The following is a 55296-nucleotide window of genomic DNA, read 5'->3' as shown; positions in this document are numbered from 1 at the left end:
ACGACGTCGACGACGGTGGTGAACTCGCCGCCGTCGCGCTGCACGGTGAACCGCGTCGGCCCGTCGAGCTTGCGGATGGCGGTGACCATCTCGTCGAAGTTGGCCACCGCGGTGTCGCCGACCTTGACGACGGTGTCGCCGGCCTCGATGCCCGCTGCGGCGGCCGGTGACGGCGCCAGACAACCGCCCAACTGGCCTTGGGCCACTTCGGCTTTCACACACGAGGTCTCGCCGACGATCGCGGTGGTGGGCGGATGCAGGTTGGGCAGGCCCCACATCACCGCGATGCCGTAGATCAGCAGCAGGCCGATCGCGAAGTTCATGCCGGGGCCGGCGGCCAGCACCGCGGCGCGCTTCCACGTCTTCTGCTTGTACATCGCGCGGTCGTGCTCGTCAGGTGCGAGATCCTCCACCGACGTCATGCCCGCGATGTCGCAGAAGCCGCCCAGCGGGACCGCCTTGACGCCGTACTCGGTCCGATCGCCCGTGGTCTTGTTGGTGCGCCACGTCGACCACAGCGTCGGGCCGAAGCCGACGAAGTAACGGCGCACCTTCATCCCGGTGGCGCGCGCCACCCACATGTGCCCGCACTCGTGCAACGCCACCGACACCAGGATGGCCAGCGCGAACAGCACGACGCCGATGACCCACATCATTTGGTGGTGACTACCTCCCGCTCGACCGCGCGCTTCGCGCGGTCACGCGCCCACTGCTGGGCGTCAAGTACTTCCTCCACGGTAGCTGGTTCGGCCGCCCACTGGTCCGCAGCGCGCAGCACGTCGGCGATCGTCCGCACGATCGCGGGGAATCGGATTCGGCCGGCGAGGAACGCCGCCGCGGCCTCCTCGTTGGCGGCGTTGTACACCGCGGTCAGACAACCACCCGCCTCGCCGGCACTACGCGCGAGCTCGACAGCGGGGAACACCTCGTCGTCGAGCGGCTCGAAATCCCACGTCGACGCGGTGGAGAAGTCGCACGCCTGCGCGGCGCCGGCGATCCGCTCCGGCCAGCCCAGCGCCAGCGCGATGGGCAGCTTCATGTCCGGGGGGCTGGCCTGGGCCAGCGTCGAGCCGTCGGTGAAGGTCACCATCGAGTGCACGATCGACTGGGGGTGCACGACGACCTCGATGCGGTCGTAGGGCACGCCGAACAGCAGGTGGGTCTCGATCAGTTCCAGCCCCTTGTTCACCAGCGAGGCCGAGTTCAGCGTGTTCATCGGCCCCATCGACCAGGTCGGGTGCGCACCGGCCTGCTGCGGGGTCGCCGATTCCAGCTCCTCGGCGGTCCAGCCGCGGAACGGGCCGCCGGAGGCGGTCAGCACGATCTTGGCGACCTCGTCTGCCGTGCCGCCGCGCAGGCACTGCGCCATCGCCGAATGTTCGGAGTCCACGGGCACGATCTGACCGGGCGCGGCGGCCTTGAGCACCAGCGGACCCCCGGCGACCAGCGATTCCTTGTTGGCCAGCGCCAGGCGGGCGCCGGTCGCGAGCGCTGCGAGCGTCGGCTCGAGGCCCAACGCCCCCACCAGCGCGTTGAGCACGACGTCGGCCTCGGTGTTCTCGACGAGCTCCGTCACCGCGTCGGGGCCGCAATAGGTGACGTCGCCGATCCGGGAGGCGGCCTCCTCGGACGCGACGGCGACCTCGGTGACGCCGGTGGCGGCACGCTGGCGGGCCAGCAGTTCGGCGTTGGCCCCACCCGCGGCCAGGCCGACGACCTCGAACCGATCCGGATTGGCGGCGATGACCTCGAGCGCCTGCGTGCCGATCGATCCGGTGCTGCCGAGGATCAGCACGCGACGTCTTGCACTCACCGATCCATTGTGCCGCCTCGCGGGCGGTAAGCCGCCGACCGGACCGGCCCATCTCAGTTGTGACGCGAATGTGACGCATTTCATCCGGGCGGCGTACCGGTCCGAATCCCTGATGTCAGTGCACCGGGCGGGCGCAGGTCCCGTCCCCCACAAAGGAGCGACAAGAGTGACGAAGACCGAATACCGCAAGGTGATCACCGCGGCCAGCCTCGCCGCGGCCGCGATCCTGACCGTCTCGGCGTGCTCGAACGACAGCTCGACCTCGGCGGCGGAGACCACCAGCTCCAGCGCGGCGACGACCACGCCGTCGACGACGTCGACCACCGCGATGGCCGACCCCGCTGCCAACCTGGTGGGCCCCGGCTGCGCGGCCTATGCCGAGCAGGTTCCGTCCGGCCCCGGCTCGGTGACCGGCATGGCGCAGGACCCGGTGACCGTCGCCGCGTCGAACAACCCGATGCTCAAGACGCTGACCCAGGCGCTGTCCGGGCAGCTCAATCCGAACGTCAACCTCGTCGAGACACTCAACGGCGGCGAGTTCACCGTGTTCGCGCCGACCGATGAGGCCTTCGGCAAGATCGACCCGGCCACCATCGAGACGCTCAAGACCGACTCCGAGCTGCTGACCAGCATCCTCACCTACCACGTGGTGCCGGGGCAGGCCAGCCCGGCTCAGGTGCCCGGCGACCACGAGACCGTGCAGGGCGCGAACGTCACCGTCTCCGGTGAGGGCGACACCCTGAAGGTCAACGACGCCGGCGTGGTGTGCGGCGGTGTGTCGACCGCCAACGCGACGGTGTACATGATCGACACCGTCCTGATGCCCCCGGCCGCCTCCTAGGCCATTTCGCCAGCGAGCTGGCGCGGGATCGTTTCGAACTCCACATGCGCGATCCCGCGCCGGCTCGCGCATGCTGAGGACCGGCCGTGTTCACCCTCGTTCTCATCGGCTTCGTCGGCGGACTGATCACCGGCATCTCGCCGTGCATCCTGCCGGTGCTGCCGGTGATCTTCTTCTCCGGCACCCAGACCGCACGCGTCGACGCCTCCGCTCACGGGCAGCCGGGCACCGCCCTCGCGACGAAGCCACGGTTGGCCGAGACGCTGCGGCCCTACTTGGTGATCGCCGGTTTGGTGGTCAGCTTCTCGGCGGTGACCCTGCTCGGTTCCGCGGCGTTGTCACTGCTGCGGCTACCGCAGGACGCCATCCGGTGGGTGGCCCTGGTCGCGCTGACGGCGATCGGCATCGGGCTGATCTTCCCGAAAGTCGAAGAGCTGCTGGAGAAGCCGTTCTCCCGGCTGCCACAGAAGCAGTTCGGCTCGGGTAGAAGCGGGTTCGGCCTCGGTCTGGCGCTCGGCGTGTTGTACGTGCCGTGCGCGGGACCCGTGCTGGCCGCCATCGTCCTCGCGGGCGCCACCGGCACCATCGGAGTGGGCACCGTGGCGTTGACGCTGTCGTTCGCCGTCGGTGCCGCGCTGCCACTGCTGTTCTTCGCGCTCGCGGGCCGCCGCGTCGCCGAACGGGTGGCGGCGTTCCGCGACCGCCAGCGCCAGATCCGCGTCGCCGCCGGCGTCGTGACCATCCTGCTGGCGCTGGCGTTGGTGTTCAACCTGCCCGCGGCGCTGCAGCGCGCCATCCCGGACTACACGGGCACACTGCAGGAGAAGGTCGGGGGCGACGAGCGGATCCGCGAGCAACTCAACCTCGGCGGGCTCGTCAACGACCAGAACCGGTTGCTGTCCAACTGCACCAACGGCGCACCCGAACTCGAGAGCTGCGGTACGGCCCCCGACCTGATGGGCATCACCGGTTGGCTCAACACGCCGAACGGCTCACCGGTCGACCTGAAGGCGTTGCGCGGCAAGGTGGTCCTCGTCGACTTCTGGGCCTATTCGTGCATCAACTGCCAGCGCGCGATTCCGCACATCGTCGACTGGTACGCCGCCTACCGGGACGCCGGCTTCGAGGTGATCGGGGTGCACACCCCGGAGTACGCGTTCGAGCGCGTGCCCGACAACGTCGCGAGCGGAGCCGCCGATCTGGACATCACCTATCCCGTCGCGCTGGACACCAAGTATTCGACCTGGACGAACTATCGCAACCGCTATTGGCCGGCCAAGTACCTCATCGACGCCGACGGCACGGTGCGTCACATCAAGTTCGGCGAAGGTGACTACGCGACGACGGAAAGGTTGATCCGGCAACTGCTTTCGGACGCCGACGCGGGGGTCTCACTTCCGCCGCCGACCGAGAACGCCGACGCCACTCCCCCGCGCGATCTCACGCCGGAGACGTACTTCGGCGTCGGCAAGGTGGTCAACTACGGCGGGGCCGGTCCCTACGACGAAGGCATTACGACGTTCCGGTACCCGGATCGCCTGCCCGAGGACAGTTTTGGGCTTCGCGGCCGGTGGGCGCTGGACTATCAGGGTGCCACCGCCCAGGGTCCCGACTCGACCGTCCGGTTGAGCTACCGCGCCCGCAGCGTCTACCTGGTGGTCGGGGGCAGCGGGACGGTGACGGTGACGCGCGACGGCGAATCCCGCCGGATCGCGGTCGACGGCCCACCGACGCTGCGACAACTCGTCGGTGACGACGATGTCCGCCGCGGTGTGCTGGAGGTCCAGCTGAGCCAAGGCCTGCAGGCATTCTCATTCACCTACGGCTGAGCAGAATATCGAGACCCATCCGAGACCCCATCTGCTCCGAATAGAGATCGCAAGGAAGTTTCGGCGGCACAAGCCGTCCCCTCTCGAATTGGAGTGCCAGTGATGAACGCCAGGAAGAAGATCGTCAGCGCAGGCTTGGCCGCAGTGGGAGCCACCGCAGTTATGCTGGGCACCGCGACCACGGCCCAGGCCGAAATGGTAGGTCCCGGTTGCGCGGGCTATGCGCAGCAGGTGCCGGTGGGCCCGGGGTCGGTGATGGGCATGGCCCAGGACCCGGTGGCGGTCGCCGCCTCGAACAACCCGCTGTTGACGACGCTGACGAAAGCGGTTTCGGGGCAACTCAATCCGCAGGTGAACCTCGTCGACACGCTCAACGGCGGTCAGTTCACCGTGTTCGCGCCGACCGATGAGGCGTTCGCCAAGATCGACCAGGCCACGATCGCCAAGCTCGCGACCGACGCCCCGCTTCTGACGAGCATCCTCACCTATCACGTGGTGCCCGGGCAGGCCAGCCCCGCGCAGGTGGTCGGTACGCACAAGACCGTGCAGGGCGCCGACGTCACCGTGACCGGTCACGGCAGCGGCCTCAAGGTGAACGACGCCTCGGTTGTGTGCGGTGGCGTGCAGACGGCGAACGCGACCGTCTACCTGATCGACACGGTCCTGATGCCCCCGATGAACTGATCGAGTGCCACAACGGATCCGGAGGGCAGTCCGAGCTACCCCCAGCAGGACTGCCCTCCTCCGGTCCGCTCACTCGGTTCCGAGTGCTCCGAGCAGTCCGTGGATGTCGAGTTGACCGCGGTGCGCGACCAGCATGTCGCCCTGGAAGCGGTCGATGTGAATGCCGCCGACCGACACCTGCCTGCCGGTCGGCGCGACACCGCGGAACTCGCCGGTGTGTGTCCCGACGAACCGGCACCGTGACACCCCGTGAGAACCGTCGATGAGCACCTCTTCGATCTGATGACGGCCATCGGGGAAGGCGCGCGAGAAGTCCTGCAACTGGCCGAGCCACGTGTCCCAGCCGATCGGCGGCGCGCTGCCGACCTCGACGACCACCCGCGGCGACACCAGCGCCTCGAGCGTCGTCCAGTCCCGGCGGTCGATCGTGGTGTAGAGCGACACCACCAGTTCGCGAACCTCGTCACCCGAGAGGCTCATGCGCGCACCTTCTCGATGATCGCCTCGGCGAACCGCTCGATCGGTTCGCGGTAAGCCTCCACATCGGAGGCGCCTTCCATCCCGACCCACGGGCGGCACATCACCGCGGTGATGCCGATGTCCTCGGCCCGCCTGAAAAGATCCACGGTCGGCGGTTCCAGCAGGGCCAGCATGATGTCGAACGGCTCGCTCTCGCGGCCGCATTCGCGCCGCAGGGTGCGCAGTCTCTCGACGTACCGCACGGCGTCGTCCCACGCGTAGGCGTAGCCCACCCAGCCGTCGCACAGCAGGCTGGCGCGGCGCAGGGCGGCCTCGGACTCACCCCCGCACAGGATCGGCACCGGTTCCCGCGGATGCGGTTCGATCATCATCTCCGGCACCTCGTAGTGCTTTCCGCTCCACGACACCCAACCGCCCCGCCACAGCGCGCGCAGCGCCGGGATCATCTCGTCGAGCCGCTTGCCCCGCGTCGCGAAGTCCTGGCCCATCAGCTCGTACTCCTCGCGCATCCAGCCGACACCGACGCCGAGGGACACCCGGCCGTCCGACAGCACCGAGGCGGTCGCAACCACCTTCGCGACCTCCACCAGGGGGCGGCTGGGCGCGATGTAGACGGCGTTGGAGAACCGCAGCCGCCGGGTCACCGCCGCCATCGCGCCGGTCAGCACCCAGGAGTCCGGCCACGGGGTTTCCGGTGGCCACCCGGGCTTACCGGTCGGCGAGTCCGGGTACGGCGAGCTCAGCTCGCGCGGGTACACCATGTGGTCTGCGCTGATCACGCCGTCGTAGCCGGCCTCGTCGAGCATCCGCGCCACCGGCAGGATTTCTGACGTTTTCATGAACGGGGTGCCCGACCAGAACTGCATCCTGTTTCTTTACCGTGAATTTCGGGCAGCATCAATCCCATGCCAACGCTGTTGTGGTTCCGGCGTGACCTGCGGCTGCACGATCTGCCCGCGCTGCTCGACGCCGCGGCCCGCGACGGCGAGGTGCTGGCCTGCTATGTGCTCGACCCGCGGCTGAAGAAGTCGTCGGGTCCGCGCAGGCTGCAGTACCTCTACGATGCGCTGCGCGATCTGCGCGCTCACCTCGACGGCAGGCTGCTGGTCACCCAGGGGCGTCCCGAACAACGAATCCCGAAGCTGGTCAAGGAGATTGACGCGTCGGCCGTGCACGTGTCGGGTGACTTCACGCCGTTCGGCCGCCGTCGTGACGACGCGGTGCGCGCCGCCCTCGGTGGCATCCCGCTCGAGGCATCGGGCTCGCCGTACCTGGTGTCGCCGGGCCGGGTCGCCAAGGGCGACGGCACGCCGTACAGGGTGTTCACCCCGTTCTTCGCCGCCTGGCGCGAACACGGGTGGCGGGCACCCGCGAAGTCCGGCCCGAAGTCGGCCGAGTGGATCGACCCCTCCGGCGTCGCCGGCGGTGTCGAGATCCCCGACGCCGGCGTGAAACTCGACCTGCCCGCTGGCGAGACGGCGGCCGAGAAGCAGTGGAAGACGTTCGTGCAGAAGGGTCTTCAGGGCTACGCCGATGACCGCAACCGCCCGGACCTCGACGTCACCAGCCGGATGTCGGCGCACCTGAAATTCGGCTCCATCCATCCCCGCACCATGGCCGTCGACCTCGGACGCGGCAACGGCGCGCAGGCCTATCTGCGGGAGCTGGCCTTTCGCGACTTCTACGCCTCGGTCCTGCACGAGTGGCCCCGCAGCATCTGGTGGAACTGGAACTCCTCGTTCGACGACATGGAGTTCGACGAGGGCCCCGAGGCTCAGCAGCGGTTCGAGGCGTGGAAACAGGGCAGGACCGGCTTCCCGATCGTCGACGCCGGCATGCGGCAACTGGCCCAGACCGGCTGGATGCACAACCGGGTCCGGATGGTCGTCGCCTCGTTCCTGGTCAAAGACCTGCACCTGCCGTGGCAGTGGGGTGCCCGCTGGTTCCTCGAGCAGTTGGCCGACGGCGACATGGCCAACAACCAGCACGGGTGGCAGTGGGCCGCCGGGACGGGCACCGACGCGGCGCCGTTCTTCCGGGTGTTCAACCCCACGACGCAGGGTGCGAAGTTCGATCCCGACGGCAGCTACGTGCGCCGCTGGGTACCCGAGGTCGACGACGACGGCTACCCGGAGCCGATCGTCGACCACGCGGCCGAACGCAAGGAGGCGCTGCGTCGCTACGCCGCGCTGGGCTGAGGGCTACTTGACCACAAGGCCGGCGTCGATCGGCAACGCGACCCCCGTCAGGTAGCGCCCCGCCGCACCGCACAGGTAGACCATGGCGTCGCTGACGGCCTCGGGCGTCACCAGCCCGTCGGGAAGCGGGGTCGCCTGCGACTCGCCGAACCTCGGGTGGTCGGCGACGAAGCCGGCCACCACTTCGTTGAGGATCATCGGGGTCGCCACCCCACCGGGATGGACCGAGTTGACCCGAATGTTGCGCTCCGCCAACGATGTCGCGTAATACCGCATGAGCCCGACGACACCGTGCTTGGCCGCGTTGTAGCCGGCCGCGCCGTGACTCATGGTGTCGGTTCCCGGGCTGATCGATTTCAGACCGGCGGCCGAACTGGTGATGACGATCGCTCCCCCGTCGCCGTGCGCCAGCATGGCGGGAAGGGCGGCCTCGATCGTGAAGTGCACGCCCTTGAGCATCACGTCGACGGCGTCGACGAAGGCCGCGACCTCACCGCGCCGATCCCCCATGGCGGGCAGGATCCCCGCGTTGGCGAGCACGAAGTCGACGCGGCCGAACGCGGCGACACCGCGGCCGACGACATCGCGCAGCAGGTCGAAGTCGCGGACGTCGCCGTGTTCGGCGAGGATGCGCCGACCCGTCTTCTCGACCAGGTTGACGGTCTCGTCGAGGTCCTCCGGGGTGGCCATCGGATAGCTGATGCTCTCGATCTGCCCGCACAGGTCGACGGCGATGATGTCGGCGCCCTCCTCGGCGAACCGCACCGCGTGCGCGCGCCCCTGGCCGCGGGCGGCGCCGGTGATGAAGGCGACTTTGCCCTCGAACTGCTGTTGCCCGTGCGCTCCTCGCGTCCGCAGTGTCATGACGCATCACCCTACGGCGGCGCGTAGTAGAGCTATGCGAGAATGTCGGCAGAATCAAGCCCGACCGTGAGGAGCAGCCGTGGCCAGCACTGAGGTGGAGCGACACACCGGGGTCGACGTCGAAGACGTGCCGTCCGCGGAGTGGGGCTGGTCGGCGGAGAACCACAAGCTCATCCACCTCGGCGGAATCCTGGCGGCGGCGTTCCTGCTGTTCATGCTGCACGGCAACCACACCGGCCGCGTCGAGGACCTCTTCCTCATCGGCTTCGCCGCGGCCATCCTGATCGCGGTCGGGCGTGACTGGTGGCTGCGCCGCCGCGGCTGGATCCGCTAGACCGGATACAGCGGCCGCAGCGCCTCCGCGCGGACCTCGTACAGCGTCTCGGTGGCGATGACGTCGCCGGCTACCGATGCCGCCGAGAGCGCCAGGGCCTTGAATGCCCGCGCCGCGACGCTCAAGCGGTGCTCTGCCGGATCGACCGGACCGCCCAGTTCGGCGGGCCATGCTCCCAGCACCGTCACCTCGGACGTAGCGCGCCGGGCCGATTCCAGCACCAGGGCGCGGACGTCCGGGTCGACCCGCGGCAGGTCGGCGGTGACCGCCAGCGCGCCGGTGTGAGGAACGTCCCGCAGGACCGAGCCGCTGTCTCCGTCCAGGCAGCCCGCACCCAGAATCGTCAGCGGCCGCCGATCGAAGCGTCCCGGGACCCACACGTCGACGTCCCAACCGGCCCGGGCCTGGTCGAACAGCCAGCCGCCCGCCAACTGCACCACATCGGCGAGGCTTGCTGCCAGCACGGTCAGCTGATGGTCGTTGATGCGTCCCGCACCCTCCCCCACCTCGTCGGCGCAGTGGTCGGCTGGAAGAGATCGCGTTGCCATAAGAGTCCTATCCGATCGAATCAGCGACGCTCATCGAGGGCCGTCGGCGGCACCCCTAGAGCGTGACACTATCGCGGGGATCTGTAAAGGTCCGATTCGTTCGAGTTCGGCGTGCCGCCGTCAGGTGAGCGCCGCGGCGCGCGGAAGCGCGGCGCCCACCGGCGCGAGCTCCTCCGACAACCCGGCGGCGCGGCGGATCTCGGTGAAGGCGTCGAACATGGCGTCGGTCGCCTCGTGCGGGTCGTCGAGCGTGCGGTCGTCGGTCAGCACGGAGATCGCGAGCTGGTCGACGTAGCTCCACACCGTGATGTTCATTCCGCTGCCGGTGACGAGGGGCCCGACCGAATAGATCTCGCTGACGGTGCCGCCCTCGATCCGGCCGCGCTGCTTTGGCCCCGGCACGTTGGAGATCGTCAGGTTCATCACCGTGCCGGACTCCATCCGGGCGGCCTGCATCCGGAAGAACTGCGGCGCCACCGCGGGCGGCAGGTAGGACATCCAGGCGGGCAGCACCGCCGGCCCCAGCAGCAGGTGGTTCTCCTTGGCGATCTTCGTCGCGACCGAGGTGAGCCTGACCCGCTCTAGCGGGTCGTCGATGTGCACCGGTAGCGACGGCGTCATGTAGGTGAACTCGTTGCCCGTCAACCGCTCCGGCGACGGGTTGGTGCTCACCGGAACACCCGCGATCAACGGTGCGTCGGCGCGCCCGTCGTAGCGCAGCAACAGCTTGCGCAGCGCCCCCGCCGCCGTCGCCAGCACGATGTCGTTGAGCGTGACACCCAGGTGCTTGCCGGTCTCCTTGACCTCCGCGAGGTTCAGCGGCGTGGTCGCGAACCGTCGCCCCGGCGAGACGACGTGGTTGAGGAACGTCGGCGGCGGCGCGAAGCTGCGGGCCAGCTCGGGGTGACGGCCGCGCTCCTTGGCGCGCCTGCGCACCCGCGATATCCCGGTCGTCGTCTCGCCGACCAGTCGGGGCAGCCTGCGGATCAGCACCGCGTGGTCGCGCCCGGCCGCCTTCAGCAGCTCAGCCGTCGTGACGTCCGCGGCATGGGCGATCGCGGTGTCCGGCGACGGCTCGTCCGGCTGGATGGCCTTGGCCATCTGATTGGCCGACGCGACGCCGTCGGCCAGCACGTGATGGACCTTGTGGATGATCGCGATGCGGTCGTCGGCCAGGCCGTCGGCGACGTACATCTCCCAGAGCGGGCGGCTGCGGTCCAGCGGTGTGCTGGCGATCTCGCCGATGAGCTGGTCGAGCTCGCGCCTGCCGCCGGGCGCGGGCACGCGCGCCGGCCGGACGTGGTAGTCGAGGTCGATGTCGTCGTTCTCCACCCACATGGGATGGTGCAGCCGCAGCGGGATGTCGACTAGTTGGTAGCGCAGCGCCGACAGCGCCATGAGCCGCGGGTAGGCGATCTGCCGGAAGAGCTCGAAGTCGTAGCCGTCCACCGCCGACACGTCGAGGATGCCGACCTTCAGCGTGTGCATGTGAATCGAGGGGGTCTCGCTGTACAGCATCAGCGCGTCCACCCCGTTGAGTCGCTTCATTTCTCCACCCCTCGCGCCGACTGACCCTTCGTATCCCCAATTCCACTCGTCGCTATGCCGGTTCGCCGAAGAAGTGACGCGCCGTCATCGATTTGTAAAGCTGTGTCCATGAGTCTCGTCGCCGGCCGAGGTCCGCTGAGCACAGATCCCGCGGGTTGGTTCACCCCGCCGCTGCCGCCCGACGTGGTGTTCGTCGAACCGCACCCGCGGCGGGTGCGGGCGCTGCGTGGCGGGCGCGTCGCGCTCGACACCGAGCACGTGCTGATGGTGCACCGCCGGGGGCAAGCGCTCAGCTATGCGTTTGCCGCCGAGGACGTCGGCGACCTGCCGAGCGAGCCCGTGCCGGAGGCGCCCGGTTTCGTGCGGGTGCCGTGGGATGCGGTCGACACATGGCTGGAAGAGGGCCGCGAGCTCGTCCACTATCCCCCCAACCCCTACCACCGGGTCGACTGCCGGCCGACCCGGCGCGGCCTGCGGGTGTCTGCGGCGGGAACGGTCCTGGTCGACACCGCCGAGACGGTGATCGTTTTCGAGACCTCCGTCGAGCCGCGCCTCTACGTCGACCCGTCGCACGTCCGCACCGACCTGCTGCGCGCGTCGCACACCACCAGTTACTGCAACTACAAAGGCCACGCGCGCTACTGGTCGGCGGTGATCGGCGATGCCGTCGTCGAGGACGTCGCGTGGAGCTATCCGGACACCCCGCCCGAGACCTCACCCATCGAGGGGTTCTTCAGCTTCGACGCCGCCCGTGCGCAGGTGTCGGCGGAGCTTCCCCAGTTCGAACGTGAGCATGTGCCTCAACACGGCGCGGCGATTTCAAGCGCCGAAAGTCGCGCATAACTTCACCTTCGGCGTCACCTCGCCGCGGCGATCACCGACTTCCCGAAGCGCTCGATGGTCTCGAGCACATGGGCGAGGCTGTCGCCCGGCAGGCCGACCTGAACCCACGTGACGCCGACGGCGGCGAGTTTCTCCAGGCCCGCCAGATACTCGTCGGTGTTGAAGTCGTCACTACCGGGGCTCCCGCCGTCGGCGTTGGTGAACGCCACGTCGACCGCCGCCGGATCCCGCCCCGCCTCGTCGCACCGCCGGCGCAGGTCCTCGATGCCCGCGGCGAGCCCGTCGGCGTCCATCTCCGCGGTGCGCGCCGTCTGCGCCAGCACCGCGGGTGCCGCGAACGGGCACCAGCCGTTGCCGTACTTGACGACGCGTTTGCGCGCCGCGGCGGTGTTGCCACCGACCCAGATCGGCGGGTGCGGCGTGCTCACCGGCCGCGGGTGGGCAGTGATGCCCTTGGCGGTGAACGTCTTTCCCTCGTAACTGAAGTCGTCGGTGGTCCAGATGCCGCGGATGACTTCCAGCGCCTCCTCGAAAATGGCCGCCCGGTCGTCGAAATCCACACCCAGAGCGGCGAATTCGCGCTTGAGGTAGCCGACGCCGACAGCCAGCGTGAACCGCCCGTTCGACAACAGGTCGAGCGTGGCTCCGGACTTGGCCACCACGAACGGGTTGCGGTACGGCAGCACCACGATGTTCGGGATCAGCCGCAGTGTCGCCGTCCTGGCGGCCGCGAAGCCCATCGCCACGAACGGATCGACCGCGTCGTGCCCGCCCGCCTCGAGCCACCGCTGGGTGGGCGCGGGGTGATCGGTGAACCCGAAACCGTCGAACCCCGCCGCCTCGGCCGCCGCCGCGACCGTGGCGATGCCATCGCCGGTGACCAGCTCCGGGTTGTAGGGATGGCTGTGCATCGGGTGGGTGAACGTGAACCGCATGTCATCGCTCCGCTCAGAACATTCTTCTCGTTTTACGAGAATGTCGTTACCATGCGAACCACCGAAAGTACAGCGTTGGGTCCGCGAAGGGAGCACCGAACTTGGGCGAGATCGCGCTGTCGCCCGCGGTGCATGGCCCCTCTCCGGGAGGTGACTCCCGGGCCCATCGCTCGACCATCATCACGCACGGACGATTGGAGCTGCGGGCGTGACCAGACCCGAGATCGGTGTGTACCTGCCCCAGATGGGCTTCACCTTCGAGCAGGTGCTGCACCGCGCCCAGCGCTGCGACGCGCTCGGCATCGACTCGTTGTGGCTCTACGACCACCTCTACGGTCCCGGCATGCCGGAGTACCCGTCGCTGGAGGCGTGGACGCTGGCGACCGCGCTGCTCAGCCGAACGGAGCGCATTCAGATCGGGCACATGGTGTTGTGCAACCAGTTTCGCCACCCCGTGGTGCTCGCGAAGATGGCCACCACCCTCGACCACATCTCGGCGGGCCGGCTGCAGCTGGGGATCGGCAGCGGTTCCATCGAAGACGAGCACGACCGCGTCGGCCTGCCCTGGGGCAGCTTCCGGGAGCGCTCCGAACGGCTCGGCGAGACGCTCGAAATACTCACCCAGGCGTTCGCCGACGAGCGAATCGACCTGCAGGGCAAACACTTCACGGTGCGGGACTTTCCCGTCAAACCGGGTCCGGCACGGCGGCCACGCCCACCGCTCGTGGTGGGCGGTGTCGGCGAGAAGTACACGCTGCCGTTGGTCGCCCGCTACGCGGACGTGTGGAACGTGCCGACTTACGCGCTCGGTGAACTCGAGCACAAGGCGGAGGTGCTGCGGTCGATCTGCTCGGACATCGGCCGCGACCCGTCGTCGATCGTGCTGTCGGTCGAGGCGGTGATGGCGCTCGCCCCCGACGATGCCGCATTGCCCGCGGTGCGGCAGCTCGCCGAGAAGCGGTTCGGCGTACCGGCTTTCGGACTGCACGAGGGCGGCCTGATCGGCACGCCACCGGCGATCGTCGACCGCATCCACGAGCTTTCAGCGCTCGGCTTCGGTCAGATCGTGCTGTTCACTCACGACCGCGGATCCGACGAGACGCTCGAGCTGCTCGCCTCCGAGGTCGTCGCGCGGCTCTAGCGTTTCACCGGCGGCGCGTACGCCGGCCGTCCGAGCCCCAGCGCCTGCTGGGCGATCATGTTGCGGAACACCTCGAGCGTGCCGCCGTAGATGCCGGTGGGCCCGGCCAATCGGAAGACGTATTCGGCCGCGCCGTCGTCGGCGGCGCCTTCGGTGCCGACTGGCAGGGTGGCCGCCGCGCCCAGCAGGTCCATCAGATCCGGTGTCACGTCGCGCATCGTCTGCGCGATCGCGACCCGGCCGAACATCCCGGGTGTGCTCGTCGCCGCCTCCATCCGCGCGATGGCACGGCCGAGGCGGTACCGTGCGGAATCCTCGTCGCCGGCCACCGCCGCCACGCGGTCGATCGCCTCGGCGAGCAGAAGCAGGTGCTCCGACATCGCCGCGATCTTCTGCAGCCCGTCGTCCAGCCGCTCCACCGTGCCGTGTTCGGCGTTGAGCGCCTCGCGCAACACTTTCCAGCCGGCGTTGACCTCGCCGACGCGATACCGGTCCTCGATGCGGACATCGCTGTAGTAGGTGATGTTGGTGCGGTCCCCGTCGACGGTGCGGATCGGCTGGATCTCCACCCCCGGCCGGTCCAGCGGCACCAGGAACATCGTCAGGCTCTGGTGCTTCGGCGCGTCCGGATCGGTGTTGGTGACCAGGAAGACGTACTGCGCGTTCTGGGCGTTCGACGTGAACATCTTGGAACCGTTGATGATCCAACCGTCACCGTCGCGCACTGCGCGCGTCTTGCAGGTCGCCACGTCCGATCCGCCCTCGGGCTCGGTGTATCCCAGACACAGCCGATAGTGACCCGACAGCACCTTGGGAAGCACTTCGCCCTTGAGGGCCTCCGATCCGAACTGCTCGACGCTGCGGGCGACCATCGCCGTCGTGCCCCAGTGGAACCACGGCGTGTGCGCCCGGCCGATCTCCAGTTCCCAGATGCGGCGACGAACCCGGCTGAAGCCGCCGTCGGAGTCGAGCCGGTAGTCGGCGACGAGGTAACCCTGCGCCCCGAGCGCCAGATGCACACCCTCGTCGAAATTCTCCCCCGTCGCACGGTCGCGGGCGATGACCTCGTCGGTCACGATCGTCTGCAAGAAGTCACGCAAGCCGTCCCGGAAGGCCACGTCGTCTTCGCTGAGTTCGACATGCGAGAAATCCACCACCCCACCGTGACACTTCGGTCCGTATTTGTAAAGATGAGCCGACACCGGACGAAGGGCATCACCGTGGGCATCGTCACCTCCAGTTCCGAAACCGCGTTCCACCAGGCGCCGGAGACGATCTACGACTTCGTGACCAACCCGGCGAACTGGACCAAGACCTATCCCGGCAGCACTCACGTCGGCGCGTTACCGGACAGGTTGCCGCTCGAGGTCGGCGACACGTGGACGGAGTCGGGTCCGGACGGCAACCGCATCTTCACCTGGCACCTGGCGATCGCCATGCGCCCGAAGCTCTGGGTGTTCAACTCCGTGGGCCGGCTCGGTCATGACGCCGACGGCAGCGGCGGCATGGAGGGCCGGATCACCGTGCAGTACCACTTCACCGAACCCGGCGCGGATGTCACGTTGTTCACCAGGACGATGACGATCGAGGCGTACAAGCACGCGCCGCTGCCGGATGCGCTGTTCAAGCAGACCAATCCGGCGAACATCGACGCCTACCACGCGGCGATCGCGCGCGAACTGGGCTGACGTCAGCCGTGCAGCGCACGCCGCAGCGCGTTGCCCTGTAGGTCGAAGAGCCGCATGCTGATCTCCCACTCGGGCAGCAACGAGTCGAATCCGTGCACCGTCCCGGGGAAGACGTGCAGTTCGGTAGCGACACCGGCTGCCATGAGCCGCTGTGCGTAGTCGATTGTCTCGTCGCGCAACGGATCGAGCTCGGAGCAGGTGATCAGGGCCGGCGCCACCTCGGACAGGTCCCCGGCGCGGGCAGGTACCGCGCCGTCCGGGACGGCATCGCCGGCCAGATAGTGCCGCCACATCTGCTCGGTGGCCGGCCCGTCGAATCCCGGTGTCGCGGCGAACTCCTTCTTCGATGGCGTCGGTCGATCGTCGAGCACCGGCTGATGCAGCAGCTGGAACGCGACGGACGGCGCCGAGCCGGCGGCGGAGCGCTGCGCGAGCCCCGCGGCGAGCGCGGCGCCCGCACTGCTGCCCGCGACGGCGATCCTGCTGGTGTCGACGCCCAGTTCGGCCGCGCTCGTGACCGCCCACCGCAGCACGCTCAACGCGTCGTCGGCCGCGGCGGGATAGGGATGCTCCGGTGCCAGCCGGTAGTCCACCGAGATCACCGTGCAGGCGGCGCGGCGGGCGAGCTCGATGCACTGCAGGTGGTCGGTGTCGAGGTTGCCCAGCACGAACGCTCCTGCGTGGCAATAGATTACCGTCGGAGACGGCGGTGCGCCACTGCGGTAGATGCGCACCGGGATTGAGCCCGCATCGCGGTTCTCGAACTCGATGCCGACGGTGCTGACGTGCCTGGCCGTCTCGGCGCGCCGCTGGTTCAGCGAGTCGCGGACGACGCCGAGCAGGTTCGACGACAGGTCGGTGCGCGCGTCGGCCAGGTGGCGCAGGGCCGGGTCGAGCCGGTCGACGATGTCCACGACGCTACGCATGTTCCGCCGTCCGGGTTTCGGGCGACGCCGCCGGTGACCGCAGCGGGAGCTCGAACACGTAATCGGAGGCCTTGAAACGCCTGGTCATACCCCAGAACGCGCGGGCGCTGCGCGGCCACTGGGTGACCACCCTCCCGTTCGCGGCGCGAAAGTAGTTGCTGCAGCGGGTGAGCCAGACCGTCCCCTGCATCCAGTCGTCGACCTTCGCGAGGAAAGCGTTCATCGCCTGCGGCCGAACGGCGACGTAAGCCTTACCCCTGCGCCGCATGTGCCTCAACGCGCGCACGATGTAGTGAGCCTGGGCCTCCAGCATGAAGATGACGCTGTTGGAACCGACGTTCGTGTTGGGTCCGTAGAGCATGAAGAAGTTCGGGAATCCGGGCACCGCCATGCCGAGGTAGGCATAGGCACCGTCGGCCCACGTCTCGCGCAACGTCACGCCGTTCTCGCCGACGACGTCGATCTGGCCGAGGTAGTCGGCGGCCGCATAGCCGGTCGCGCAGAGCACCGCGTCGACGTCGAGTACGGTACCGTCCGCGGTCACCAGGGACCGGGCCCGCAGGGACTTCGCGGGGCTCGAGATCACCTCGACGTGCGGCTGGGTGAGGGTCTGCAAGTAGTCCGTGGCGAACACCAGGCGCTTGCAGCCGAATGGATGGTCCGGCGTCAGTTTGCGGCGCAACTCCTCGTCGGGCACCGTCGCTTCGAGCACCCTCAACGCGATGCCCTTGAACTCCTGCGTCTTGTCGCTACCGTGCTCGATGACCGAGATGTTCGACTCGCTGCGCAGCCACAGCCGGGTTCGGTAGATCTTCTTCGCGAGCGGGACGTTGCGGAACACCCACTTCTCCCGCTCGGTGTACGGCCGGTCGGGCTTGGGCAGGATCCAGGTCGGTGAGCGCTGCACCGAGTACACCTTCGCTGCGACCTTGGCAACCTCCGGAACAAGCTGTGCTGCAGTGGATCCCGTCCCCAGCACCGCTACCCGGGCACCGGCGAGGTCGACGGAGTGGTCCCACCGCGCGGTGTGCATCAGCGTTCCGGTGAACGGTTCCTCCTCGACGAGGTCCGGCATCACCGGCTGGGTGAACAACCCGACCGCCGAGATCACGATGTCGAATCTGTGGTGCCGCCCGTCGGCCGTCGCCAGATGCCACGCGCCGGATTCGCCGTCCCACTCGGCCGATACGACCTCGGTGCCCAGCTTGAGGTGGGGTCCGAGTTCGTAACGCCGCGTGCAGCGTTCGAAGTATTCGAGGATCTCCGACTGCCCCGACCACAGCCGCGACCAGTCGGCGTTCAGGTCGAACGAATAGCTGTACAGGTGCGATTTCACGTCGCAGGCGAGCCCCGGGTAGGTGTTGATCCGCCAGGTTCCCCCGACGCCGTCCTCGCGGTCGAAGATCGTGAAGTCGCGAAAGCCGGCCTTGCGCAGGAAGATCCCGAGCGCGAGACCGCCCGGCCCGGCGCCGATGATGCCGACCGACAGGTTCATCCGATCCGCAGGCATTGCCCTCCGTCCACGATGAGTTCGGCGCCGGTCATGAACGACGCGGCCTCGGAGACCAGGAAGGCGACCACGTGCGCCACCTCCATCGGCTTGCCGAGCCTGCCGAACGAAGCCGTGATCCGGGCTCTGGCCGCCTCGTCGAGCATCGGCGTCTCGATCGGGCCGGGGAACACCGCGTTGACCCGTATCCCGTCGGCCCCCAGTTCGGCGGCCGCGATCTGGGTGAGGCCACGCAGCGCCCACTTCGACGACCCGTAGGCGGCGTGATTGGGGAAGGCCCGGATCGCGCCGGTGCTGCACGTGTTGACGATCGACGCTCCGTCGGCCTGCCGAAGATGCCCGAGCGCGGCCTTGATGCCCAGAAACGGCCCGAAGCAGTTGAAGCGCCAACTGCTTTCGAAGCCCTCGGCCGTCTCGTCGCCCAGCGCGGCGCGGTGCAGCACACCGGCGTTGTTGACCAGGGTGCTCAGCGCACCGAAGCGCTCAACGGTGCGGCTCACAGCGTCGCTCCACTGCTCGGGTGAGGTGACGTCGAGCGGCACCGCGATGACCGTGTCGCCGCCGAGTTCATCGACGCCGGCCAGGAGTTCGTCCATCCGGACGTCGCAGGCGGCGATGCGGAAGCCGTCCTCGTGGAGCCGTCGCACGATCGCTGTCCCCTGGCCGCGTGCTGCGCCCGTCACCAACGCGACGCGGTCCCCTGTCATTGCGCATCCTTTAAGATATCGGCCGCGCCGCGCCGCAGCGACTGCGACTCCGAGGCGAGCGTGAGCATTCGAAACCCCAACTCGGCCATTGCCTTCGCGGGTTTACCCGCACCTGCGTGAATACCGGTCACCAGACCGGCTGCGGCCGCCGTGGCCCGGGTCCTGGCGATGGCGTCGGCCACCACGGGCGCGGTCCACGCGTCGGACGGGGCGACGCCGAGCGTGATCGCCAGATCCGCCGGCCCGACATAGACACCGGAAACGCCGGGGACGGCGCAGATCTCGTCCAGGGCCGCCAGCCCTCGCGCGCTCTCGATCATCACGAACACACCGACCCGGGCCTCGTGCTCGGCGGGATCACGGCCGAGACCGGCCCGCAGCGGCCCGTAACTGCGCACTCCCGCAGGGGCATACCGCGTCGCGGCGACCGCCGCCCGGGCCTGCTCGGCCGACTCCACCATCGCCACGATGACCGCGTCGGCCCCTGCGTCGAGGACGCGGCCGATGGGCGCGGGATCGGCCGACGCGAAGCGCACCGCGGTCGCGATCGGGACATGCTCCGAGCGGCGCAACAGCAGCGCGACGGCGGCGTCGTCGAGATAGCCATGCTGGACGTCGAATCCGACGTAGTCGTATCCGGCCCGGGCGAACTCCTCCGGCCCGATGATGGTCGGCCCGACGATCCACCCGCCGTAGATGCGTTCCTTGGCGGCGAGGGCCTGCTGCAATCGGCTGGACGTCATTCGGCGATCGCTATCTTGATGCGCTCCGGCACCGGGCGGCTCGCCAACTCGAACGCCGCCTGCGCCTCCTCGACGCCGAACGTGTGCGTGACGTAGGCCGGCAGCAGATCGGGATGTCGACGGGCGAATTCACCGGCGGCGGCCAGGACCCGTCGCCTCTCCAGCGTCACACCGGACTTGAGCGTCAGGTTGTTGCGCAGCATGGTTCGCATGCTGATGGGATAGCTGTCGTCGTCGGGCACCCCGAAGTAGAAGACGGTGCCACCCGGCGCAGCGGCGTCGATCGCGTGACCGAGGGTGGCGACCTGATGGCCGACGGCCTCGATCACGACGTCCGGCCGGTCGCCGACGTCGAGATGACTGACCCACCGGTCGCTGGTCGCGCGGACGATGGTGTCCACACCGAACTCCTTGGCGACCGTGTCCCGGTCGACGGGATCGACGCCGGTCACCTGCCGGGCACCCGAAGCCTTTGCGGCGTAGGAGAACAGCAGGCCGATCGACCCCTGTCCGATCACCGCGACATGCAATCCCGTGAGGTCGGGCAGTTGTTCGACCGCATAGAGCACACATGCCAGCGGCTGCAGCGCCACGGCGTGTTGTGGGCGCAGCGCCGAATCATAGGACGCCAGGCCGTCCCCGTCGGCGACGACGAACTCCGCCAGACCGTCGAAGCCCGAGGCCCATCCCACCACGAGGTCTGCGGGCGCGTGGTCCGGATGACGGCTGGCGATCACCTCGCCGACGACCTCGTGGATCGGAAAGCCCGGCAACTCTGCTGCACTCAACCCCGTGTCGCCCGGGATCTTGCCCCGCACCCCGCGAAACGGCGGAATGTCACTGCCGCATACGCCGGCGGCGTGGAAGCGCAGCAGCACCTGCCGGTCGTCGAGCGAGTCCGGGGTCTTCTCCGGGATGTCGACGCGCTCGAAGGTGTACGGCGCGACCAGTCGGTACGACCACACGTCACACCTCCACCGGGAGGCTGCTGAAACCCCACTGGAAGCTCGACGGTGGGCGGAACGCGGTGCTGCGGTCGATGCGCCAGTCGCTGACCCGCTTCAGCCACTCGGTCACCATGATGGTGATTTCGAGTCGCGCCAGGTGCACGCCGAGGCAGAAGTGCTGGCCCCTGCCGAAGGCCAGTAACCGCTCGATGGGCCGGTTCCAGAGGAACTCGTCTGGATCGGCATACTCGCGCTCGTCACGGGCGGCCGACGCCAGCAGCGTGATCAGCCGTTGCCCCGGCCGGAATGTGGTGTCGTGCAGCGTGAACGGCCGACGCACGGTGCGGGCGAACCACTGTGCCGGGGCGCAGAAGCGGATCATCTCCTCGCGGGCGACGGGCACATTGGCGTCCAGGTCGGTTGCGACGGCGACCATTTGGTCCGGTCGCAGGCCGAGTTCCCACAGCCCGTGCGCGACGATCTTCGGTACGGTCTCCGTGCCGCCGATGAAGATGCCGAGCAACTGGGTCGCGGCCTCGACGTCGTTGAACCCCGATCCGTCGGGCAGGCGGTAGTCGATCAGGTTGTCCACGATCGGATTGCCGCCCGGTTCTGTGCGGCCACGCTGCACGAGTGGGATGAGGTACTCCAGGTAACCCGGTCGCGCGTTGGCGACCTCCACGCCGCTGCCGGGCTGCGCGAGGCTTCCGGCGTTGACCGTCGCCAGCACCTCGGGCGCCAGATCAACCGGCAAACCCAGCAATTCGCAGACGACCGAGGCGGCGACGATCCCGCCGTAGTCCTGGGTCAGGTCGAAGGCGCCGCGCGGCAGCAGGGCGTCGAGGCGCTCGTTGGCCAGCGTCCTGATGCGCTCGGCCAGTCCGGTGACCGACCTCGGCCGGAACGGACCCGAAGTGCAGCGGCGCACGGTGTCGTAGACCGGGGCGTCGAAGTTGGCGTGGAACGGCATCGGGTGCAGCGGCGGATCCGGCACCGGCCCGTCGTTGCGGTTGCCCAGCACCGTCGCGGCGGGCAGCGTTCCCTCCGACGCGACGAACGTGCCGTCGTTGACCTCCAGCACCCGCCAGATGTCCTCGAAGCGCGACAGCGCGTAGGTGTCCCACTTCTCGACGTAGTACACCGGATGGTGGTCGCGCAGCGTCCGGTAGTACGGCAGCGGATCGGCCATCACCGCCGGGTCGAACGGATCGTAGGAGAAGTCTTGCAGCACTGCGCTGTTCATTTCAGCGGCGACGGGGGTAGCGCCTGCAGGATCGAATCCTCCCAGCCGTCACGCAGCGCGGGCGCGACGCTCATCCAGGTGACTATCTCGGCGGGCGGGCTGTCCTTCCACGACGGGTAGTGGTTGGCAAAGCAGTCCCAGTCGCCGTCCAGCGCCCAGTAGTGGATCACCTCGTTGAACCGGAACGTGGTGATGAACGAACCGAGCCAACGCTTCCCGGTGCGCTCCGACCACGGGACGTAGAGGCGCTCGAGCTCGCGGATGTAGTCGTCCTGGCGACCGGGTTTGGTCTGCATGATCTCCTGGATCACCAGACCGGCACCGAAGTTCTCGTCCTGCAACTGCGCAAGGGTCCTGTTGAACTTGCCCGCGTACATGATGCGGCCCTCACCCCTGGCCCCGAGTTCGGCGAGGAGGTCCGACCATCTCGCGGCAGCCGCCTCGTGGGAGCCGCCACGGGCCTGCGCCTTGCCGATCCGCGCGTAGTCGGCGAACGTGTCGATCTCCCAGATGACCGTGACCTGAGGCCAGTGTCCGTTGTACGGGGCGGTCTCCCACAGCGCGAACAGCCGCGCGCCCAGCTCGGTCATCAGCGGGTGGTAGACGTCGCCGAACACCTCGCAGAAGCGGTCGGCGCGGCCGGAGCCCAGATCGATCGTCTCGTGCAGATACAGCAGCGTATGGCCGTAGAACTTCTTCATCGCCTGGACCCGGTTGACAGTGACACCCTGCGAGCGTGACACTTATCGCGTGTTTTGTAAAGGTTGCAGAGGGCCGGAAGCGGCCGTATGAAGACCCTGACGCCTCTGGCGGACGGTTTCTGCTTCGGCGAGGGCCCGCGGTGGTTCGAAGGCCTGCTGTGGTTCTCCGACATGCTCGGCGAGGCCGTGCACACCGTCAACCTCCACGGCGACATGACGACGCTGCCGCTGACCGGTCACGCACCGTCGGGGCTGGGCTTCCGCCCCGACGGCTCGCTGCTGATCTCGTCCACCGAGAAGCGCCAAATACTCTGCTACGACGGTGAATCCGTGACGGTGCTCGCCGACTTGACCGATGTGGCGCCGGCCGCGCTCGGCGACATGGTCGTCGACGACCGCGGCCGCGCCTACGTCGGATCGCAGGCCCGCGAGGGCGGTGTCGTCGTGCGGGTCGACACCGACGGGTCGGTCACCGTCGTCGCCGACGATCTCGACTTCCCGAACGGCATGGCGATCACGCCGGACCGCACGACGCTGATCGTCGCGGAGTCGATCGGCCGCCGGTTGACCGCGTACACCATCGCCGCCGACGCGTCCCTGACCGGGCGCCGGGTGTTCGCGGACGGGCTCGACGGCCCACCGGACGGCATCTGCCTGGACGCCGACGGCGGGGTGTGGGCGGCGATGACGCTGGCCCGTCAGTTCGAGCGCATCACCGAGGGGGGCACCGTCACCGACCGCATCGGCGTCGGCGAGCGGACGGCCATCGCGTGCGCGCTCGGCGGACCGGAGCGGCGCACGTTGTTCCTGGTGACCACCACCGACGCATATCCGCAGCGACTGATCGGCACCAAACTGTCGCGGGTCGACGCGACGACGGTCGACATCGGTGGAGCGGGCCTGCCATGAGCGACTCCTACTACGAACTCGTCGACGCCGCCGACTCGCGCGGCGAGAAGTTCCGCGCCACCGACCTGGTGCGCAGCACCTGGTCGGCGGCGATCCAGCACGGGGCACCGGTGTCCGCCCTGCTGGTGCGGGCGCTCGAACGCTGTGAGGCGCGCGACGACACGCGGCTGAGCCGGGTACTCGTCGACCTGCTCGGTGCTGTGCCCGCCGAGGGCGAGCTGTGGGTGCGGTCGCGAATCGAGCGCTCCGGCAAGCAGATCGAGTTGGTCAGCGCAGAGCTGCTGGCACAGGGACCGTCCGGCGAGCCCCGGCCCGTCGCGAAGGCCGGCGGATGGCGGCTGGCGACCCTCGACACCCGGGAGGTGGTGCACGCGCCCGCGTCTCCCCTGCGTCCGCTCGCCGAGGCGAAAAGCCGCGACATGAAGAAGGACTGGGACCGCAACTACGTGCACAGCCTGGACTGGCGGTGGCTGACCACGCCGATGAGCGCGGGCCCCGGCGAGTCCTGGATCAGGCCCGAGGTCGATCTGGTCAGCGGCGAGTCGATGACACCGCTGGAGCGGCTCTTCGCGGTCGCCGACGACGCCAACGGCATCGGCACCAAGCTCGACATCCGCAAGTGGACCTTCATGAACACCGACCTCGTGGTGCACGTGCACCGGGTCCCCGAAGGCGAGTGGATCGGTATCCGCGCGGAGACCAGTTACGGCCCCGACGGTATCGGCACGACGCTGGGCACACTGTTCGACCAGACCGGCGCCGTGGGCGCGATCCAGCAGTCGGTGCTCGTGCGCCCGATGCCCAGCCGCTGATGGTTCGCGAGATCAACACCAGGGTCGTGAATCCGCCCCGCTTCACGACCCTGGTGTTGATCTCGCGAAGTGCACGATCTAGTCCACCAGCCTCAAGGCCGCGGCGGGACACTGCGTGACGGCTTGCCGCATGCGCTCGCGGTCGGATTCCGGGCGCTCGCTGTCGTGGATCGCCACGATGCCGTCGTCGGTCACCTCGAAGACGTCCTCGGCGATCGACTCGCAGATACCGTGCCCGGTGCACTTGTCGAGATCGACTTCAACCCTCATCGGTTCTCCCTATCGAACGACGGCGGGCAGCCGCTTCACGCCGTGTACGAAATTGCTGTACAGCAGGTCGGGCTCGCCGAACTCGATGCTGGTCAGTCGGGTCAGCAACTCGCGGAACACGTTTCGGAGCTCGGCCTTGGCCAGCTGGCTGCCCAGACAGAAGTGTGGCCCGCCGCCACCGAACCCGAGGTGCGGGTTGGGCGAGCGCTGCAGATCGAACACGCCGGGCTCGTCGAACACGCTCTCGTCGCGGTTCGCCGAGCAGTAGAAGAGTCCGACCTTGTCGCCCGCCGCGACCGGCTGACCGTTGATCTCGGTGTCCTCGGTCGCGAAGCGGGCGAACTGCAGCACCGGTGACGACCACCGGACGAACTCCTCGATCGCGAGTCCGATCCGGCCGTCGAAGTCGTCCATCAGCCAGTCCCGCTGGGCGGGGTGCTCGACGAGCGCCATCATCGCGTGCGTGGTCGCCTGCTTGGTGGTGTCGTTGCCCGCCGAGGCGAGCAGGATCAGGAACGCGCCGATCTCCTCGTCGGTCAACCGGTGCCCGTCGACCTCGGCGTTGACCATGCTGGTCATCAGGTCGTCACCCGGGTGGTTGCGCCGGAACTTGGCGAGTTCCACGCCCGTGTTGGACAGCAACGCGATCTGGGCCACCGGATCGTCCGCACGCTCCTCGGGTGTGGCGTACTCCTCGTCGCTCATGCCGAACAGCTTCTCCGCGGCGTACGCGACCGCCGGCTGGTCGGCGCTCGGCACGCCGAGCATGTCCATGATCGTCAACATGGGCAGTCGCGCCGAGCACGCCGACACGAACTCGACTTCCCCAGCGCCGACCAGGTTCTCGACGATCGTGACCGCGTTCTTGTGGATCTGCTCCTCGATCAGCCGCACGTTGCGCGGTGTGAACGCTGAGCTGATCAGCCGCCGGTAGACGGTGTGCTGCGGCGGATCCATGCTCAGGAAGAACGACGCGAACCGCTGAATCTCCGCGGGCATCGGGGTCAGCGCGACACCCTGAGCGGACGTGAACGACTCGGGGTGCTGGCTGACGTAGGCGATGTCGGGGCGGCGCGTCAGGGCCCAGAACCCGGCCTCCTCCATGGGGAACATCGACGGGAACGGTCGGTGCCACGTCAACCCGTCGCCCTCCCGTAGTCGCGCGAAAGTCTCGTCGCGCTGCGCGAACGGCTGGCTCCAGAATCGCTCCGATGTGATGTCGATCGGGCTGAACTCACGAGCAGATGTCACAGAATCAGCGTGACACTCGCGGGAAAATTTGTAAAGCTATGACAATGCAGGCGGCCGACGCAGACCAATCGACGCGCGAGCGCATTCTCGCCGCGACCGCGGAAGTGCTCGGCCGGCACGGTATGACGAAGCTCAGCCTGTCGGAAGTGGCGTCCCAAGCCGGTGTCTCGCGGCCCACGCTGTATCGGTGGTTCGCCTCCAAACGCGAACTCCTCGACGCCTATGTGGTCTGGGAGCGCCAGTACTACGAGCGTGCCGTGACGGCCGCCACCGCCGATCTGCCGGCCTGCGAGCGACTCGACGCAGCGCTGCGGGTGATCGTCGAGTACCAGCAGTCCTATCCCGGGCTGCGGATGATCGACATCGAACCCGAGCAGGTCATCCGCCGGCTCTCACGCGTGATACCGCTCATGCGCCAACGGCTCGAAAAGCTGGCGACGGGAAACGATCCCGCGCTCGCGGTGGCCACCGCCGTGCGCGTCGCGGTGTCGCACTACCTGGTGCGCAGCGACGACGACGACAACTTCCTCGCCCAGCTGCGCCACGCCGCGCGGGTCAAGCATTTCGCGCCTTGAGTCCGGCCAGGATCTCCTCGGTGTGCTCTGAGACGCGGTGCGACCGACCGCGGCTCCCACGGCGTGCCGTGAAAGTCCGCGGGCGAGGCCACCATCGGCGCACCTCCGTCACCATCGGGAACGTAGACCACGCCGCCGGCGGCATGGAACTGCTCGTCGGCCACCACGTCCTCGATGGTGTTGATGGGCGACCAGAAGAAGTCCGGCTCGGCGGCGAAGGCCTCGGCCCATTCGTCGAGGGTCCTGGTCGCGAAGATCTCGTCCAGCTCGGCGATGAGCTCGACCGCGTTGCGCGCCCGCGCAAGTGGGGTGTCGAAACGCGGGTCGGTCAACCAGTCGGGCCGCCCGACGGCGCGACACAGCGGCGGCCAGTGCCGACCCGCCTCCAGGCCGACGATCCAGAACCGGCGCCCGTCGCCGGCGGCGTAGTTGTTCATGCACGGGTTGCCCATCGACTCCCGTTGACCGATCGAAATGGAATTCCCGGACAGCAGAAAGGTGTTCAGGTCGAAGCTCACCGTATAGGCGCCCTGGCGGTACAGCGACGTGCTGACCATCTGACCTTCGCCGGTGCGCGTCCGTGCGACCAACGCCGCGCACACCGCCGCCGCCAGCGTCATGCCCGCCGTGTGGTCGCCCATCCCGCCGCGCTGGAAGGGCGGCGTGTCCCCGGGACGCGTCAGCAGGTGCGCCAGGCCCGCCCGTGACCAGAACGCGGCGACGTCGTAGGCGGCGCGGTCGGCGTCGGGCCCGCTCTCGCCGTATCCGGTGATCAACCCGTACACCAGACGCGGATTGCCCGCGGCCACCGCCGCGAAGTCCAGCCCCATGCGCCTGAGCGCGGCCGGTCGGACATTGGTGAGGAAAACGTCTGCGCCGTCGAGCAATTCGAGCACCGTGGCGCGCCCCTGGGCGGTCGTCACGTCGAGCACGATGCTGCGCTTGCCGCGGTTGTCCATCTCGAACGGTGGGCTCAGTTCGCCCTCGACACCGAGCATCTTGCCGAACATCCGCGCCGGATCGCCGGTCGGCGGCTCGACCTTGACGACATCGGCGCCCCAGTCCGCGAGAATCCCGCCCGCCGCGGGCCCGGCCACCCACACGCCGAGTTCGACGACCCGCACGCCCTCCAACGGTCCCGCCATCGACACCTTCTTTACATTCCAGCGCATATTTGTAAACTGACCAGGTGACTCACGCTCCACCGGTCGTCGGCCTGGCGGCACATCTGGGCCGCGGGGTACAACGTATCGCCACCGACGCCCTCATCGGCCGCGTCCGATCATCTCCGCGGACGGTGTCCGACCTCGACGCCGAAACCCTCTCGCGCATCATGGGTCGTCGGATCACCTCGACGTCGGTCCTCGGCGGTGACGCAGGCACCTCGTCGCGCGCGCGACTCGCCTTGCGCGGTGAGGACGTTCCGGCAACCGTGTTCGTCAAGATGGCCGCCGAGACCCTCGCCACTCGCCTGATGGGTGAGATGGGCCGGCTGGCCGCGACCGAGACCCGCTTCTACCGCGAGCTGTCGCCGCAACTGACCGGGGTGCCGACGTGTCACGGGTCCCTCTTCGACTCGATGACGGGCCGCTATGTGCTCGTGCTGGAGGACCTGCCCGCCGACGAATGCGAGTTCCCCGACACCCTTCACCCGATCAGCGCCGACCGTGCCGCGGCGATCGTCGAACTCCTGGCCCGGCTGCACGCGACCTTCTGGGGACGGGTGCCGACGTGGCTGTACACCGCCTCGGGCGACACCGCTTCCCTGCTGACGGGACCACTGCTGAGGGCGTCGGCGCGGCGCATCGCCCAGCGCACCGATATCGCTGTCGGCGCAGGCCGATTCATCGACGACAACTACCGCGCGGTCGCGCGGCTCATCGACGAACCGCCGCACACAGTCATGCACGGCGACGCGCACCCGGGCAACGTCTACTTCCGCAACGGCGCGGCCGGGCTGCTGGACTGGCAGGCAGTGCGACGCGGACACCCGAACCGCGAACTGGCCTACACCCTGGTCACCAGCATGACCACCGAGGATCGCCAGGCCCACCAACGCGAGTTGCTCGACGTCTACCGGCAGGCGCTGGCGGCCTCGGGCGGTCCGGAGTTGGACCGCGACGAATTGTGGCGCCGGTTCCGGCAAGGTGCGCTGTACGGCTACGTCGCGGCGCTGATCACCGCGGGGATTGGCGGCATGCAGGACGAGGGCATCGCGCTGGAGGGGCTGCGGCGCGGCGTCGCGGCGCTCGAGGACCTCGACACCGTCGCCGCCCTCAGAACGTCGCTGTGATCATGGATCTACCATCATCTGAACTCCGACCGTGAAAGCCTGACACCGTGAACGAACCGCTGCGCGACCCGTCCGGAGGCGAGGACACCTCGACCCGCCGCCGGATCCTCGTCGCGACCGCGGAAGTACTCGGCCGCAGCGGGCAGACCAAGCTCAGCCTGTCCGAAGTCGCGCTACAGGCCGGCGTGTCCCGGCCGACCCTCTACCGGTGGTTCGCCGACAAGGCCGAACTGCTCACGGCGTTCGGCGTCTACGAGCGCGACCAGTTCGACAACGGCATCAGCAAAGCGACCGCCGGCTTGCGCGGCACGGAGAAGCTCGACGCCGCACTGCGGTTCATCGTCGACTACCAGCACTCCTACTCGGGTGTGCGGCTTGTCGACATCGAACCCGAGGTCGTCATCGCGCAGCTGGCGAAGATCATCCCGGTCATGCGGGCCCGCCTGGAGAAGCTCTTGACGGGTTCGAACGGAGCGGTCAAGGCCGCCACCGCAATTCGCGTCGCCGTCTCGCACTACATCGTCCGCAGCGACGACGACGACCAATTCCTGGCCCAACTCCGTCACGCCACCGGGATCAAGCCGAACGCCTGACACTACGCCGATAATTTGTAAAGCTTGTCGGTATGACGCAAGTGCAGACAGAGACCGGCGTGCTCGCCGGTGACGAGCGGATGCTGATCGACGGAGAGCTGCAGGGCACGACCAGCGGCGCGACGTTCGACGTCATCCATCCGGCGAGTGAGCAGGTGGCGGGCCGGGCCACCGACGGGACGGTCGAGGACATGGCCCGCGCGGTCGGCGCGGCCCGGCGGGCGTTCGACGAGACCGACTGGTCGCGTGATCTCGACTTCCGCTACCACTGCCTGACTCAGCTGCACGACGCGTTCGAACGCAACAAGGAGCGGCTGCGCCGCATCCTCATCACCGAGGTGGGCTGCCCGGTCTCGGTGACGGGCAGCCAGATCGAGAGCCCGATCGAGGAGGTGAAGCACTGGGCCGAGCACGGCAAGGCCTTCGACTACCTCGTCGACAACGGCGTGCACGAGACACCGCTGGGCCCGGCCCGGCGCAAGATCCACTACGAACCCGTCGGCGTCGTCGGGGCGATCACCCCGTGGAACGTGCCGTTCTACCTCAACGTCGCCGAGACGGTGCCCGCGCTGATGGCCGGCAACACGGTCGTGCTGAAGCCAGCCCAGCTCACGCCGTGGTCGGGCACCGAGTACGGGCGGATCGTCGCCGAGGAGACCGACATTCCCGCCGGCGTGTTCAACGTCGTGGTGTCCAATGCCAACGAGGTCGGTGCCGCGCTCAGCGCCGACCCGAACGTGGACATGATCACGTTCACCGGATCGACGGCGACGGGGCGAGCGATCCTGGCCGCGGGTGCGCCGACGGTGAAGAAGACGCTGCTGGAGCTCGGCGGCAAGTCGGCGCACATCGTGCTCGACGATGCCGACTTCAACTCCGCGCTGTCGATGGCGGCGATGATGGCGTGCGTGATGTCGGGCCAGAGCTGCATCCTGCCGAGCCGGATCCTGTTGCCGCGCAGTCGGTACGACGAGGGCATCGAGATCCTCAAGAACATGATGGAGAACTTCCCGATCGGCGACCCGTGGACGCCGGGCAACATGCAGGGCCCGCAGATCAGCGAGACCCAACGCCAGAAGGTGCTGGGCCTGATCCGCAGCGGTGTCGAGTCCGGGGCCCGACTGGTCACCGGCGGCGGCATCCCGGAGAACCTCCCCGTCGGCTACTACACCCAGCCGACGCTGCTGGCCGACGTCGACCCGAATTCTCAAGTGGCACAAGAGGAGATCTTCGGTCCCGTGCTGACCGTCACCCCGTTCGGCACCGACGACGAAGCCATCGCGATCGCCAACAACACCATCTACGGCCTGTCCGGCGAGGTGAGCAGTGGCGACATCAACCGTGCGTTCGAGGTCGCCTGCCGGATGCGTACGGGCAACGTCACGATCAACGGCAAGAGCCACTTCGGCATCAACAGCCCGTTCGGCGGGACCAAGCAGAGCGGCCTGGGCTACCGCAACGGCGACGAGGGTTACAAGGAGTATCTCGACGCCAAGACCATCGGCATGCCGGACACGGCGGCGCCGTGAATCAGGCCGGAGCGAGCGACGAAGCCGATATCGCGCGCCTGCTGTACCGCTACGCGCGCGCCGTCGACACCAAGGACTGGGACCTCTACCGTTCGGTGTTCACCGACGACGCGGTCATCGACTACTCGTCGGCCGGAATTCCGCCGGGATCGCGCGACGAGATCGCCGATCTGTTCGGCAAGGCGTTCACCGCGATTCCGTGGAGCATGCACTACATCACCAACATCGAGGCTGATGTCGACGGCGACACCGCGCGGGTGCGTGCGATGTTCTACAACCCGATGCAGCTGCCGGACATGGCCGAGCAGAGTTCCTGCGGCGGGTACTACTTCCACGATCTGGTGCGGACGCCTCGCGGGTGGCGCAGCCGGCATCTGCGCGAGGAGAACCTGTGGTTCGTCAACCGCCCGGACGGGCTGCAGTAGCGAGGGTACGTCAGGCCTGGGCGGCCAACTGCCCACACGCGGCGGCGATTTCGCGGCCACGGGTGTCGCGCACGGTGCACGAGACGCCGCGCGCACGGACCCGCCTGACGAACTCCCGCTCGGCGGACTTGGGACTGGCGTCCCATTCGCTGCCCGGGGTCGGGTTCAGCGGGATCAGGTTGACGTGCACCAGCGGTCCCAGCGCACCGTGCAAGCGCTTACCGAGAAGGTCGGCACGCCAGGGCTGGTCGTTGACGTCGCGGATGAGCGCATACTCGATCGACACCCGCCGCCCGGTGGCGTCGGCGTAGTACCGCGCCGCGTCCAACGCCTCGGCGACCTTCCACCGGTTGTTGACCGGAACCAGCGTGTCGCGCAGTTCGTCGTCGGGCGCGTGCAGCGACAGGGCGAGCGTGACGCCCAGCCGTTCGTCGGCGAGCTTGCGGATCGCCGGCGCCAACCCGACCGTCGACACCGTCACCGAACGCGCGGAGATGCCGAACCCGTGCGGCGGCGGCGCGGTGATGCGCCGCACCGCTGCCAGCACGCGGTTGTAGTTGGCCAGCGGCTCCCCCATCCCCATGAACACGATGTTGGACAGCCGGCCACCGCGCGCAACCGGTGTGATGGCGTCGTGGTCGCGGTCGCGCAACTCGACCGCCGCCGCGCGGACCTGCTCGAGGATCTCCGCCGTCGACAGGTTGCGCTTGAGACCGCCCTGCCCCGTCGCGCAGAACGGGCATGCCATGCCGCAACCCGCCTGCGACGAGATACACACCGTGTTGCGCTGCGGGTAGCGCATCAGCACCGACTCGAACGTCGTGCCGTCGCCTGCGCGCCACAGCACCTTGCGCGTTTCGCCGGCGTCACACTCGATCTCCTGCACCGCGTCGAGCAATTTCGGGAACAGCGCCTGCCCGACCTGATCGCGCACCGTCGCGGGCAGGTCGGTCATCTGGTGCGGATCGGCGATCAGTCGCCCGTAGTACTGGTTGGCCAGCTGCTTGGCCCGGAACGCCGGCAGCCCCAGGTCGGCGACGGCGGCCGCGCGGCCGGCCTCGTCGAGGTCGGCGAGATGCCGCGGCGGCATGGCGCGTCGCGGTGCGTCGAAAACGAGCGGCAGGGCCGCGGGGGATTCAGCCATAGGCCCTCCCAGTATGCCGGTCGCGGCTACGCCAGCAGGGTGAGCACGATCCAGCCGGCCACCGCCGACGGCAGCATGGCGTCGATGCGGTCCATGATGCCGCCGTGACCGGGTAGCAGCGTGCCCATGTCCTTGATGCCGAGATCGCGCTTGACCTGCGACTCGACCAGATCGCCGAGCACCCCGGTGATCACCAGCATCAGCCCCAGCGGCACCCCCACCCACGCGGGCTTGTCCAGCAGGAACGTCACCGACAGCACCGCGGCGGTCATGCCGAACACCAGTGAGCCGCCCAGGCCCTCCCACGACTTCTTCGGGCTGATCGCCGGCGCCATCAGGTGCTTGCCGAACAGCACCCCTGCGACGTAGCCGCCGATGTCGGCGAATACCACCGTGGCGATCACCGTGAACACCCGGCCACCGCCGTGCTCCTGGAAGATCAGCAGCGCGCTGAAGCCGGCGAACAGCGGCACCCACGTCGCCAGCAGGACCGCCGCGGAGATGTCGCGCAGGTAGTTGACGGGCTGCTGGCGCAGTCCATTGCCGACGAGGCGCCAGACCATGCAGGTCACGATCGTGCCGCCGTACGCGCCCAGCAGTCCCGCGGTGCCGTACGGCCACGTCAGCCAGATCATCGCCTGACCACCGACCAAGAGCGGGACGGCAGGCAGGGCGTATCCGGCCTCCCCGAGCCGGCGGATCACCTCGTGCGTGGCGATCGGGATGAACACGGCCAGCACCGGCAACCAGCCGATCGGCGCGAACAGCAGCGTGCCGATGGCCATCCCGCCGAGCAGCACGCCCACTCCGATGGCGGCGGGCAGGTCTCGGCCCGCCCGCGACTTCTTCTTGGGCGGTTCGTCGACCGGCGTATCTGTCACGGGACTCAGGTGCTGATCGGCCACTAGACCTCCAGCAGCTCGCCCTCTTTGTGCTTGACCAACTCGTCGATCTGCGCGGTGTAGGTGTGGGTCACCTTGTCGAGGTCCTTCTCCGCGCGGCCCACCTCGTCCTCGCCCGCCTCGCCGTCCTTCTTGATGCGGTGCAGTTCCTCCATGGCCTTGCGACGGATGTTGCGCACCGACACCCGCGCGTCCTCGCCCTTGGCCTTGGCCTGCTTGACCAGGTCGCGGCGGCGCTCCTCGGTGAGCTGCGGGATCGCGACGCGGATGACGTTGCCGTCGTTGGTGGGGTTCACGCCGAGATCGGAGTGGCGGATCGCGTCCTCGATGTTGCGCAGCTGATTGGCCTCGTAGGGCTTGATCACCACAAGCCGGGCCTCGGGCACGTTGATGCTCGACAACTGGGTGATCGGCGTCGTTGCGCCGTAATAGTCGACGCTGACCCGTGCGAACATGCCGGGATTGGCGCGACCGGTACGGATGGAGGCGAGATCGTCACGCGCCACCGCTACCGCCTTCTCCATCTTCTCCTCGGCGTCGAAGAGGGTTTCCTCGATCACGGTGCTTCTCCTATCCTCTGCTCCTCGCGTGGGCGCGAACCCTGACCCGCTTCTCGCGTGGAAGGCCGACCGTCAGGTGGTGACCAGTGTTCCGATCTTCTCACCCGCCACCGCGCGCGCGATATTGCCGTCGGTGAGCAGGTTGAACACCAGGATCGGCATGCCGTTGTCCATACACAGGCTGAACGCGGTGGCATCGGCGACCTTCAGGCCGCGGTCGATGACCTCGCGGTGGCTGACCGCGGTGAGCAGTTCGGCGTCGGGGTGCTCGCGCGGATCGGCGGTGAAGACCCCGTCGACCGCCTTGGCCATCAGCACGACCTCGGCCCCGATCTCCAGTGCGCGCTGCGCGGCGGTGGTGTCGGTGGAGAAGTAGGGCAGTCCCATGCCCGCGCCGAAGATCACCACCCGGCCCTTCTCGAGGTGCCGCACGGCGCGCAGCGGGATGTAGGGCTCGGCGACCTGGCCCATTGTGATCGCGGTCTGCACGCGGGTGGCGATGCCCTCGCGCTCCAGGAAATCCTGCAGCGCAAGGCTGTTCATCACGGTGCCGAGCATGCCCATGTAGTCGCTGCGGGTGCGCTGCATGCCGCGCTGCTGCAGTTGCGCACCGCGGAAGAAGTTGCCGCCGCCGATGACGACGGCCACCTGCACGCCGCTGCGGACCACCTCGGCGATCTGGCGCGCCACCTGGTGCACGACGTCGGGGTCGAGACCCACTTCCCCGCCGCCGAACATCTCGCCGCCGAGCTTGAGCAGCACCCGGCTGTACATCGGCCGGATCGAGGTGGAGGAAGCGTCGGCACCGTTGGGACTGGTTGGGTCCGCCATCCCACTCCTTCGGGGTCTCCGCTCAGATTCTCCTAATCCTGCCTCATGGCGGCGGCCTCACGGTTGCGGGGTCGGCGTGTCGCCTCCTCAGCCCGGCAGATGCGCGCTCAGCAGCCAGGCGGGCACGGACTTGCGGCCGCCCGGCTCGTCGCGCACACCGGTCACCGGGAAGTACTCGTCGAAGTTCGGCGGGAAGACGGCGTGGATGCGCGCCGGTCGGATCTCGTCGATCGTCCAGTACTTCGACACCACCTCGCGCAGTTCGTCCTCGGTGACCGGGTGGGCCGGGCTCTCGGGCATGCCCGCCCTGTCGAACACCAGCACGAAGTAGGACGCGCCCGGCGCTGCCGCCCGCACGATCGACCGCTGGTAGCCCTCCCGCAGTTCGACCGGCATCGAATGAAACAGCGTGCTGTCGACGATCGTGCCGAACCGCCCGTCGTAGCCGGTGAAGGAACTGATGTCGGCGACCTCGAAGCTGGCGTTGGTCAGCCCCCGCTTGGCAGCCTCCTCGCGCGCCAGTTCGATTGCGGTGGCGGACTGATCGAGGCCGACCGTGGTGAAGCCGCGCTCGGCCAGGTGCAGGCTGATGGCCGCCTCACCGCATCCCGCGTCGAGCACGTCGCCGTGGAACCTGCCCTGCTCGATGAGCGCGGCGAGTTCGGGCTGCGGTTCGCCGATGCTCCACGGCGGCTTCGCGCCGGCCATCTCCGGCGCCTCGCCCTTGTAGGCACTTTCGAACATCTCGTCCATCGGCTGAGTCATGCCTCGTGTTTATCAACCGGGTTGATATATGTCAATATGCTTGATATGGACGGGCCACCCGAGGATCAGCCGCTGGGTTTCCTGCTGTCCCGAGTGGCCAACGCGCTGCGCGCCGAGGTCACCGCGACGGTGCTCGACCCGTTGGAGGTGGCCTTCCCGCAGTACCTGTGCATGCGGATCCTGTCCCAGTACCCGGGGCGGTCGAATGCCGAGCTGGCACGCGACTTCAGCGTCTCCCCGCAGGCGATGAACATGGTGTTGCGCGGACTGGAGGAGCGCGGTCTCGTCACGCGACCCGCCACCGTGGCCTCGGGCCGCTCATTGCCGGCGCAACTCACCGGCGAGGGCCGGGAGTTGCTGGCTCGCACCGACTCCGGGGTGCGCGCGGCCGAGCGCAAGCTGATGACGAACCTGACCGAGCAGCAGCGACGCGAGTTCAAGCGCATCCTCGCGGCGCTCGGTTCGGACTGAACTCTGCGAGACTTGTGCCGATGAAGGTCGTACTGGCACCGGACTCGTTCAAGGAGTCGATGACCGCCTCGGAAGCGGTGGCGGCCATGCGCGCCGGTGTGCTGTCCGTGCTGCCGGACGCTCAGTGCGTCGGCGTGCCGATGGCCGACGGCGGCGAGGGCACCGTCGACGCGGTCGTCGACGCGCTGCATGGGCAACGAATCGACGCCGAGGTCACCGATGCGATCGGACGTCCGATCCTGGCCCGGTACGGCTACGTGCCGCTGCGGCAGCTCGCGGTCATCGAGATGGCCGCCGCCGCCGGCCTCGAGCGGATCGCACCCGACGAGCGAGACGTGTTGCGCGCCAGCACGTTCGGGGTTGGTCAGCTGATCCGGGCGGCGTTGGACCGCGGTGCCGAGGAGTTACTCGTCGGGCTGGGCGGGTCGGCCACCAACGACGGCGGCACCGGCATGCTCACCGCGCTCGGCGCGGCCTTCCTCGACGGCAACGGCAACGCGCTCGAGCCAGGCGGTGCGGCGTTGCAGCGGCTGGACCGCATCGACCTGTCGGGGCTGGACGCCCGGCTGCGCGACGTCCGGGTCGGCGTAGCCTCCGACGTCACCGCCCCGCTGCTCGGGCCCACCGGGGCCAGCGCGGTGTTCGGGCCGCAGAAGGGCGCCAGCCCGGCCGACGTACAGCTACTGGAGTCGGCACTGTCCCGGTTCGCCACCGTGACCGCGGCCACCCTCGGCGATGCCCACCCGCAGAGGCCGGGCGCCGGGGCGGCGGGCGGTACCGGGTTCGCGCTCGCCGAATTCCTCGGTGCGGTGAGCAGACCCGGAGTCGACGAGATCGCCGAGACGGTGGAGCTCGAGCGGGCGTTACGGGGCGCCGACTGGGTGTTCACCGGCGAGGGCAGTGTCGACGCGCAGACCGTCATGGGCAAGACGCCGTTCGGCGTCGCGCAGCTGGCCGTCCGGGCCGGCGCCCGCGTGGTCATCTTCGCCGGCCGGGTCGGTCCCGACGCCTCGGTGCTGCTCGATCACGGCGTGGAGCGGCTCGTGGCCATCACCGCCGAGGGCACACCGCTCGAAGAGGCGCTGCGCGAGGGAGCGGCATCGCTGACCAAGGCGACCGCCGAGGTCTGCCGCGAGCTGATCCGCTAGCCCGAGGGGCGGATCACCGCGTCGAGCGCCACGGTGACGCGAAATCCGAACAGCACCAGGATGTGCAGCAGGTAGAGCCACAGCGCCAACGCCGAGACCGCGCCGACGATCGGCAGACCACCGAACGGCGCCGACCACTCGATCGGGATCGCCAGGAACAGGATGAATCCCTGCAGGAATCCGGCCAGGATGGCGCCGGTGCCGAACGCGCCGAGTAGCAGCGGCCGCCAGCCCAGCCGGCCGGGCCCGATCAGCCCGAACACGCCGAGCAGCGCGGTCGACACGGTCAGCCACACGATGTGGAACGCCACGACGATCCCCCACACCAGCGACCAGCCGCCGGCGTCGTAGAGCGGGGCGACGTAGGGCGCCGCCGCGAGCACCGCGAGCACCAGGAACGGCGCGACGGCCGCTACGCCGAGCAGACCGGCCCGACCGCGCCAGCCGGTGAGAGTGTCCGGCGCCGCGGTCATCTGGACGAAGGCCCGGCGCAGGCCTTCTCCGTAGAGGCTGGCGGGGAACAGCACGACGAGGGCCTGCAGCCAGGACATCGACAGGGCCACCGAGGTCAGGGTGCGCAGCGCCGCGGGGGTTCCGTGCCCGTCGGGCAGTCCGCCGATGGCCGTGTCCATCGCCGACGTCGCGGCGTCATGGCCGACCAGACCCGCGACCGCCCACAGCGACACCAACGCCAGCGGCGCGATGCCGATCACGCCGAAGAAGGTCGCCCCGGCCGCCCACAGCGAGATGTCGCTACCGGGGACCGTCTTGCGGACTTCCGCCAGCAGTCGACGCACCCGGCTCATCGCGGCACCCCGAACTGGCAGGCTGGCACCGTGACCGCGAACCGCGACGCCGACGACGACGGCTGGTCGTCGCTGCACGACGGGATCCGGCCGTCGCCGGTGGTGCGCGGATGGCTTCGGATGGTGCGGGCGCTGGCCTCGGGTCCCGTCCTGCGGATCCCGCCCGACCTGCTGTCGGCGGCCGGAGTCGTGGCGCTTCTCGGGGCGTGGGCCGCCGTCGCCGGACCTGGCTGGCCGGCGCTGGCGGTGCCACTGATCGTCGCCGCAGGCGTCCTGGACGGTCTGGACGGTGCGGTCGCGCTGCGGACCGGACGGGCCCGTCCGCTCGGCGCGGTCGTGGACGCGGGGGCCGACCGCCTCGGCGACCTCCTGCTCGGCGCCGTCCTGCTGGCGCTGGGGGCCGCGCCGGGCTGGGTGGCCGCCGCCGTGGTGCTGGTTCTGCTGCACGAGTACCTCCGGTCGCGGGCCCAGGCCGCCGGCATGCCGGGGGTGGGCACGGTGACCGTCGCCGAGCGGCCGACGCGGCTTATCGTCGTCGCGATGGCGGCGGCCGGCGCCGCGGTCTTCCCGGCGGGGCTGCCGTCGCTCGGGTGGGGCTGGGGCACGACGTTCGCGATCACGTGGACGGCCGTCGGTGTCGTCGGGATGGTCCAGTTGCTGGCCGGGGTGCGGCGCTCGATACCGCCCCGTTTCCCGCCGGCCCCATGAGGCCGGCGACGATCTCGGCCGACATCAGCACCAGCGGGATGCCGCCCCCGGGATGTGCCGATCCACCCACCAGATAGAGCCCGGCCACCGGGCTGCGATTGGCGGGCCGGCGCAGCGCGGCCCGCGGACCGTGCGAGGCCGTCCCGTAGATCGCGCCGCCCGGCGCCCCGGTTCGGCGTTGCAGGTCGGCGGGTGTGATCGTCTCCGCGAAGCGGATCCGGTCACGGACGTCGGCGCCACGGCCGGCCAGCACGTCGAGCACGTGGCCGGTGTAGCGCTCGCGCAGCCCGGGGGCGTCCCAGTCGACGCCGCGCCCGGGATCGTGGGCCGGGGCGTTGACGAGGACGAACCAGCCCTCGGAGTCGTCATCGGGGCGCAGCGCCGGATCATCCGGAGCGTGAACGTAAATCGTGGGGTCGTCGACAGGTCGCGGTGAGCGGCCGAAGATCGCGTCGAACTCGGCGTCGTAGTCGCGGGGAAAATACACCCGGTGCGCGGCGCCGCGGCCGCGCCCGGACAGGCCGAGCAGGATGACGAAGCCGGCCATCGACGGCGGGCGGTTGCGCAGGCGCCGGCGCATCGCCCCGGTGGCCCCGGACGGCAGCAGCTTCTCGTAGAGGACCGCGGCGTCAAGGTCGCTCACCACCGCATCGGCGGCCACCTCACGCCCGCCGACCCGCACACCCGTGACACGCCCGCCGGCGACCAGCACCGACTCGACCGGCGCGCCGGTGCGGATCTGCACGCCGAGGTCGACGCAGCGCGCCGCCACGGCGTCGACGATCCGCCGCAGCCCGCCCGGCACGTACCACGCCCCGAACTCCTGCTCGACGAACGAGGTCACCGACAAAACCGCCGGGGTGCGGCGCGGGTCGGAGCCGGAGTAGGTGGCATACCGGTTGAGCCAGGTCCGCAGCCGCGGATCGGGCAGCATCGCGCGGCCCAGTCCGTCGATGGTGCGCCACGGCGCGACCGCCCGCAGGTCGGCCGGCCGCGCGCTCATCCGGATCAGGGCGGCCAGCGCGACCGGCCGGCGCAGCACGGGTTCGCCGACGAGTTCCCACAGCCGACGCGACCGGGCGTGCAGCCGCCGCCACGACTCACCGGCGCCGGATCCGAGCGCGTCGTCGAGGGCCGCCGGGACCCCCGCGGCGTCGTGCGGCAGCGACAACTCGGTGCCGTCACCGAAGACGTACGCGCAGGCGGGGTCGACGGGCGTCACGGGCAGATCGGCCGGACCGCCGGTGTCGGCGAACAACTGCGCGAGCACGGCGGGCATGGTCAGCAGCGAGGGACCCGTGTCGAAGGCGAACCCGTCGCGCTCGACCACTCCGAGCTTTCCGCCGACGGTGGCGGCGCTCTCGAACACGGTGACGCGATGGCCGGCGGCGGCCAGGCGGGCCGCGGCAGCGAGTCCACCCAGTCCCGCCCCGATCACGACGGTTCGGCTCATACCGGACGGCCCTTCCATTGCAGCGAGCCTCGCACCCGGCCCGCCCACGACGACGCCAGCAGCGTCAGCAGCGCCAGCACCGACAACGGGTGGGCCACCGCGTCGAGCCGAGTGCCGCCCCACCGGCTCGCCGAGGCGCGGCCGACGACTGCGGCGGTGTAGCCCAGCGCGCCCGCCCGTGATCCGGTCACCGCGGCCGCCGCGGGCAGCACGTAGACGACGGTCAGCGCCGTCGCGACCGCCAGCGCACCGGCCGGTGACCCGAACGCCGCCCACAGCGACTTGCGGTAGCCGTCGCGCAGCTCGCGCCCGCTGCTGTACATCCGGCAGGTCGCCAGCCCGGAGCCGTCGGCGATGCCGGTCCGACCGCCCGTCGCGCGGACCGCCCGGGCCAGGCCGATGTCGTCGAGCACCGCCCCTGCCACCGACTGCCACCCGCCTGCGCGGGCCAGCGCCTCGGCCTCGACCACCAGGAACTGGCCGTTGGCCACCGCCATGGACGGACGCCTCGACCGCTCGGCCACCGGCACCGGCAGCGTGGTCAGCCACGACCACGCCAGCAGCGGCTGGACCAGTCGGCCGGACAGCCCGGTCGCGACCTGACGGGGCCACGGCGACACCAGGTCCAGCGGCCGTGGGCCGCGCAGCACCGCAGCCGCGGCGGCGACGGCGTGCGGCTGCAGGACCACGTCGGCGTCGACGAACACGAGAATCTCCCCGCGCGCAGCGGCGGCCAGTTGACCGCAGGCATGGGGCTTGCCCAGGAAACCCGGCGGCGGCGGGACGCCGGTGAGCACCTTCACGCGCGGATCGGCTCCCGCCGTGCGGCGCGCGACGTCGGCCGTACCGTCGGTCGAGCGGTCATCGAGCACCAGGATCTCGGCGTCGAGAAGGCCCTGTTGGCCGAGCAGGGAACGGATGGTCGGCGCAATACGGTGCGCCTCGTCACGGGCGGGGACCAGAATCGACACCGCCTCGCGTACCGGCGGCGGCTCCTCGGGCGGGCGGCGCAGCAGCCGCTGATTGACGAGTTGGTGCGCGGTGCCGACGCACGCCAGTGACGAACCTGTGACGACAAGCGCGCGTAGAGTTTTTGCGAAACGCGCATCGGGCACCTTGGAGACTCTACGAAGTCTCGACCCGACGGCACAGCCGGCGGGTGCAGACGTCGCCCACCTGTGACAGCGGAGGTGACACACGTGGCGTTGGCGTTGCCGGTCGCACCCGTGCGGAGCACTCGCGTGGTGTGGGCACTGGTCGCCGCCGCGGTACTGGTCCAGATCGCCTACCCTCTCATGCCCGAGAGCTGGCGTACCGAGGTGACGGTGGCAAGCGTGGTGGTGTTCTTCGTGGCCAGCGTGGCCGATGCCGCGCGGGTGCTCGGACCGGTGGGTGCCGCGGTGCTGATCGCGGTGGCCGGCGGCGGCGGGCTGCTCGCCGAGGCGGTCGGGGTGGCCACGGGCCTGCCCTTCGGGCACTACGCCTACACCGGCACGCTCGGCGCCGAGCTGCTCGGCGTGCCGGTCGTCGTCCCCTTGGCCTGGGTGATGATGGCGTGGCCGGCGCTCGTGGTGGCGCGCACGCTCGTGTCGCGGGGCCCGGCCGTCGTCGCCGTCGGCGCGCTTGCGCTCACCGCGTGGGACGTGTTCCTGGACCCGCAGATGGTCGACGCCGGCCACTGGACGTGGTTCGACACCACACCCGGCCTGCCACTGATCCCCGGCATCCCCCTGACGAACTATTTGGGCTGGCTGCTGGTGTCGGTGGTGCTCATGGCGATCCTGAACGCGGTGTTGCGCGGCGGGCAGACGCCGTCCGCGCCTGCGGCGGCGCTGTATCTATGGGTGTACTTCTCCTCGGTGCTGGGCCATGCGGTGTTCTTCGGACTGCCCGGCTCGGCGGTCACCGGAGCGGTGATCATGGGCGCGGTCGCGGTGCCGTTCGCCATCGCGCTCCTGCGCCGCCGCGATGCCACGACGGTGGCCACGTGAGCGACGCGCTGCGCAGCCGGGCGGCTCCGCTGCGGATGCGGCCCCGCCGCCTCGTAGAGCCGGACCCGCTGCTGCCGCGCGACGTCGGGCCCCGCGCCGACGCAGTCGTCGTCGGCGCCGGCATCGCCGGAATCTGCGCTGCGGTGGTGCTGGCCGAACGGGGCGTCGCCGTCACGGTTCTGGAGGCGGCCGACCACCTCGGTGGGCGGTTGGGCGCCTGGCCCGAACGCCTGCCCGACGGCAGCGAACAGTACATCGAGCACGGGTTCCACGCGTTCTTCCGGCACTACTACACGTGGCGGGCGATCCTGCGCCGCGTCGATCCCGACCTGTCGTTCCTGGCTCCGGTGCCGAGCTACCCGGTGATCTCGGCGACCTGGCCGGCCGAGGACCTGTCCGGCCTGCCCGCCGCGCCGCCGCTGAACCTGCTCGCACTGGCGCTGCGGTCGAAGAGCCTGACGCGGCGGGATTTCACGAACGCCGATCCCGATGCCGGTCGGGCGCTGCTGGCCTACGACCGCGCCACCACCGTCGCCGAACTCGACGACGTCGACGCCGCGACGTTCCTCGACCGGCTGCAGATGAGCGAACGCACCCGCAGCATGCTCTTCGAGGCGTTCGCCCGGTCGTTCTTCTGCAACCAGGGCGAGCTGTCGGCGGCCGAACTGGTGGCGATGTTCCACTATTACTTCCTGGGCAACCCCGAGGGCATCGGGTTCGACGTGCCCGCCACCGACCACGCGACCGCGATCTGGCACCCGTTGCGCGAGTATCTGATACGCCACGGCGTCGAGGTCCGGACCGGAACCCGCGTCGCCGCCGTGGAGCCCGACGGCCAGCGCTGGCGCGTCGGCACCGATTTCGGAGAGTTCGTCAGCCGCCACGTCGTCCTGGCCGTGGACCCCGGCGCGCTGCGCGCGCTCATCGCGGCCTCACCCACGACCGCCGCCGCCGCACCGCTGCTGGCACTCCGCTGCGAAAACCTCACTGTGGCACCGCCGTTCGCGGTCAGCAGGCTCTGGCTCGACCGTGACGTCACCGCGGACCGGGCTCCGTTCAGCGCGGTCACCGGGCAGCCGACCCTCGACTCGGTCGCGGTGTACTCGCGGCTGGAGGAGCCCAGCGCGCAGTGGGCCGCATCGACCGGCGGTTCGGTCGTCGAATTGCATTCGTACTCCTGCACTTTCGACGACGCCGCCGCCGCGGCACAGGCCTTGCGCGCGGAGCTGGCCATACTGTGGCCGGAGACCGCCGACGCGACCGTCCTGCACCGCCGTGACCGGTTGGAGGCGACCGCGCCCGCGTTCCCACCCGGTTCGGCCGGCACCCGTCCCGGCGTGCGCAGTGACGCCCGGGGGCTGCGCGTCGCGGGCGACTTCGTGGAACTGCCCTACCTGGCCGGGCTGATGGAACGCTCGGCGATGTCGGGGGTGCTCGCCGCCAACGACGTGCTCGCGGAACTCGGCGCGGCGGCCGAACCGATCGACGGCGTCCCGCAGCGCGGCCTGCTGGCGGGAGTGCCGCGCATCGGCAAGCGTCAGGCGTGGATGCGCCGCCAGGGAAGCGCTTCTTCGAGTTCGTAGGCCAGATGCAGCAGCCGCGCCTCGTGCCCCAGCGGCGCGGCGAACATCATGCCGACCGGGAGGCCGGACGCGGATTCGGCGACGGGTAGCGAGATCGCCGGCTCTCCGGTGGCGTTCTGCAGCGGCGTGAAGGCCACCCACTCGATGAGGCGCTCGATGATCTGCTGGTAGTCGTTGGCCGGGTCGAGGTGGCCGATGCGCGGGGTCACGTCGGCCAGCGTCGGCGTCAACACCACGTCGTAGGTGTCGGTCAGGCGCGAGGTGATCCGCCGCACCCGTGCCAGGCGGGCGGTCGCCATCGGCAGCCGGTGCAGGTTTCGCGAGGCGTGCCGGTCCAGGCCCAGCGTCAGGTTGTCGAGGCGTTCGCGGTCGAAGCTCGGGCCGAAGGTGCGCCGCCCACCGCGAACGAGGGCGAACGCCAAAAACGACCAGTACAACAGGAAGTCGTCCATGAAGTGGGCGGGCACCGGGTTGTCGATCGTGGTGACCTTGTGGCCGAGTTCGTCCAGAAGCGCAGCGGTCTTGAGCGTCAGCTCGCGCACCTCGGGGCCGGCCTCGCGCGCGATCGACTGCGTGCAGACGGCGATCCGCAGCCGCTGGGCGCTGGGGCCGGTGACGTCGCCGACCGCCGGCAGCCGCGGGTTGCGGCTGACCCGCTCCATCTCGCGGTAGAACGCGGCGGTGTCGCGCACCGACCGGGTGACGACCCCGTTGGCGACGATGCGCAGCGGCATCTGGCGCATGTCCCGGTCCAGCGGCAGCCGGCCACGGGACGGCTTGAGCCCGACCAGGCCGTTGCAGGACGCGGGAATCCGGATCGAGCCGCCGCCGTCGTTGGCGTGCGCGATCGGCACCACCCCGGCCGCGACGAACGCACCCGAACCCGACGACGACGCCCCCGCGGTGTGGTCGGGATTCCACGGGTTACGCACAGGCCCGATCCGCGGATGCTCGGCCGATGCGCTGAAACCGAACTCCGACAGCTGAGTCTTGCCGAGCGGCGTGAGGCCCGTCGCGAGGAACGAGCGGGCGAAGTCGCCGTGAGCCCGCTCCGGACGCGGCTCCCAGGCGTCGGTGCCGCTCATCGTCGGCATGCCCGCCACCGCGACATTGTCCTTGATCAGCGACGGCACCCCGTCGAAGTAGCCGCCGAACCGGCGCGCCGACGCGCGGGCGCGGGCCCGGTCGAACGCCTCGTGCGCCAAGCCGTTCAGCGTCGGGTTGACCGCTTCGAGGCGCGCGATCGCGGCCTCGACGAGTTCGACGGGCGACACCGTGCCCGCCAACAGGGCGTCGACGAGACCGACGGCGTCATGCTCGCCGAGGGCGTCGTCGCCGAAAGCGTGAACCGTGCTCATGGCGTTGACGGTACCAACTCGTACCGCCGACGGACGACAGAGCACGCGAGCGCTCACCGTTGTTCGGTTTTCGGCCGTTCAGCCGTACAACGATGAGCGCTCGGCGGGGAAGATCAGGCCTGGCCGACCTCGAAGCGGACGAACCGGGTGACGGTCACGCCTGCCTCGTCGAGCAGGGCCTTGACGGTCTTCTTGTTGTCGGACACCGACGGCTGGTCCAGCAGCACGACGTCCTTGTAGAAGCCGGTCACCCGGCCCTCGACGATCTTCGGCAGCGCCTGCTCGGGCTTGCCCTCGTTGCGGGCTGTCTCCTCGGCGATGCGGCGCTCGTTGGCGACGACATCGGAGGGCACGTCCTCGCGGGTGAGGTAGCGGGCCTTCAGCGCGGCGATCTGCAGGGCGACGGCGTGCGCGGCCTCCTTGTTCGACCCCGTGTACTCGACCAGCACGCCCACGGCCGGCGGGAGGTCCGCGGCACGCTTGTGCAGGTAGGTCTCGACGGTGCCGTCGAAGTAGGCGGCGCGGCGCAGTTCCAGCTTTTCGCCGATCTTCGCCGACAGGTCGGCGATGACCTGCTCGACCGTAGGTGTCGCCTGGCCGCCAGAAATTCGAGCTGCCTTGAGCGCGTCGACGTCCGTCGCCTTGGCGGCGGCCGCGGCGGCGACGATCTGCTCGGCGACCGACTGGAACTCGGCATTCTTCGCGACGAAATCCGTCTCGGAGTTCAGCTCGATCAGCGCACCGTCCTTGGCGGCCACCAGGCCCTCGGCGGTCGCGCGCTCGGCGCGCTTGCCGACGTCCTTGGCGCCCTTGATGCGCAGCAGTTCAACGGCCTTGTCGAAGTCGCCGTCGGACTCGACCAGCGCGTTCTTGCTGTCGAGCATGCCGGCGCCGGTCAGCTCCCGCAGTCGCTTGACGTCGGCAGCGGTGTAGTTAGCCATGTCAGCCTTCCGTGCTCTTCGGTTCGGTCTGGATGTCCGCCTCGGGGGTGCCGGGCTCGGCGCCCGCGGCGGTCGGGGAAGCAGTGGCCGTCGCGCCGGCCAGCAGCTCCTGCTCCCACTCGGCGAGCGGCTCGGCGGCGTCGGCGTCGGGCTTGTCACCGTCACGTCCGGCACCGGCACGGGCCTGCAGGCCCTCGGCGACCGCGGCGGCGACCACCTTGGTCAGCAGCGCAGCCGAGCGGATGGCGTCGTCGTTGCCCGGGATCGGGTAGTCGACGAGGTCGGGGTCGCAGTTGGTGTCGAGGATCGCGATGACCGGGATTCCCAGCTTGCGCGCCTCGCCGACCGCGATGTGCTCCTTGTTGGTGTCGACGACCCACACCGCCGAGGGCACCTTCTGCATGTCGCGGATACCGCCGAGCGACCGCTCGAGTTTGTTCTTCTCGCGGGTCAGCATCAGGATTTCCTTCTTGGTGCGACCCTCGAAACCGCCGGTCTGCTCCATCGTCTCGAGTTCCTTGAGACGCTGCAGGCGCTTGTGCACGGTGGAGAAGTTGGTGAGCATGCCACCCAGCCAGCGCTGGTTGACGTAGGGCATGCCGACGCGGGTCGCCTGCTCGGCGATCGATTCCTGCGCCTGCTTCTTGGTGCCGACGAACATGATGGTGCCGCCGTGCGCGACGGTCTCCTTGACGAACTCGTACGCCTTGTCGATGTAGGTCAGCGTCTGCTGCAGATCGATGATGTAGATGCCGTTGCGGTCGGTGAAGATGAACCGCTTCATCTTGGGGTTCCAGCGACGGGTCTGATGCCCGAAGTGGGTGCCGCTGTCCAGCAGCTGTTTCATGGTCACAACAGCCATGAGTGATGCCTCACTTGTGTGTCGGTTGTCGCCCGGCGCCGGGTGACGCCAAGCCCTGGTGCCGGCTCGGAATGCCAGACCCGTCGCGGGGACGGGACCGACGGCATCCGGATACGACCTAGTGGAACGGGTCGAGGTGCAGACACGCGAAGTCAGCCCGCTCGAGCGAGCTGCGGTAAGGAGTTTACACCCTGGATAGGGGTGCTTTTTCCACAGCGACCTGCCCATCCACAGATCCGGAGCCGGCCCTGGCGCCGGTTACTCCTCATGCGCTGAGCTGGACGAATGCGATGGATCGCGGTGCTGACGGCCGCACTGGCGTGGGCGGCGCCCGCCGCGGCCGACACCGGCCGGCTGGACTGGCCGCTGCGGCCCCACCCCGCCGTGGTTCGTGCTTTCGACGCGCCGTCGCCGAACTGGCACCGCGGACATCGCGGCGTCGACCTGGCGGGCTCGTCCGGGCAGGCGGTGCACGCAGCTGGTCCGGGAACGGTCGTGTTCGCCGGCCCCCTGGCGGGCCGACCGGTCGTGTCGATCGCCCACCCGGGCGGGTTGCGGACGAGCTACGAACCGGTCCGGCCGTCGGTGCGCGCGGGGCAACTGGTCGATGCGGGCACTGCGATCGGCGTGCTGCAGGCCGGGCACGCCGGCTGCCCGGCGCAGGCGTGCCTGCACTGGGGCGCGATGTGGGGCCCGACCGCCGACGCCGACTACGTCGACCCGCTCGGTCTCCTCGCCACCACCCCGATTCGCCTCAAGCCCACGCACGGTTAGCGCGAGCGTGCGCATACCGTCACACCCGTGACCACCGCCGCTCACCGATCCCGACCACCGCGCTTCGGGCTGACCGCCGGCATGCCTCGCAGTGGGCAGCAGGCCCGCGACTTCGCACGCGACGTCGAGGCCGCCGATTTCGACGCGCTGACCTTCGCCGACCACCTGGTGCCGTTGGCGCCGCCCTTCACCAGCGCGACCGCGGCAGCGACGGTGACCGAGCACCTACACGTCGGAACACTGGTGCTCAACAACGACTTCCGCCATCCCGTCGAAACCGCCCGCGAGGCGGCCGGTCTTGCCTTCGTCTCGGACGGCCGGTTCGAACTGGGCATCGGGGCCGGCCACATGAGATCCGAGTACGACGCCGCGGGCATCGGGTTCGACGGCGGCGGTGTGCGGGTGTCGCGGCTGGAGGAGGCGGCAGGGCTGATCCGCAAGCTGCTCGACGGCGAGGCCGTCGACTTCGACGGCCACCACTACCGCGTGTGCGCCGCCGCAGGCCAGCTCCTCCCGACCCCGTCGCGACGTGTGCCGATGCTGATCGGCGGCAACGGAACTCGAGTCCTTAAGCTGGCAGGGCGACTCGCCGACATCGTCGGGCTCGCGGGCATCACTCACAACCGGGACGCCACCGCGGTCCGGCTCACCCACTTCGGCGCCGAAGGACTCGACGACCGCGTCGCCGTGGTTTGCGAGGCCGCAGGCGACCGGTTCGAGCAGATCGAACTCAACGCCCTGATCCAGGCCGTCGTCGCGACCGATGACCGGAACCGGGCGGCCGCCGAACTGGCCGCGACCATCGGCGGCGTCTCCCCCGCCGAACTTCTGGACTCACCTTTCGTCCTGCTCGGCACCCACGAGCAGATGGCCGACCAACTCGTGCAGCGCCAGCAGCGCTTCGGCGTCAGCTACTGGACGGTGTTCGACGAGCTGCCGGGCCGACCGTCGGCGATGCCCGATCTGGCGAAAGTCATTGCGCTGCTGCGGTAGTCACGCCCTGGGATGCGCCTGGTCGTGGACGGCCCGCAGGCGGGCGACCGTCACGTGGGTGTAGAGCTGCGTGGTGGCCAACGTCGAGTGGCCCAGCAATTCCTGCACCACCCGCAGATCCGCGCCGCCCTCGAGCAGATGGGTGGCGGCGCTGTGGCGCAGCCCATGCGGGCCGATGTCCGGTGCACCGTCGACCGCCGCCACGGTCTGATGGACGACGGTGCGCGCCTGGCGCGGGTCGAGCCGCCGGCCGCGCGCGCCCAGCAGCAACGCCGGTCCCGACTCCGCGGTAGCCAACTCGGGCCGTCCCTCGGAGAGCCACGCCGTGAGCACCGCCTTGGCCGGCTCGCCGAACGGCACCGTCCGCTGTTTGTCGCCCTTGCCCGTGACGCGCAGCAGCCGCCGCGCCATGTCGACGTCGTCGACATCCAACCCGCACAACTCGCTGACCCGAATTCCGCTGGCGTACAACAGCTCCACGATCAATTGATCGCGGATCGCCAACGGATCACCCTGCTGGGCACCGGATTTCGCGGCGGCCATCGCGTCGAGGGCCTGGTCCTGCCGCAACACCGCGGGCAACGTGCGACGCGCCTTCGGCACCTGCAGCCGCGTCGCGGGATCGCCGGCCATCATGCCGCGCCGGGCCGCCCACGCCGTGAACGTCTTGACCGCCGAGGTGCGGCGGGCCAGGGTCGTGCGGGCCGCACCCGACGCGGCCTGCGCGGCGAGCCAGGACCGCAGCACCGGCAGGCTCAACCCACCGACCCCGGCTTCGCCCCCGCGGTCGGCGACGAACGCGAACAGCGACCGCAGGTCGCCGAGATAGGCGCGACGGGTGTGCTCGGAGCGACCGCGTTCGAGCGCGAGGTACTCGTCGAACTCCTCCAGGAGTGCGTCCACTGACTCACCGTCGCAGACGGTGAGGGAGTGGCTCAGGTGACGCGCCGCAGCGTGTCCGGAGTGAGATCGGCCAAGGTCGGATATCCGTCGACCGCCATCGTCAGGTCGGCCTCGGCCAGCAGCGAGCGCAGCACGTGGACGACTCCCTCCACCCCGCCGAGTGCCAACCCGTACGCGTACGGGCGGCCGATACCGACCGCGGTGGCCCCGAGCGCGAGCGCCTTGACGATGTCGGAACCGCTGCGGATCCCGGAGTCGAACAGCACGGGGAGCCCGTCGGCAGCCTCGACCACGCCGGGCAGACAGTCGATCGCCGCGAGCCCGCCGTTGGCCTGCCGGCCGCCGTGATTGGAGCAGTAGATCGCGTCGACCCCACCGGCCTTCGCACGCCGCGCGTCGTCGGGGTGGCAGATGCCCTTCACGATGAGCGGAAGGTCCGTCAGCGACCGCAGCCAGGGCAGGTCATCCCACGTCAACGGGTTGCCGAACAATCCCACCCAGTGCAGCACCGCCGCTTGCGGGTTCTCCTCGGGCGGCTGTTCGAGCGCGGCACGGAACACCGGGTCGCTGGTGTAGTTCGCCAGACACTTCCCGCGCAGCTGCGGAAAGTTCGACGTGGACAGGTCGCGGGGTCGCCACCCCGGCACCCAGGTGTCGAGGGTGACGATGATCCCCTTGTATCCAGCGGCTTCGGCGCGATGCACCAGGCTCGCGGCCAGCTCCCGGTCGGTCGGGCAATACAGCTGGAAAAACCCTGGCGTATCACCGAACTCGGCGGCGACGTTCTCGAGCGGGTCCTCGGTGAGGGTGGAGACCACCATCGGCACTCCGGTGCGGGCCGCGGCGCGGGCGGTGGCGATGTCGCCGTGGCCCTCTTGGGCGCAGATGCCGATCACGCCGATGGGCGCCATGAACACCGGCGAGGGCAACGTCAGGCCGAAGAGGTTCACCGACAGGTCGCGGTCGCGGGTGGCGCGGAACATCCGTGGCATCAGGCCCCAGTTGTCGAACGCCGTGCGGTTGAGGCGCTGAGTTCGCTCGTCTCCGGCGCCGCCCGCGACGTAGGAGTACACCGACGGCGGCATCGCGGACGCGGCTTTGGCCTCCCAGTCCGCGAACGTCATCGGCATGGTGGGCACGACGCCCGACAAACCCTGCAGGTAGATCTCGAACTGGTAGTTACCGAACGTCATGACGGTCAGCGTGCCAGTCCGGGTCGCGCGGTACTACGCCGACTCGCCCGCTTCGGCCTTGGCCAGTTCCGCCTTCCACTGGCGGAAGGTCTCCTCGGTGCGCCCGCGCCGCCAATAGCCGGAGATCGACGCCCACTTGGCCCCGACGCCGCGTTCCCTGCGGATGTATGGCCGCAGGTTGTGCATGACGGTCTGCGCCTCACCGTGGATGAAGACCTGCACCTGCCCGGGCAGCCACGGCGTCTCCTTCACCGCGGAGATGAGGGGGGCGTGGTCGCCGGCCTGGTCCTCGGGCACGAGGTCGGCACGCCCGCCGCGGTAGATCCAGCGCACCTCGACGCCCTCGGGCTTCTTCAGCGGGATCTCGTCGTCGGGCCCCGCGACCTCGATGAAGACGCGCCCGATTGAGTTGTCGGGCAACGCTTCCAGCGCCGCGCTGATGGCCGGCACCGCCGCTTCGTCGCCGGCCATCAGGTGCCAGTCCGCTGCGGGGTCGGGTGCGTACGCCCCGCTGGGGCCCATCAGATAGGCGGGTTGGCCCGGCGTCGCCGAGGCCGCCCACGGCCCGGCCACCCCGTGCTCGCCGTGCACCACGAAGTCGATGCAGATCTCCCGGCGCTCGGTGTCGACGTGGCGGACGGTGTAGGTGCGCACTGTGGGCCGCTGTTCGGGCGGCAGCGACGAGAAGCTGTCGAGCGTCAGGGGCTGCGGCAGCGCCGCGACGTCGATGTCGGGGTCGACGATGGCGACCTTGACGTAGGCGTCGGTGAACTCGTTCGGCTTGAACGTGTCGAAGCCCGCACCCCCGAGCACCAATCGGATGAGGTGCGGTGTCAACTCCTCTGTACGCACCACTTCGAAGGTGTGTATCGGACGCCCGGCCAATGTTCCTCCCAACCCAACGCCGACTGATTGTTAGCCGACCTTATCGATGATACGAGCGGGACCCGCCCGTCGGAGCGCTACCCCGCGAGCACCGTGGCCGCGACCTTGGGCTGCCAATCGGTCGTCAGCACTCCGAAGTTGTCCTCGCGATTGTCTTGGTTCGCGGTGTTCGTGTCGCGGATACAGAAGATGAACGCCGGCCCGCTGTAGCTGGTCTCCGCCGCCTTGCGCAGCCCGTCGAGAATCTGTTGCGCCTGCTCCTGCTGGCTGACCCCTTCGGCGGAACGCGCACTGGTCGGCGCGCCCATCTCCGTCATCCAGATCTTCTTCTCGCCGTCCCCGTTGTCCGTCATGATCCGGTGTACCCGCTCGACGTCGGACCATCCATTGAGCGCGTCGGCGGCCAAACCGTGGGGGAAGACATAGGGATGCATCGCCATGGCGTCGAAGAACCCCTTGGCGCCGTTTGCGTACATCTCGCTGACGAAGGTCGGCGGCGCGTCGGGCGCGAAGGCGGGGCTGAGTCCACCGGCGATCACGGTGCTGTGCGGCTGAACCGCCTTGATCGCGGGATACGCGGCCTTCAACAGCGCGGTGTACTCGACGGCACGGTTGCCCCGGTAACCCCAGAACAACGGGATGTTCGGCTCGTTCCAGATCTCCCAGTCGGTGACCCGGTCGCCGTAGCGCTGCGCGACGGTGGTGACGAAGCTGGCGAAGACGGCGGGTTCGACGGGCGGGCCGGTGAAGTAGGTCTCGGGGGCCCGCGCCCAGTCGGGGCTGTACCCGATCGAGGCGAGCACCTTGATGCCCCGCGACAGCGCACCGTCGATCCAGTGGTCGACGTAGCCCCAGTTGTAGGCGCCCGGCATCGGCTCCACCCGACTCCAGTCGATGAAGACGCGCAGCCACGTCGCCCCGGTGCGGGCCGCCGCATCGAGTTCGCCGTCGGCCTCGGTGCGACTCATCCACGTCATCGGGGCGCCGACGCTGAACCCGTACCCGTCGCCCGGCGCGGGGACCGCCTCGGCCTGCGCCGTTCGCGCCTCGGACAGCAGCACCGCGGCGATCAGGGCGACGACGGCCGTGAGCGACCCGATGCGCCCGCTCAGCCGCTGGTACATGGCGTCAACCTACCGGAGGGCCAGCTTCCAGCGCCCGTCTCCGCACACCACCATGCCCATCAGCTCGAGGTTTGCCAGCGGCCCGAGCACCTGCCGCGCCGGCAGTCCGGATGCCACCGCGATCTGTTCGGCGGTGCGCGCGCCTCGGCGCGGCAGCGCGTCGTAGACGCGCTTGTCCTCGTCGGCCAGCTCGTCCAGCGGTGAGGCCGGGCGTTCTTCCTCGGGGGCCAATTCGCCCGCGCGACCGACCAGTTCGACGATGTCCTCGGCCCGGGTCACCACGTGTGCACTCGCACGCAGCAGCACGTGACATCCGACCGAGGCCGACGACGTCACCGGGCCGGGCACGGCGCACACGGGACGACCCAGCGCGCGCGCCCACGCCGCGGTGTTCGCCGCGCCACTGCGGGCACCGGCCTCGACGACCACGGTGGCGCCCGAAAGCGCGGCCACCAACCGGTTGCGGGTCAGGAAGCGATGCCGCGCGGGGCGAACTCCGGGCGGATACTCGCTGACCACCAGGCCCTGCTCGGCAACCCGCCGCAACAGCGCGGCATGGCCCGCCGGATACGGGACGTCGACGCCGCCGGCCAGCACGGCCACGGTCACCCCCTCGGCCGCCAGCGCCGCGCGGTGCGCCGCACCGTCGATCCCGTATGCGCCACCCGAGACCACCGCGACATCCCGCGTCGCCAGGCCGGCGGCCAGGTCGGCCGCGACGTGTTCGCCTAACCATGTACGACTGGCGCATACATGTTGCCTAGCGTGCTTGGCACCCTGGGATTCTTGCGAGGCCGTCAGACCGGGCCTAGCTTGGCGTTTGCCTAGCAGCGCACAACGCGCAGCCCATACCGTGAAGGAAACACGTAATGAGCAGTACTAACACCGCCACCGCCACGCCTACCGCCAAGGCCGCTGATAGTTCGCTGAAACGAGCCAAGGCCAAGACCACGTACGTCGCCACCGCGCCGAACGGCGCCGAGTTCACACGCACCAGCGCCACCAGGGGGTACACCCACGCGCTGCTGGTGGCCGACGAGGGCGGCGACAACTGGGGCGTCTGGTCCTGGCACCAGACGCGGCAGGCGGGCAGCAAGGCGCTCCAGGCGCAAGGCGTGCACAACCCCGGCCCCGGCACACAGCGCAAGCTGGTGCCGGTGAAGGTGGCGAAACGCAGCCGAAAGGACAGCGGCGCTGAGGCAATTGACGCCCAGCAAGCACCGAGAGGCAAGGCCCCGCGCCCAGCCAGCGGCGGCCAGCTGGCGTGGAACGAGAAGGACGGGGTGCACACCGCGAGGGGCGGGGACCGCATGTACCGGGTCGCCCAGGGCGACGGCGGGGCGTGGTTCGCCAGCCAGCGGGGCTTCAACGGCACCTACACGCCCGTCGCCGGGCTCTGCACCACCATTGCCCAGGCGCAGGAGTTGGCGCAGCGGTACGAGAACGGCGAGCGCCACCTGAGCCACCGGGGCTACCGCGACCTGCCGTACAAGGAGGCGGTGGCGAAGCTGGAGCAGTAGCGCGCCCACCGGCCCCGCCCAATACCACCCCGGTCAGCGCACCGGGGTGGTGCGCTCCGTGCGCCAAGCGCGCTGGGCGCCTCCAGCTTCAATTTGGGCAGCTGTCGACGTCTTTGCCTTCGACGTTGACGACGGCTGACCACCACCACATCGGGCCGAGCTTATCGAGGCCCGCCTGGGGCAGGACCATGCCGATTTCGCCGGGTGTGTCGGTGTCGGCGAAGCCGTCCATGTTGTGCTGGCGGCCCTCGCCGAAAGGGAAGTAGAAGTAGCCGATCTTCTGCCCGTCGAGCGTCTTGTAGCCCAGCTGCACCGTCTCGCCAGCCGGGTTGGTGGCGAGCAGCGACCACAGCACGGTGCCGGTGGCGGGTAGCTCGCCGGTGTAGTTCATCGTGACGCGGGCACTGGTGCCTTCGCGCCCAGCCATTTCGCCGACCTCCACCCTCGTGCTTTGCAGGTCTATCGGAGACGCGGAAGTGGTTGATTCGCAGGAGGATTCGGGACCAGCCATCACCTTGCCCGGTGGCGCTGACGGCGGGGCCGCTGGTGGTGGCGGCGGTGCTGCGGTGGTCGTGGTCTGTGGCACCGCCGTCGTCGTGCTCGGCGGGGTGGTAGTAGTTGTCTGCGTGCCCTCAGTGCCGGTGGCCTTATCCTTGTCGCCGTCCGTCAGGTTGCCGATGAGGGCCAGCAGCAGGAACACGGCGACAACGCTGCCGACGATGATCCAGAGGCGCCGCCTACCCTTGGCGGGCGGCTTGGGTGGTGGCGCGCCGCCCCACTGGTGGCCGTCCCAGTACGCCTGACCGCCAGTGCCAGCCGGGTCCGGATACCAGCCCGGCGGTGGTGTCGGTGGTGTCGTCACGGGAAAACTGTTGACCGCTCGTCACCGGACCAAACCATTCGTGCCTCAGCCCGCCAGATCGTCTGGGCTGCCGCCCAGCTGGCGCAGCGCGTCCATGGCCGCCGGGTCGTCCAGGGTGGAGCGGCGGGGCTTGCCGGTAGTGCGTGGGCGGTCCGTGTGCATCGCCCGGTCCCATGCCTCCTCGGCGCTGACCTCGCGCTGCTCCTCGGCGCGCATGGCCCGCCGCAAGGCGTCGTCCTTGCCGTCGTCCTGCTCAGCGGCAGCAGCAGTGGTGGTGGGCAGCACCCCGGCGGCCAGCTGCGCCGCCGTGAACGTGTCCTCATCGAACGCCTCGCACGG

Annotated in this window: 58 protein-coding genes and 2 pseudogenes (2 of these 60 cut by a window edge); 23 read left to right on the top strand and 37 right to left on the bottom strand. The window is 69.5% G+C overall.

Annotation, left to right across the window (positions count from 1 at the left end; translation table 11 throughout):
• Both ABGB19_RS03635 and dxr read right to left on the bottom strand, forming a co-directional pair.
• On the bottom strand, positions 1 to 656 hold the 5' portion of the coding sequence (locus tag ABGB19_RS03635) for a M50 family metallopeptidase (protein ID WP_347684077.1). It extends 571 nt beyond the left edge of the window; the window shows 656 of its 1227 coding nt (coding positions 1-656); the start codon lies at positions 654 to 656; its stop codon lies beyond the left edge, outside the window.
• Entirely contained in the window at positions 653 to 1813 is a 1161-nt protein-coding gene (dxr, locus tag ABGB19_RS03630; RefSeq protein ID WP_347684075.1) for a 1-deoxy-D-xylulose-5-phosphate reductoisomerase, read from the bottom strand. Before dxr ends, ABGB19_RS03635 begins: the two co-directional genes overlap by 4 nt.
• A 166-nt stretch (positions 1814 to 1979) precedes the next feature.
• On the opposite strand from dxr, the gene ABGB19_RS03625 reads away from it, so the two are divergent.
• The 3 genes from ABGB19_RS03625 (at position 1980) to ABGB19_RS03615 (ending at position 5167) form a co-directional block, all read left to right on the top strand.
• Complete coding sequence (locus ABGB19_RS03625; protein WP_347684073.1) at positions 1980 to 2654, top strand: fasciclin domain-containing protein; 675 nt, start codon at positions 1980 to 1982, stop codon at positions 2652 to 2654.
• An 86-nt stretch (positions 2655 to 2740) separates the two neighbouring features.
• Positions 2741 to 4483, top strand: a complete 1743-nt coding sequence (locus ABGB19_RS03620; RefSeq protein ID WP_347684071.1) for a cytochrome c biogenesis protein DipZ — start codon at positions 2741 to 2743, stop codon at positions 4481 to 4483.
• Positions 4484 to 4645: 162 nt separating this feature from the next.
• Positions 4646 to 5167 carry a fasciclin domain-containing protein gene (locus ABGB19_RS03615; protein ID WP_347684706.1) on the top strand — a complete coding sequence of 174 codons (522 nt, stop codon included), beginning with the start codon at positions 4646 to 4648 and terminating at the stop codon, positions 5165 to 5167.
• A 69-nt stretch (positions 5168 to 5236) separates the two neighbouring features.
• On the opposite strand, the gene ABGB19_RS03610 is transcribed toward ABGB19_RS03615, so the two are convergent.
• A complete protein-coding gene (locus ABGB19_RS03610; protein ID WP_347684069.1) occupies positions 5237 to 5647 on the bottom strand; it encodes an ester cyclase in 411 nt (136 codons plus the stop codon).
• Complete coding sequence (locus tag ABGB19_RS03605) at positions 5644 to 6513, bottom strand: TIGR03619 family F420-dependent LLM class oxidoreductase (RefSeq protein WP_347684067.1); 870 nt, start codon at positions 6511 to 6513, stop codon at positions 5644 to 5646. The genes ABGB19_RS03610 and ABGB19_RS03605 overlap by 4 nt, the downstream gene beginning before the upstream one ends.
• A 39-nt stretch (positions 6514 to 6552) precedes the next feature.
• Here ABGB19_RS03605 and ABGB19_RS03600 point away from each other — a divergent pair, with 39 nt between their 5' ends.
• A complete protein-coding gene (locus ABGB19_RS03600; RefSeq protein WP_347684065.1) occupies positions 6553 to 7845 on the top strand; it encodes a deoxyribodipyrimidine photo-lyase in 1293 nt (430 codons plus the stop codon).
• 3 nt (positions 7846 to 7848) lie between these two features.
• Here the strand turns inward: ABGB19_RS03600 and ABGB19_RS03595 are convergent, their stop codons facing one another.
• On the bottom strand, positions 7849 to 8709 hold the full coding sequence (locus ABGB19_RS03595; protein ID WP_347684063.1) for a mycofactocin-coupled SDR family oxidoreductase: 861 nt from the start codon (positions 8707 to 8709) through the stop codon (positions 7849 to 7851).
• A gap of 79 nt (positions 8710 to 8788) precedes the next feature.
• Between ABGB19_RS03595 and ABGB19_RS03590 the strand changes: the two genes are divergently transcribed.
• A complete protein-coding gene (locus ABGB19_RS03590) occupies positions 8789 to 9043 on the top strand; it encodes a DUF2631 domain-containing protein (RefSeq protein WP_347684061.1) in 255 nt (84 codons plus the stop codon).
• Here the strand turns inward: ABGB19_RS03590 and ABGB19_RS03585 are convergent.
• The gene (locus ABGB19_RS03585) at positions 9040 to 9591 is read right to left on the bottom strand and encodes a hypothetical protein (protein ID WP_347684059.1); all 552 of its coding nucleotides are present in this window, start codon (positions 9589 to 9591) and stop codon (positions 9040 to 9042) included. The genes ABGB19_RS03590 and ABGB19_RS03585 overlap by 4 nt on opposite strands.
• Positions 9592 to 9711: 120 nt before the next feature.
• Positions 9712 to 11139 carry a wax ester/triacylglycerol synthase family O-acyltransferase gene (locus tag ABGB19_RS03580; RefSeq protein WP_347684057.1) on the bottom strand — a complete coding sequence of 476 codons (1428 nt, stop codon included), beginning with the start codon at positions 11137 to 11139 and terminating at the stop codon, positions 9712 to 9714.
• 108 nt (positions 11140 to 11247) lie between these two features.
• On the opposite strand from ABGB19_RS03580, the gene ABGB19_RS03575 reads away from it, so the two are divergent.
• Positions 11248 to 11982 carry a DUF427 domain-containing protein gene (locus tag ABGB19_RS03575; protein ID WP_347684055.1) on the top strand — a complete coding sequence of 245 codons (735 nt, stop codon included), beginning with the start codon at positions 11248 to 11250 and terminating at the stop codon, positions 11980 to 11982.
• Between the two features lie 14 nt (positions 11983 to 11996).
• On the opposite strand, the gene ABGB19_RS03570 is transcribed toward ABGB19_RS03575, so the two are convergent.
• Positions 11997 to 12917 carry an LLM class F420-dependent oxidoreductase gene (locus ABGB19_RS03570; protein ID WP_347684053.1) on the bottom strand — a complete coding sequence of 307 codons (921 nt, stop codon included), beginning with the start codon at positions 12915 to 12917 and terminating at the stop codon, positions 11997 to 11999.
• 208 nt (positions 12918 to 13125) lie between these two features.
• On the opposite strand from ABGB19_RS03570, the gene ABGB19_RS03565 reads away from it, so the two are divergent.
• On the top strand, positions 13126 to 14058 hold the full coding sequence (locus tag ABGB19_RS03565) for an LLM class flavin-dependent oxidoreductase (RefSeq protein ID WP_347684051.1): 933 nt from the start codon (positions 13126 to 13128) through the stop codon (positions 14056 to 14058).
• Here the strand turns inward: ABGB19_RS03565 and ABGB19_RS03560 are convergent.
• Complete coding sequence (locus tag ABGB19_RS03560; protein WP_347684049.1) at positions 14055 to 15212, bottom strand: acyl-CoA dehydrogenase family protein; 1158 nt, start codon at positions 15210 to 15212, stop codon at positions 14055 to 14057. The genes ABGB19_RS03565 and ABGB19_RS03560 overlap by 4 nt on opposite strands.
• Before the next feature lie 66 nt (positions 15213 to 15278).
• Between ABGB19_RS03560 and ABGB19_RS03555 the strand changes: the two genes are divergently transcribed.
• Positions 15279 to 15746 (top strand): SRPBCC family protein, encoded by a 468-nt coding sequence (locus ABGB19_RS03555; RefSeq protein WP_347684704.1) that lies wholly within the window; start codon positions 15279 to 15281, stop codon positions 15744 to 15746.
• A gap of 2 nt (positions 15747 to 15748) precedes the next feature.
• Here ABGB19_RS03555 and ABGB19_RS03550 read toward each other — a convergent pair whose 3' ends face one another.
• From ABGB19_RS03550 to ABGB19_RS03520, 7 genes are read right to left on the bottom strand one after another with little or no spacing between them, the layout of a single operon-like run.
• Positions 15749 to 16672 (bottom strand): alpha/beta hydrolase, encoded by a 924-nt coding sequence (locus tag ABGB19_RS03550; RefSeq protein WP_347684047.1) that lies wholly within the window; start codon positions 16670 to 16672, stop codon positions 15749 to 15751.
• Complete coding sequence (locus ABGB19_RS03545; RefSeq protein WP_347684045.1) at positions 16665 to 18182, bottom strand: NAD(P)/FAD-dependent oxidoreductase; 1518 nt, start codon at positions 18180 to 18182, stop codon at positions 16665 to 16667. The genes ABGB19_RS03550 and ABGB19_RS03545 overlap by 8 nt, the downstream gene beginning before the upstream one ends.
• Positions 18164 to 18889, bottom strand: coding sequence for an SDR family oxidoreductase (locus ABGB19_RS03540; protein WP_347684043.1), 726 nt, complete (start codon positions 18887 to 18889; stop codon positions 18164 to 18166). Before ABGB19_RS03540 ends, ABGB19_RS03545 begins: the two co-directional genes overlap by 19 nt.
• Positions 18886 to 19632 carry an aldolase/citrate lyase family protein gene (locus ABGB19_RS03535; protein WP_347684041.1) on the bottom strand — a complete coding sequence of 249 codons (747 nt, stop codon included), beginning with the start codon at positions 19630 to 19632 and terminating at the stop codon, positions 18886 to 18888. The genes ABGB19_RS03540 and ABGB19_RS03535 overlap by 4 nt, the downstream gene beginning before the upstream one ends.
• Positions 19629 to 20597, bottom strand: a complete 969-nt coding sequence (locus ABGB19_RS03530; RefSeq protein ID WP_347684039.1) for a zinc-binding dehydrogenase — start codon at positions 20595 to 20597, stop codon at positions 19629 to 19631. The genes ABGB19_RS03535 and ABGB19_RS03530 overlap by 4 nt, the downstream gene beginning before the upstream one ends.
• A 1-nt stretch (position 20598) precedes the next feature.
• On the bottom strand, positions 20599 to 21822 hold the full coding sequence (locus ABGB19_RS03525; protein WP_347684033.1) for a cytochrome P450: 1224 nt from the start codon (positions 21820 to 21822) through the stop codon (positions 20599 to 20601).
• Positions 21819 to 22523 carry an NIPSNAP family protein gene (locus ABGB19_RS03520; protein ID WP_347684702.1) on the bottom strand — a complete coding sequence of 235 codons (705 nt, stop codon included), beginning with the start codon at positions 22521 to 22523 and terminating at the stop codon, positions 21819 to 21821. Before ABGB19_RS03520 ends, ABGB19_RS03525 begins: the two co-directional genes overlap by 4 nt.
• An 87-nt stretch (positions 22524 to 22610) precedes the next feature.
• Between ABGB19_RS03520 and ABGB19_RS03515 the strand changes: the two genes are divergently transcribed.
• Together ABGB19_RS03515 and ABGB19_RS03510 are read left to right on the top strand one after the other, a co-directional pair.
• Positions 22611 to 23432, top strand: coding sequence for an SMP-30/gluconolactonase/LRE family protein (locus tag ABGB19_RS03515; protein ID WP_347684031.1), 822 nt, complete (start codon positions 22611 to 22613; stop codon positions 23430 to 23432).
• Positions 23429 to 24244: a thioesterase family protein gene (locus ABGB19_RS03510; RefSeq protein WP_347684029.1), complete on the top strand. Its 816-nt coding sequence runs from the start codon at positions 23429 to 23431 to the stop codon at positions 24242 to 24244. The genes ABGB19_RS03515 and ABGB19_RS03510 overlap by 4 nt, the downstream gene beginning before the upstream one ends.
• A gap of 78 nt (positions 24245 to 24322) precedes the next feature.
• Here ABGB19_RS03510 and ABGB19_RS03505 read toward each other — a convergent pair whose 3' ends face one another.
• Together ABGB19_RS03505 and ABGB19_RS03500 are read right to left on the bottom strand one after the other, a co-directional pair.
• Positions 24323 to 24514 (bottom strand): ferredoxin, encoded by a 192-nt coding sequence (locus ABGB19_RS03505; protein WP_347684027.1) that lies wholly within the window; start codon positions 24512 to 24514, stop codon positions 24323 to 24325.
• Between the two features lie 9 nt (positions 24515 to 24523).
• The gene (locus ABGB19_RS03500) at positions 24524 to 25765 is read right to left on the bottom strand and encodes a cytochrome P450 (protein ID WP_347684025.1); all 1242 of its coding nucleotides are present in this window, start codon (positions 25763 to 25765) and stop codon (positions 24524 to 24526) included.
• Between the two features lie 38 nt (positions 25766 to 25803).
• Between ABGB19_RS03500 and ABGB19_RS03495 the strand changes: the two genes are divergently transcribed.
• The gene (locus ABGB19_RS03495; protein ID WP_347684010.1) at positions 25804 to 26340 is read left to right on the top strand and encodes a helix-turn-helix domain-containing protein; all 537 of its coding nucleotides are present in this window, start codon (positions 25804 to 25806) and stop codon (positions 26338 to 26340) included.
• Here the strand turns inward: ABGB19_RS03495 and ABGB19_RS03490 are convergent.
• A pseudogene (locus ABGB19_RS03490) lies at positions 26321 to 27485 on the bottom strand (CoA transferase). The gene ABGB19_RS03495 and the pseudogene ABGB19_RS03490 overlap by 20 nt on opposite strands.
• A gap of 44 nt (positions 27486 to 27529) precedes the next feature.
• Between ABGB19_RS03490 and ABGB19_RS03485 the strand changes: the two are divergent.
• Genes ABGB19_RS03485 through ABGB19_RS03470 form a run of 4 tightly spaced genes read left to right on the top strand, consistent with a single transcriptional unit; the run spans position 27530 to position 31180 of the window.
• Positions 27530 to 28633, top strand: a complete 1104-nt coding sequence (locus ABGB19_RS03485) for a phosphotransferase (protein ID WP_347684008.1) — start codon at positions 27530 to 27532, stop codon at positions 28631 to 28633.
• 47 nt (positions 28634 to 28680) lie between these two features.
• Complete coding sequence (locus tag ABGB19_RS03480; protein ID WP_347684006.1) at positions 28681 to 29226, top strand: TetR/AcrR family transcriptional regulator; 546 nt, start codon at positions 28681 to 28683, stop codon at positions 29224 to 29226.
• 32 nt (positions 29227 to 29258) lie between these two features.
• Entirely contained in the window at positions 29259 to 30755 is a 1497-nt protein-coding gene (locus ABGB19_RS03475; protein ID WP_347684004.1) for an aldehyde dehydrogenase family protein, read from the top strand.
• Positions 30752 to 31180, top strand: a complete 429-nt coding sequence (locus tag ABGB19_RS03470) for a nuclear transport factor 2 family protein (protein WP_347684002.1) — start codon at positions 30752 to 30754, stop codon at positions 31178 to 31180. The genes ABGB19_RS03475 and ABGB19_RS03470 overlap by 4 nt, the downstream gene beginning before the upstream one ends.
• A 10-nt stretch (positions 31181 to 31190) precedes the next feature.
• Here ABGB19_RS03470 and rlmN read toward each other — a convergent pair whose 3' ends face one another.
• The 5 genes from rlmN to ABGB19_RS03445 form a co-directional block, all read right to left on the bottom strand.
• Complete coding sequence (rlmN, locus tag ABGB19_RS03465; RefSeq protein ID WP_347684000.1) at positions 31191 to 32324, bottom strand: 23S rRNA (adenine(2503)-C(2))-methyltransferase RlmN; 1134 nt, start codon at positions 32322 to 32324, stop codon at positions 31191 to 31193.
• A gap of 26 nt (positions 32325 to 32350) precedes the next feature.
• Positions 32351 to 33229, bottom strand: a complete 879-nt coding sequence (locus tag ABGB19_RS03460; protein WP_347683998.1) for a phosphatidate cytidylyltransferase — start codon at positions 33227 to 33229, stop codon at positions 32351 to 32353.
• Positions 33229 to 33786, bottom strand: coding sequence for a ribosome recycling factor (frr, locus tag ABGB19_RS03455; RefSeq protein ID WP_347683996.1), 558 nt, complete (start codon positions 33784 to 33786; stop codon positions 33229 to 33231). The genes ABGB19_RS03460 and frr overlap by 1 nt, the downstream gene beginning before the upstream one ends.
• 72 nt (positions 33787 to 33858) lie before the next feature.
• On the bottom strand, positions 33859 to 34617 hold the full coding sequence (gene pyrH / locus ABGB19_RS03450; protein WP_347683994.1) for a UMP kinase: 759 nt from the start codon (positions 34615 to 34617) through the stop codon (positions 33859 to 33861).
• A gap of 87 nt (positions 34618 to 34704) precedes the next feature.
• The gene (locus ABGB19_RS03445) at positions 34705 to 35382 is read right to left on the bottom strand and encodes a class I SAM-dependent methyltransferase (protein ID WP_347683991.1); all 678 of its coding nucleotides are present in this window, start codon (positions 35380 to 35382) and stop codon (positions 34705 to 34707) included.
• A 36-nt stretch (positions 35383 to 35418) separates the two neighbouring features.
• On the opposite strand from ABGB19_RS03445, the gene ABGB19_RS03440 reads away from it, so the two are divergent.
• Both ABGB19_RS03440 and ABGB19_RS03435 read left to right on the top strand, forming a co-directional pair.
• Positions 35419 to 35853, top strand: a complete 435-nt coding sequence (locus tag ABGB19_RS03440; RefSeq protein WP_347683989.1) for a MarR family transcriptional regulator — start codon at positions 35419 to 35421, stop codon at positions 35851 to 35853.
• A 20-nt stretch (positions 35854 to 35873) separates the two neighbouring features.
• On the top strand, positions 35874 to 37001 hold the full coding sequence (locus ABGB19_RS03435; protein WP_347683987.1) for a glycerate kinase: 1128 nt from the start codon (positions 35874 to 35876) through the stop codon (positions 36999 to 37001).
• Here the strand turns inward: ABGB19_RS03435 and ABGB19_RS03430 are convergent.
• Complete coding sequence (locus ABGB19_RS03430; RefSeq protein WP_347683985.1) at positions 36998 to 37807, bottom strand: YhjD/YihY/BrkB family envelope integrity protein; 810 nt, start codon at positions 37805 to 37807, stop codon at positions 36998 to 37000. The genes ABGB19_RS03435 and ABGB19_RS03430 overlap by 4 nt on opposite strands.
• Positions 37808 to 37837: 30 nt before the next feature.
• Between ABGB19_RS03430 and ABGB19_RS03425 the strand changes: the two genes are divergently transcribed.
• Positions 37838 to 38515, top strand: coding sequence for a CDP-alcohol phosphatidyltransferase family protein (locus tag ABGB19_RS03425; protein ID WP_347683983.1), 678 nt, complete (start codon positions 37838 to 37840; stop codon positions 38513 to 38515).
• Here ABGB19_RS03425 and crtI read toward each other — a convergent pair.
• A complete protein-coding gene (gene crtI, locus ABGB19_RS03420) occupies positions 38424 to 39968 on the bottom strand; it encodes a phytoene desaturase family protein (RefSeq protein ID WP_347683981.1) in 1545 nt (514 codons plus the stop codon). The genes ABGB19_RS03425 and crtI overlap by 92 nt on opposite strands.
• Positions 39965 to 41083 (bottom strand): glycosyltransferase family A protein, encoded by a 1119-nt coding sequence (locus tag ABGB19_RS03415; protein ID WP_347683979.1) that lies wholly within the window; start codon positions 41081 to 41083, stop codon positions 39965 to 39967. The genes crtI and ABGB19_RS03415 overlap by 4 nt, the downstream gene beginning before the upstream one ends.
• A gap of 84 nt (positions 41084 to 41167) precedes the next feature.
• Between ABGB19_RS03415 and ABGB19_RS03410 the strand changes: the two genes are divergently transcribed.
• On the top strand, positions 41168 to 41959 hold the full coding sequence (locus ABGB19_RS03410; protein ID WP_347683977.1) for a carotenoid biosynthesis protein: 792 nt from the start codon (positions 41168 to 41170) through the stop codon (positions 41957 to 41959).
• Positions 41956 to 43542: an FAD-dependent oxidoreductase gene (locus ABGB19_RS03405; protein WP_347683975.1), complete on the top strand. Its 1587-nt coding sequence runs from the start codon at positions 41956 to 41958 to the stop codon at positions 43540 to 43542. Before ABGB19_RS03410 ends, ABGB19_RS03405 begins: the two co-directional genes overlap by 4 nt.
• Here the strand turns inward: ABGB19_RS03405 and ABGB19_RS03400 are convergent.
• The 3 genes from ABGB19_RS03400 to rpsB form a co-directional block, all read right to left on the bottom strand.
• Complete coding sequence (locus ABGB19_RS03400) at positions 43497 to 44900, bottom strand: amidase (RefSeq protein WP_347683973.1); 1404 nt, start codon at positions 44898 to 44900, stop codon at positions 43497 to 43499. The genes ABGB19_RS03405 and ABGB19_RS03400 overlap by 46 nt on opposite strands.
• Positions 44901 to 45013: 113 nt before the next feature.
• Complete coding sequence (tsf, locus tag ABGB19_RS03395; RefSeq protein WP_347683971.1) at positions 45014 to 45841, bottom strand: translation elongation factor Ts; 828 nt, start codon at positions 45839 to 45841, stop codon at positions 45014 to 45016.
• A 1-nt stretch (position 45842) separates the two neighbouring features.
• A complete protein-coding gene (gene rpsB, locus ABGB19_RS03390; protein ID WP_347683969.1) occupies positions 45843 to 46703 on the bottom strand; it encodes a 30S ribosomal protein S2 in 861 nt (286 codons plus the stop codon).
• 285 nt (positions 46704 to 46988) lie between these two features.
• On the opposite strand from rpsB, the gene ABGB19_RS03385 reads away from it, so the two are divergent.
• A complete protein-coding gene (locus ABGB19_RS03385; protein ID WP_347683967.1) occupies positions 46989 to 47477 on the top strand; it encodes a M23 family metallopeptidase in 489 nt (162 codons plus the stop codon).
• 27 nt (positions 47478 to 47504) lie between these two features.
• Positions 47505 to 48470: a TIGR03621 family F420-dependent LLM class oxidoreductase gene (locus ABGB19_RS03380; RefSeq protein ID WP_347683965.1), complete on the top strand. Its 966-nt coding sequence runs from the start codon at positions 47505 to 47507 to the stop codon at positions 48468 to 48470.
• Here ABGB19_RS03380 and ABGB19_RS03375 read toward each other — a convergent pair whose 3' ends face one another.
• The 5 genes and pseudogenes from ABGB19_RS03375 to dprA all read right to left on the bottom strand — a co-directional run.
• Positions 48471 to 49373 (bottom strand): tyrosine recombinase XerC, encoded by a 903-nt coding sequence (locus ABGB19_RS03375; RefSeq protein WP_347683963.1) that lies wholly within the window; start codon positions 49371 to 49373, stop codon positions 48471 to 48473. It lies immediately after the preceding gene.
• Positions 49374 to 49405: 32 nt separating this feature from the next.
• Entirely contained in the window at positions 49406 to 50566 is a 1161-nt protein-coding gene (locus tag ABGB19_RS03370; protein ID WP_347683961.1) for a lactate 2-monooxygenase, read from the bottom strand.
• 33 nt (positions 50567 to 50599) lie between these two features.
• Complete coding sequence (locus ABGB19_RS03365; RefSeq protein ID WP_347683959.1) at positions 50600 to 51451, bottom strand: siderophore-interacting protein; 852 nt, start codon at positions 51449 to 51451, stop codon at positions 50600 to 50602.
• Positions 51452 to 51528: 77 nt separating this feature from the next.
• The gene (locus ABGB19_RS03360) at positions 51529 to 52575 is read right to left on the bottom strand and encodes a cellulase family glycosylhydrolase (protein WP_347683957.1); all 1047 of its coding nucleotides are present in this window, start codon (positions 52573 to 52575) and stop codon (positions 51529 to 51531) included.
• 9 nt (positions 52576 to 52584) lie between these two features.
• Positions 52585 to 53304 (bottom strand): annotated as a pseudogene (dprA, locus tag ABGB19_RS03355) (DNA-processing protein DprA); the annotation flags it as partial.
• 140 nt (positions 53305 to 53444) lie between these two features.
• Between dprA and ABGB19_RS03350 the strand changes: the two are divergent.
• Positions 53445 to 54095, top strand: coding sequence for a hypothetical protein (locus ABGB19_RS03350; protein WP_347683955.1), 651 nt, complete (start codon positions 53445 to 53447; stop codon positions 54093 to 54095).
• An 88-nt stretch (positions 54096 to 54183) separates the two neighbouring features.
• On the opposite strand, the gene ABGB19_RS03345 is transcribed toward ABGB19_RS03350, so the two are convergent.
• Positions 54184 to 54957: a DUF2510 domain-containing protein gene (locus tag ABGB19_RS03345; RefSeq protein WP_347683953.1), complete on the bottom strand. Its 774-nt coding sequence runs from the start codon at positions 54955 to 54957 to the stop codon at positions 54184 to 54186.
• A gap of 45 nt (positions 54958 to 55002) precedes the next feature.
• Positions 55003 to 55296, bottom strand: the 3' portion of a protein-coding gene (locus ABGB19_RS03340; protein ID WP_347683951.1) for a hypothetical protein. Its footprint extends 174 nt past the window's final position; 294 of the gene's 468 nt are visible here — the last part of the coding sequence; the start codon falls outside the window, past its right edge; it ends in the stop codon at positions 55003 to 55005.

The sequence above is a fragment of the Mycobacterium sp. B14F4 genome, from assembly GCF_039871645.1.
In the GTDB taxonomy this organism is placed as follows: domain Bacteria; phylum Actinomycetota; class Actinomycetes; order Mycobacteriales; family Mycobacteriaceae; genus Mycobacterium.
The sequence above is the reverse complement of the archived record's forward strand: the minus strand, read 5'-3'. Positions and strand labels throughout refer to the sequence as shown.

Coding starts and splice junctions, on each gene's coding strand:
- ABGB19_RS03495 (WP_347684010.1), top strand. CDS start 25,804: ATGACAATGCAGGCGGCCGACGCAGACCAATCGACGCGCGAGCGCATT.
- ABGB19_RS03610 (WP_347684069.1), bottom strand. CDS start 5,647: ATGAGCCTCTCGGGTGACGAGGTTCGCGAACTGGTGGTGTCGCTCTAC.
- ABGB19_RS03435 (WP_347683987.1), top strand. CDS start 35,874: ATGAAGGTCGTACTGGCACCGGACTCGTTCAAGGAGTCGATGACCGCC.
- ABGB19_RS03545 (WP_347684045.1), bottom strand. CDS start 18,182: ATGCCTGCGGATCGGATGAACCTGTCGGTCGGCATCATCGGCGCCGGG.
- ABGB19_RS03550 (WP_347684047.1), bottom strand. CDS start 16,672: ATGCGTAGCGTCGTGGACATCGTCGACCGGCTCGACCCGGCCCTGCGC.
- ABGB19_RS03540 (WP_347684043.1), bottom strand. CDS start 18,889: ATGACAGGGGACCGCGTCGCGTTGGTGACGGGCGCAGCACGCGGCCAG.
- ABGB19_RS03440 (WP_347683989.1), top strand. CDS start 35,419: ATGCTTGATATGGACGGGCCACCCGAGGATCAGCCGCTGGGTTTCCTG.
- ABGB19_RS03525 (WP_347684033.1), bottom strand. CDS start 21,822: ATGAACAGCGCAGTGCTGCAAGACTTCTCCTACGATCCGTTCGACCCG.
- crtI (WP_347683981.1), bottom strand. CDS start 39,968: ATGAGCCGAACCGTCGTGATCGGGGCGGGACTGGGTGGACTCGCTGCC.
- ABGB19_RS03445 (WP_347683991.1), bottom strand. CDS start 35,382: ATGACTCAGCCGATGGACGAGATGTTCGAAAGTGCCTACAAGGGCGAG.
- tsf (WP_347683971.1), bottom strand. CDS start 45,841: ATGGCTAACTACACCGCTGCCGACGTCAAGCGACTGCGGGAGCTGACC.
- ABGB19_RS03385 (WP_347683967.1), top strand. CDS start 46,989: ATGCGATGGATCGCGGTGCTGACGGCCGCACTGGCGTGGGCGGCGCCC.
- ABGB19_RS03505 (WP_347684027.1), bottom strand. CDS start 24,514: ATGAGGGTTGAAGTCGATCTCGACAAGTGCACCGGGCACGGTATCTGC.
- ABGB19_RS03520 (WP_347684702.1), bottom strand. CDS start 22,523: ATGAAGAAGTTCTACGGCCATACGCTGCTGTATCTGCACGAGACGATC.
- rlmN (WP_347684000.1), bottom strand. CDS start 32,324: ATGGCTGAATCCCCCGCGGCCCTGCCGCTCGTTTTCGACGCACCGCGA.
- ABGB19_RS03600 (WP_347684065.1), top strand. CDS start 6,553: ATGCCAACGCTGTTGTGGTTCCGGCGTGACCTGCGGCTGCACGATCTG.
- ABGB19_RS03515 (WP_347684031.1), top strand. CDS start 22,611: ATGAAGACCCTGACGCCTCTGGCGGACGGTTTCTGCTTCGGCGAGGGC.
- ABGB19_RS03510 (WP_347684029.1), top strand. CDS start 23,429: ATGAGCGACTCCTACTACGAACTCGTCGACGCCGCCGACTCGCGCGGC.
- ABGB19_RS03595 (WP_347684063.1), bottom strand. CDS start 8,709: ATGACACTGCGGACGCGAGGAGCGCACGGGCAACAGCAGTTCGAGGGC.
- ABGB19_RS03585 (WP_347684059.1), bottom strand. CDS start 9,591: ATGGCAACGCGATCTCTTCCAGCCGACCACTGCGCCGACGAGGTGGGG.
- ABGB19_RS03360 (WP_347683957.1), bottom strand. CDS start 52,575: ATGTACCAGCGGCTGAGCGGGCGCATCGGGTCGCTCACGGCCGTCGTC.
- pyrH (WP_347683994.1), bottom strand. CDS start 34,617: ATGGCGGACCCAACCAGTCCCAACGGTGCCGACGCTTCCTCCACCTCG.
- ABGB19_RS03350 (WP_347683955.1), top strand. CDS start 53,445: ATGAGCAGTACTAACACCGCCACCGCCACGCCTACCGCCAAGGCCGCT.
- ABGB19_RS03575 (WP_347684055.1), top strand. CDS start 11,248: ATGAGTCTCGTCGCCGGCCGAGGTCCGCTGAGCACAGATCCCGCGGGT.
- ABGB19_RS03370 (WP_347683961.1), bottom strand. CDS start 50,566: ATGACGTTCGGTAACTACCAGTTCGAGATCTACCTGCAGGGTTTGTCG.
- ABGB19_RS03580 (WP_347684057.1), bottom strand. CDS start 11,139: ATGAAGCGACTCAACGGGGTGGACGCGCTGATGCTGTACAGCGAGACC.
- ABGB19_RS03400 (WP_347683973.1), bottom strand. CDS start 44,900: ATGAGCACGGTTCACGCTTTCGGCGACGACGCCCTCGGCGAGCATGAC.
- ABGB19_RS03615 (WP_347684706.1), top strand. CDS start 4,646: ATGCTGGGCACCGCGACCACGGCCCAGGCCGAAATGGTAGGTCCCGGT.
- rpsB (WP_347683969.1), bottom strand. CDS start 46,703: ATGGCTGTTGTGACCATGAAACAGCTGCTGGACAGCGGCACCCACTTC.
- ABGB19_RS03430 (WP_347683985.1), bottom strand. CDS start 37,807: ATGAGCCGGGTGCGTCGACTGCTGGCGGAAGTCCGCAAGACGGTCCCC.
- ABGB19_RS03605 (WP_347684067.1), bottom strand. CDS start 6,513: ATGCAGTTCTGGTCGGGCACCCCGTTCATGAAAACGTCAGAAATCCTG.
- ABGB19_RS03535 (WP_347684041.1), bottom strand. CDS start 19,632: ATGACGTCCAGCCGATTGCAGCAGGCCCTCGCCGCCAAGGAACGCATC.
- ABGB19_RS03570 (WP_347684053.1), bottom strand. CDS start 12,917: ATGCGGTTCACGTTCACCCACCCGATGCACAGCCATCCCTACAACCCG.
- ABGB19_RS03475 (WP_347684004.1), top strand. CDS start 29,259: ATGACGCAAGTGCAGACAGAGACCGGCGTGCTCGCCGGTGACGAGCGG.